The 56,510-nt window shown below is 55.5% G+C and carries 56 protein-coding genes, 1 other RNA gene and 1 pseudogene (1 of these 58 running past the window's edge); 35 read left to right on the forward strand and 23 right to left on the reverse strand.

Features of this window, described 5'->3' with window-relative positions; translation table 11 throughout:
• The first annotated feature begins 132 nt into the window (after positions 1-132).
• Genes CAFE_RS01155 through CAFE_RS01180 form a run of 6 tightly spaced genes read left to right on the forward strand, consistent with a single transcriptional unit; the run spans position 133 to position 6,323 of the window.
• Complete coding sequence (locus tag CAFE_RS01155) at positions 133-1,794, forward strand: phage tail protein (protein ID WP_156989565.1); 1,662 nt, start codon at positions 133-135, stop codon at positions 1,792-1,794.
• Positions 1,795-2,664 carry a phage tail family protein gene (locus tag CAFE_RS01160; protein ID WP_156989566.1) on the forward strand — a complete coding sequence of 290 codons (870 nt, stop codon included), beginning with the start codon at positions 1,795-1,797 and terminating at the stop codon, positions 2,662-2,664. It abuts the gene before it with no gap.
• A gap of 15 nt (positions 2,665-2,679) precedes the next feature.
• Positions 2,680-3,723, forward strand: a complete 1,044-nt coding sequence (locus tag CAFE_RS01165) for a siphovirus ReqiPepy6 Gp37-like family protein (RefSeq protein WP_166525040.1) — start codon at positions 2,680-2,682, stop codon at positions 3,721-3,723.
• Entirely contained in the window at positions 3,724-5,883 is a 2,160-nt protein-coding gene (locus CAFE_RS01170; RefSeq protein WP_156989568.1) for a DUF6273 domain-containing protein, read from the forward strand.
• Positions 5,884-5,904: 21 nt separating this feature from the next.
• Positions 5,905-6,189 carry a hypothetical protein gene (locus tag CAFE_RS01175; RefSeq protein WP_156989569.1) on the forward strand — a complete coding sequence of 95 codons (285 nt, stop codon included), beginning with the start codon at positions 5,905-5,907 and terminating at the stop codon, positions 6,187-6,189.
• The gene (locus tag CAFE_RS01180; RefSeq protein ID WP_156989570.1) at positions 6,189-6,323 is read left to right on the forward strand and encodes an XkdX family protein; all 135 of its coding nucleotides are present in this window, start codon (positions 6,189-6,191) and stop codon (positions 6,321-6,323) included. Before CAFE_RS01175 ends, CAFE_RS01180 begins: the two co-directional genes overlap by 1 nt.
• Positions 6,324-6,536: 213 nt before the next feature.
• On the opposite strand, the gene CAFE_RS01185 is transcribed toward CAFE_RS01180, so the two are convergent.
• Both CAFE_RS01185 and CAFE_RS01190 read right to left on the reverse strand, forming a co-directional pair.
• Positions 6,537-7,094: a manganese catalase family protein gene (locus tag CAFE_RS01185; protein ID WP_330593753.1), complete on the reverse strand. Its 558-nt coding sequence runs from the start codon at positions 7,092-7,094 to the stop codon at positions 6,537-6,539.
• Positions 7,084-8,472 (reverse strand): recombinase family protein, encoded by a 1,389-nt coding sequence (locus CAFE_RS01190; RefSeq protein ID WP_156989572.1) that lies wholly within the window; start codon positions 8,470-8,472, stop codon positions 7,084-7,086. The genes CAFE_RS01185 and CAFE_RS01190 overlap by 11 nt, the downstream gene beginning before the upstream one ends.
• Before the next feature lie 80 nt (positions 8,473-8,552).
• On the opposite strand from CAFE_RS01190, the gene CAFE_RS01195 reads away from it, so the two are divergent.
• Positions 8,553-8,774, forward strand: coding sequence for a hypothetical protein (locus CAFE_RS01195; protein WP_066645374.1), 222 nt, complete (start codon positions 8,553-8,555; stop codon positions 8,772-8,774).
• Between the two features lie 11 nt (positions 8,775-8,785).
• Here the strand turns inward: CAFE_RS01195 and CAFE_RS01200 are convergent, their stop codons facing one another.
• The 4 genes and pseudogenes from CAFE_RS01200 to CAFE_RS19870 all read right to left on the reverse strand — a co-directional run bounded on the left by CAFE_RS01200 (position 8,786) and on the right by CAFE_RS19870 (position 10,263).
• A complete protein-coding gene (locus CAFE_RS01200) occupies positions 8,786-9,274 on the reverse strand; it encodes an amidase domain-containing protein (protein ID WP_066645376.1) in 489 nt (162 codons plus the stop codon).
• Positions 9,275-9,358: 84 nt separating this feature from the next.
• A pseudogene (locus CAFE_RS01205) lies at positions 9,359-9,460 on the reverse strand (manganese catalase family protein); the annotation flags it as partial.
• On the reverse strand, positions 9,461-9,718 hold the full coding sequence (locus CAFE_RS01210) for a spore coat protein CotJB (protein ID WP_066645378.1): 258 nt from the start codon (positions 9,716-9,718) through the stop codon (positions 9,461-9,463).
• Positions 9,715-10,263, reverse strand: a complete 549-nt coding sequence (locus CAFE_RS19870; protein ID WP_228724984.1) for a spore coat associated protein CotJA — start codon at positions 10,261-10,263, stop codon at positions 9,715-9,717. The genes CAFE_RS01210 and CAFE_RS19870 overlap by 4 nt, the downstream gene beginning before the upstream one ends.
• Before the next feature lie 321 nt (positions 10,264-10,584).
• Between CAFE_RS19870 and CAFE_RS01220 the strand changes: the two genes are divergently transcribed.
• The 4 genes from CAFE_RS01220 (at position 10,585) to CAFE_RS01235 (ending at position 14,820) form a co-directional block, all read left to right on the forward strand.
• Positions 10,585-11,625, forward strand: coding sequence for a lysylphosphatidylglycerol synthase transmembrane domain-containing protein (locus CAFE_RS01220; RefSeq protein ID WP_156989573.1), 1,041 nt, complete (start codon positions 10,585-10,587; stop codon positions 11,623-11,625).
• Positions 11,626-11,713: 88 nt separating this feature from the next.
• Positions 11,714-12,094: a GntR family transcriptional regulator gene (locus CAFE_RS01225; RefSeq protein WP_066645384.1), complete on the forward strand. Its 381-nt coding sequence runs from the start codon at positions 11,714-11,716 to the stop codon at positions 12,092-12,094.
• Positions 12,087-12,986: an ABC transporter ATP-binding protein gene (locus CAFE_RS01230; RefSeq protein WP_066645386.1), complete on the forward strand. Its 900-nt coding sequence runs from the start codon at positions 12,087-12,089 to the stop codon at positions 12,984-12,986. Before CAFE_RS01225 ends, CAFE_RS01230 begins: the two co-directional genes overlap by 8 nt.
• On the forward strand, positions 12,961-14,820 hold the full coding sequence (locus CAFE_RS01235) for an ABC transporter permease (RefSeq protein WP_066645388.1): 1,860 nt from the start codon (positions 12,961-12,963) through the stop codon (positions 14,818-14,820). The genes CAFE_RS01230 and CAFE_RS01235 overlap by 26 nt, the downstream gene beginning before the upstream one ends.
• A 90-nt stretch (positions 14,821-14,910) precedes the next feature.
• On the opposite strand, the gene CAFE_RS01240 is transcribed toward CAFE_RS01235, so the two are convergent.
• On the reverse strand, positions 14,911-15,900 hold the full coding sequence (locus CAFE_RS01240; RefSeq protein WP_066645390.1) for a YeiH family protein: 990 nt from the start codon (positions 15,898-15,900) through the stop codon (positions 14,911-14,913).
• 98 nt (positions 15,901-15,998) lie between these two features.
• Between CAFE_RS01240 and CAFE_RS01245 the strand changes: the two genes are divergently transcribed.
• Positions 15,999-16,946, forward strand: coding sequence for a LysR family transcriptional regulator (locus tag CAFE_RS01245; RefSeq protein WP_066645392.1), 948 nt, complete (start codon positions 15,999-16,001; stop codon positions 16,944-16,946).
• On the opposite strand, the gene CAFE_RS01250 is transcribed toward CAFE_RS01245, so the two are convergent.
• The 4 genes from CAFE_RS01250 to CAFE_RS01265 all read right to left on the reverse strand — a co-directional run bounded on the left by CAFE_RS01250 (position 16,943) and on the right by CAFE_RS01265 (position 19,299).
• A complete protein-coding gene (locus CAFE_RS01250) occupies positions 16,943-18,130 on the reverse strand; it encodes an FprA family A-type flavoprotein (RefSeq protein ID WP_233452663.1) in 1,188 nt (395 codons plus the stop codon). The genes CAFE_RS01245 and CAFE_RS01250 overlap by 4 nt on opposite strands.
• Before the next feature lie 20 nt (positions 18,131-18,150).
• Positions 18,151-18,312 carry a rubredoxin gene (gene rd / locus CAFE_RS01255; RefSeq protein ID WP_066645396.1) on the reverse strand — a complete coding sequence of 54 codons (162 nt, stop codon included), beginning with the start codon at positions 18,310-18,312 and terminating at the stop codon, positions 18,151-18,153.
• Positions 18,313-18,368: 56 nt separating this feature from the next.
• On the reverse strand, positions 18,369-18,614 hold the full coding sequence (locus CAFE_RS01260; RefSeq protein WP_066645398.1) for a DUF6514 family protein: 246 nt from the start codon (positions 18,612-18,614) through the stop codon (positions 18,369-18,371).
• A gap of 187 nt (positions 18,615-18,801) precedes the next feature.
• Positions 18,802-19,299 (reverse strand): phosphatase PAP2 family protein, encoded by a 498-nt coding sequence (locus CAFE_RS01265; protein WP_066645399.1) that lies wholly within the window; start codon positions 19,297-19,299, stop codon positions 18,802-18,804.
• Between the two features lie 96 nt (positions 19,300-19,395).
• Between CAFE_RS01265 and CAFE_RS01270 the strand changes: the two genes are divergently transcribed.
• Positions 19,396-22,065 (forward strand): calcium-translocating P-type ATPase, PMCA-type, encoded by a 2,670-nt coding sequence (locus tag CAFE_RS01270; RefSeq protein WP_233452664.1) that lies wholly within the window; start codon positions 19,396-19,398, stop codon positions 22,063-22,065.
• Between the two features lie 27 nt (positions 22,066-22,092).
• Here the strand turns inward: CAFE_RS01270 and CAFE_RS01275 are convergent, their stop codons facing one another.
• The 3 genes from CAFE_RS01275 to CAFE_RS01285 form a co-directional block, all read right to left on the reverse strand.
• A complete protein-coding gene (locus CAFE_RS01275) occupies positions 22,093-22,245 on the reverse strand; it encodes a FeoB-associated Cys-rich membrane protein (protein WP_156989575.1) in 153 nt (50 codons plus the stop codon).
• A gap of 154 nt (positions 22,246-22,399) precedes the next feature.
• A complete protein-coding gene (gene ytvI / locus CAFE_RS01280) occupies positions 22,400-23,506 on the reverse strand; it encodes a sporulation integral membrane protein YtvI (RefSeq protein ID WP_156989576.1) in 1,107 nt (368 codons plus the stop codon).
• Between the two features lie 124 nt (positions 23,507-23,630).
• On the reverse strand, positions 23,631-23,888 hold the full coding sequence (locus CAFE_RS01285) for a helix-turn-helix domain-containing protein (protein ID WP_321173055.1): 258 nt from the start codon (positions 23,886-23,888) through the stop codon (positions 23,631-23,633).
• A 541-nt stretch (positions 23,889-24,429) separates the two neighbouring features.
• Between CAFE_RS01285 and CAFE_RS01290 the strand changes: the two genes are divergently transcribed.
• Both CAFE_RS01290 and rnpB read left to right on the forward strand, forming a co-directional pair.
• Positions 24,430-25,881 (forward strand): nicotinate phosphoribosyltransferase, encoded by a 1,452-nt coding sequence (locus tag CAFE_RS01290; RefSeq protein WP_066645421.1) that lies wholly within the window; start codon positions 24,430-24,432, stop codon positions 25,879-25,881.
• 38 nt (positions 25,882-25,919) lie between these two features.
• Positions 25,920-26,269: RNase P RNA component class A (gene rnpB, locus CAFE_RS01295), an RNA gene on the forward strand.
• Between the two features lie 129 nt (positions 26,270-26,398).
• Here rnpB and CAFE_RS01300 read toward each other — a convergent pair.
• Together CAFE_RS01300 and CAFE_RS01305 are read right to left on the reverse strand one after the other, a co-directional pair.
• Positions 26,399-27,631: an Nramp family divalent metal transporter gene (locus CAFE_RS01300; RefSeq protein WP_066645405.1), complete on the reverse strand. Its 1,233-nt coding sequence runs from the start codon at positions 27,629-27,631 to the stop codon at positions 26,399-26,401.
• Between the two features lie 183 nt (positions 27,632-27,814).
• Entirely contained in the window at positions 27,815-29,908 is a 2,094-nt protein-coding gene (locus tag CAFE_RS01305) for a glutamine synthetase III family protein (RefSeq protein WP_156989577.1), read from the reverse strand.
• 416 nt (positions 29,909-30,324) lie between these two features.
• Here CAFE_RS01305 and CAFE_RS01310 point away from each other — a divergent pair, with 416 nt between their 5' ends.
• The 5 genes from CAFE_RS01310 to CAFE_RS01330 are packed head-to-tail and all read left to right on the forward strand — an operon-like array spanning position 30,325 to position 35,319.
• Complete coding sequence (locus CAFE_RS01310; RefSeq protein WP_066645409.1) at positions 30,325-31,419, forward strand: class II glutamine amidotransferase; 1,095 nt, start codon at positions 30,325-30,327, stop codon at positions 31,417-31,419.
• A gap of 1 nt (position 31,420) precedes the next feature.
• A complete protein-coding gene (locus CAFE_RS01315) occupies positions 31,421-32,929 on the forward strand; it encodes a glutamate synthase-related protein (protein ID WP_066645410.1) in 1,509 nt (502 codons plus the stop codon).
• 3 nt (positions 32,930-32,932) lie between these two features.
• Entirely contained in the window at positions 32,933-33,364 is a 432-nt protein-coding gene (locus tag CAFE_RS01320) for a 4Fe-4S dicluster domain-containing protein (protein WP_156989578.1), read from the forward strand.
• A gap of 6 nt (positions 33,365-33,370) precedes the next feature.
• Positions 33,371-34,600 carry an NAD(P)/FAD-dependent oxidoreductase gene (locus tag CAFE_RS01325; protein ID WP_156989579.1) on the forward strand — a complete coding sequence of 410 codons (1,230 nt, stop codon included), beginning with the start codon at positions 33,371-33,373 and terminating at the stop codon, positions 34,598-34,600.
• Positions 34,597-35,319: a GltB/FmdC/FwdC-like GXGXG domain-containing protein gene (locus CAFE_RS01330; RefSeq protein WP_156989580.1), complete on the forward strand. Its 723-nt coding sequence runs from the start codon at positions 34,597-34,599 to the stop codon at positions 35,317-35,319. The genes CAFE_RS01325 and CAFE_RS01330 overlap by 4 nt, the downstream gene beginning before the upstream one ends.
• Positions 35,320-35,388: 69 nt before the next feature.
• Here the strand turns inward: CAFE_RS01330 and CAFE_RS01335 are convergent, their stop codons facing one another.
• A complete protein-coding gene (locus tag CAFE_RS01335) occupies positions 35,389-35,982 on the reverse strand; it encodes a hypothetical protein (protein ID WP_066645418.1) in 594 nt (197 codons plus the stop codon).
• Positions 35,983-36,265: 283 nt separating this feature from the next.
• Positions 36,266-37,282 carry an SDR family oxidoreductase gene (locus CAFE_RS01340; RefSeq protein WP_156989581.1) on the reverse strand — a complete coding sequence of 339 codons (1,017 nt, stop codon included), beginning with the start codon at positions 37,280-37,282 and terminating at the stop codon, positions 36,266-36,268.
• Between the two features lie 107 nt (positions 37,283-37,389).
• On the opposite strand from CAFE_RS01340, the gene CAFE_RS01345 reads away from it, so the two are divergent.
• Positions 37,390-37,908, forward strand: coding sequence for a glycosyl-4,4'-diaponeurosporenoate acyltransferase CrtO family protein (locus CAFE_RS01345; RefSeq protein WP_066646003.1), 519 nt, complete (start codon positions 37,390-37,392; stop codon positions 37,906-37,908).
• A 73-nt stretch (positions 37,909-37,981) separates the two neighbouring features.
• Positions 37,982-39,109, forward strand: coding sequence for a cohesin domain-containing protein (locus CAFE_RS01350; protein ID WP_156989582.1), 1,128 nt, complete (start codon positions 37,982-37,984; stop codon positions 39,107-39,109).
• A gap of 3 nt (positions 39,110-39,112) precedes the next feature.
• Here the strand turns inward: CAFE_RS01350 and CAFE_RS01355 are convergent, their stop codons facing one another.
• The 4 genes from CAFE_RS01355 to CAFE_RS01370 all read right to left on the reverse strand — a co-directional run bounded on the left by CAFE_RS01355 (position 39,113) and on the right by CAFE_RS01370 (position 42,379).
• Positions 39,113-39,559, reverse strand: coding sequence for a hypothetical protein (locus CAFE_RS01355; protein WP_228724989.1), 447 nt, complete (start codon positions 39,557-39,559; stop codon positions 39,113-39,115).
• A 120-nt stretch (positions 39,560-39,679) separates the two neighbouring features.
• Positions 39,680-40,372, reverse strand: coding sequence for a L,D-transpeptidase (locus CAFE_RS01360; RefSeq protein WP_156989583.1), 693 nt, complete (start codon positions 40,370-40,372; stop codon positions 39,680-39,682).
• A gap of 164 nt (positions 40,373-40,536) precedes the next feature.
• A complete protein-coding gene (locus CAFE_RS01365) occupies positions 40,537-41,904 on the reverse strand; it encodes a serpin family protein (protein WP_156989584.1) in 1,368 nt (455 codons plus the stop codon).
• On the reverse strand, positions 41,894-42,379 hold the full coding sequence (locus CAFE_RS01370) for a sigma-70 family RNA polymerase sigma factor (protein ID WP_156989585.1): 486 nt from the start codon (positions 42,377-42,379) through the stop codon (positions 41,894-41,896). The genes CAFE_RS01365 and CAFE_RS01370 overlap by 11 nt, the downstream gene beginning before the upstream one ends.
• 280 nt (positions 42,380-42,659) lie before the next feature.
• Here CAFE_RS01370 and glnA point away from each other — a divergent pair, with 280 nt between their 5' ends.
• The 11 genes from glnA to CAFE_RS01420 all read left to right on the forward strand — a co-directional run bounded on the left by glnA (position 42,660) and on the right by CAFE_RS01420 (position 53,283).
• The gene (gene glnA / locus CAFE_RS01375; protein ID WP_156989586.1) at positions 42,660-43,997 is read left to right on the forward strand and encodes a type I glutamate--ammonia ligase; all 1,338 of its coding nucleotides are present in this window, start codon (positions 42,660-42,662) and stop codon (positions 43,995-43,997) included.
• 138 nt (positions 43,998-44,135) lie between these two features.
• Positions 44,136-44,999: a pyridoxamine kinase gene (locus tag CAFE_RS01380; protein ID WP_156989587.1), complete on the forward strand. Its 864-nt coding sequence runs from the start codon at positions 44,136-44,138 to the stop codon at positions 44,997-44,999.
• Between the two features lie 75 nt (positions 45,000-45,074).
• A complete protein-coding gene (locus CAFE_RS01385; RefSeq protein WP_066645993.1) occupies positions 45,075-46,508 on the forward strand; it encodes a hypothetical protein in 1,434 nt (477 codons plus the stop codon).
• 24 nt (positions 46,509-46,532) lie between these two features.
• A complete protein-coding gene (locus CAFE_RS19620; protein ID WP_166525041.1) occupies positions 46,533-46,676 on the forward strand; it encodes a hypothetical protein in 144 nt (47 codons plus the stop codon).
• A gap of 253 nt (positions 46,677-46,929) precedes the next feature.
• Positions 46,930-47,397, forward strand: coding sequence for a helix-turn-helix domain-containing protein (locus tag CAFE_RS01390; protein ID WP_066645991.1), 468 nt, complete (start codon positions 46,930-46,932; stop codon positions 47,395-47,397).
• A 124-nt stretch (positions 47,398-47,521) separates the two neighbouring features.
• Entirely contained in the window at positions 47,522-48,259 is a 738-nt protein-coding gene (gene sufC, locus CAFE_RS01395; protein ID WP_228724990.1) for a Fe-S cluster assembly ATPase SufC, read from the forward strand.
• Positions 48,260-48,289: 30 nt separating this feature from the next.
• On the forward strand, positions 48,290-49,702 hold the full coding sequence (gene sufB, locus CAFE_RS01400) for a Fe-S cluster assembly protein SufB (RefSeq protein WP_156989603.1): 1,413 nt from the start codon (positions 48,290-48,292) through the stop codon (positions 49,700-49,702).
• A 20-nt stretch (positions 49,703-49,722) separates the two neighbouring features.
• On the forward strand, positions 49,723-50,817 hold the full coding sequence (locus tag CAFE_RS01405) for a SufD family Fe-S cluster assembly protein (RefSeq protein ID WP_156989588.1): 1,095 nt from the start codon (positions 49,723-49,725) through the stop codon (positions 50,815-50,817).
• Positions 50,801-52,024: a cysteine desulfurase gene (locus tag CAFE_RS01410; protein ID WP_156989589.1), complete on the forward strand. Its 1,224-nt coding sequence runs from the start codon at positions 50,801-50,803 to the stop codon at positions 52,022-52,024. Before CAFE_RS01405 ends, CAFE_RS01410 begins: the two co-directional genes overlap by 17 nt.
• Positions 52,014-52,460: a Fe-S cluster assembly sulfur transfer protein SufU gene (gene sufU, locus CAFE_RS01415; RefSeq protein WP_066645978.1), complete on the forward strand. Its 447-nt coding sequence runs from the start codon at positions 52,014-52,016 to the stop codon at positions 52,458-52,460. The genes CAFE_RS01410 and sufU overlap by 11 nt, the downstream gene beginning before the upstream one ends.
• A gap of 13 nt (positions 52,461-52,473) precedes the next feature.
• Positions 52,474-53,283: an alpha/beta hydrolase gene (locus CAFE_RS01420; protein ID WP_066645976.1), complete on the forward strand. Its 810-nt coding sequence runs from the start codon at positions 52,474-52,476 to the stop codon at positions 53,281-53,283.
• A gap of 481 nt (positions 53,284-53,764) precedes the next feature.
• Here the strand turns inward: CAFE_RS01420 and CAFE_RS01425 are convergent, their stop codons facing one another.
• The gene (locus CAFE_RS01425) at positions 53,765-54,331 is read right to left on the reverse strand and encodes a hydrolase (RefSeq protein ID WP_066645974.1); all 567 of its coding nucleotides are present in this window, start codon (positions 54,329-54,331) and stop codon (positions 53,765-53,767) included.
• Positions 54,332-54,513: 182 nt separating this feature from the next.
• Here CAFE_RS01425 and CAFE_RS01430 point away from each other — a divergent pair, with 182 nt between their 5' ends.
• Together CAFE_RS01430 and CAFE_RS01435 are read left to right on the forward strand one after the other, a co-directional pair.
• Complete coding sequence (locus tag CAFE_RS01430) at positions 54,514-55,728, forward strand: CdaR family transcriptional regulator (RefSeq protein ID WP_156989590.1); 1,215 nt, start codon at positions 54,514-54,516, stop codon at positions 55,726-55,728.
• Between the two features lie 85 nt (positions 55,729-55,813).
• Positions 55,814-56,510: the 5' portion of a glycerate kinase family protein gene (locus CAFE_RS01435; protein ID WP_066645970.1), read on the forward strand. 437 nt of this gene lie beyond the right edge of the window; only the first 697 of its 1,134 coding nucleotides appear in the window; it begins with the start codon at positions 55,814-55,816; the stop codon falls past the right edge of the window.

Genomic DNA, 56,510 nt, shown 5'->3' on the forward strand with positions numbered 1-56,510 from the left:
TGGTTGGAACCTTTCAAAAACCATCTGGTGGTAGGAGGACTTAACCAATCCACAACATCCCTTACAGTGTAGCACATAGCCCTTGGAGAGGGGCTCTAATAACTACTACTCTATAATACAAGGAGGAGTTAAATGGCTGACAATACGGAAGACATCGCCTTGTCTTATCAAATGAACACGGATTCTCTGTTGGCGGAAGCCGCTCAGGCGGGCAAAGAAGCGGCAGAGCAGCTAAATACAAGCTTAACGGCCGCGCTTTCGGGTCTGGGAGACAGAATTGCGGGCAGTTTACAAAATGAAATCGGCACTGCCTTTCGCCAGGTTCTGCCCGTGTTTTCTTCCGCGACGCAAACAATCAATGGCTCTTTGAACCAGATCATCGTGTCCTTGCAGTCGCTCGGAGCCGCCGTTAGTCAAAATTTGGGTGCTGCGCAGGGGCAGAAGGCGCAGGGCTTCTCAAGTGCATTGCAATCTGCGTTTGCGTCGGTTCCCGGGGTCGTTCAAAACGTCGTTGACCAGTTGGGAAACTTCAATACGGTTCATCAGGCATTCGAAACCCTAAAGAGTCTGAAAATCAACTTTGAACCACTGAAAAAGGCTTTTATAGGAATCTCATCCGTAGTAAGCGGTTCCGCTTTGCCTATTCTGGCGTTTGCCGCGGCCGTCACGGCAATTGCTTTGATCGCGACGTTAATCATGAAAAATTGGGAACCCATCAGTGCTTTTTTCAAAAACCTGTGGAACGATCTGGTTACGGGGATGACCAATCTGTGGAACACCATTACCGGCATTGTGAAGAAAGTCGTTCAGCCTTTGATCCAGGCAATTATGACCCCGTTCGACGGGCTTCAGGCGAGTTTCTCCCGGATTTTCGCCGGAATCCAGAAGATTTTTACGGGCGCGTTCACGGTTTTAAAAAATGTGCTGATGGCCCCGATTCTGGTCATCTGCGACCTGATCACCGGGAATTTCGGGAAGATCGGGCCTGACCTGCAGAAAATCTGGGCGAATATTACGAAGGGCATCCGACAGGTATGGACCGGCATTCAGCAGTATTTTACAGGACTTCTGACGGCAATCGCAACGATCTTTAAAAACACCTGGAACGGATTCATTTCGGTTGTAACTACAATCGGGGCCAAAATTAAAACCAGCATCACGACGCTGTGGAACTCGATCATCAGCTGGTTCAGTTCCCTGCCGGAAACCCTAAAAAATATTGGCGCAAACATGTTTAACTCGATGAAAAACGGAGTGGAGAGCACGGTTCACACGGTGGTCGATTCCGTGAAATCAGGAATCGGAGCAGCTATTGACTGGATTAAGAATCTTCCAAAAGAGGCGATTCAGTGGGGCAGGGACATCATCGGCGGAATCGCCGACGGGATCAGGAACGCGGCAAAAGCGGTTGGGGATGCGGTGAACGGCGTCGCGAAGGACATTCGCAAGTTTCTGCATTTCAGTGTTCCGGACGAAGGACCTTTGGTCGATTTTCCTGACTGGATGCCCGACATGATGAAGGGACTTGCTTCCGGAATTCGGGAAAACAAATCTCTGGTTACCGCCGCTTTGCAGGACCTGACCGGCACGATGACGCTGAGCCTGAGCGCGGTTCCGGCCGGTGCGTATTCCGGTTCGCAGCAGCCCGGCGCGGTGTCTGCCTCCGGACGGACCGGTCCAACGATTGATTATCACCCGGTCTTTCAAAGCCCCAAGGCACTCAGCTATGGGGAGGTCGCCCGGCAGGAGCGGATGAACGCGCAAAGACTTTCACTCTGTCTTCGGAGGCGCTGAATGGAACTGATTTGTGAAAATGGAAAAGGCGTGAGGCTGGCATTCGGCGAGTCGGCGCCCTTCTGGCTGATTGCCGCGCACGGCCTTGGGTCGGATTTTAACGTCTACACCTCCAAAAGCAGCGGACAGGACGGAGAAAACTACAATGGGTCGGACGCGCAGAAGCGGAACATCGTCCTGACGCTGGAACTGGGTCTGAGGGACTACGACAAACAGATCGAGAAGCTGTACAGCTTTTTTCAGAAGGATTCGCCCGGCACGCTGATCTTTTCGGGCGACGAACACCGGAAAATCCGCTATTATGCGGAAAAGGTGGAGCCGGAAGCGGAAAGCTTCTCGCCCGCAGGCGGCTCACCGTACGAAACGCGGAACGTTACGATTTCCCTGATCTGTCCCGACCCGAAGTTTTACTCGGCCGAAGACCGGCTGACACAGCTTGCCGCCTGGAACGGGCTGATCGAGTGGAGCCTGGAGATCACGGGCGAACCGTTTGCCCTGACGGAAAAAACGAATACCCTGATCGGCAATGTCTGGAACGGCAGCGCGGTTCCCATGGGACTTACCGTGAGGTTTGCCGCATCCGGCGAGGTCGTCGGTCCGTCGCTGTACGATGTAAACCGCCATGAGCTCATGAAAATCAACGCAACCATGCATACCGGCGACCAGGTTGTCATCACGACCGGGACGGGCGGGAAGCGGGTTCGCATGACTTCCGGCGGCGTGACAAAGAACATCAATAATCTGATGACGTATCCGCCCGTGTGGCTTCAGGCGTATGAAGGCGACAATCTTTTCCGGTACGACGCCGATTCCGGAATCGACAACCTGAGCGTGTCCATCCTCAGCACACAGGCTTATTGGGGGGTGTGATCGACGGAACTGTACGTGTATAACGCCGCGCTGGAACAGCAGGGCGTGCTCGACGGGTTTACTTCCCTGCGATGGAGAAGGCGGTTTTTTGAGCCCGGAGAATTTGAACTCCATGCTCCGGCAAATCAGGATACCCTGTCCCTCCTGACAGCCGGGAATATTCTGCACCGCCTGGACCGTCAGGAAGCCGGAATCATTGAAAGCGTCAGAATCACCTCAAGCAGCGAAACCGGCGATGAAATCGAGGCGGCGGGACGGATGGCCTCTTCCCTGCTGAGCAGGAGGGTAATCCAGCCGGCGGTTAGTTTTTCCGGAACGGTGGAAGACGCCATGCGGAAAATCGTCGCGGATAACGCGATTTCCTCGCGCCCGATCGATTTTCTCACCCTGGGAGAATCCGGCGGATTCGCGCCCCTGTGCAGCTTTCAGACATCCGGCAAGAATCTTCTGACGGTTCTGAAAGCACTGGGAAAATCGGCCCCGCTCGGCTTTCGGCTCCGTCCGGATGTGCAGAACCGGAAGTGGGTTTTCGAAGTGTATTCCGGCGCTGACCGGACGGTTGCGCAAACCTTGAATCCCTACATTTTGTTCAGCGACGGCTTTTCCAACATCAGCGGGTCTTCCTACACGCTGGACACCACCGGCTTCTGCAATTTTGCCTATGTCTGCGCGGCGGAGGAGGACGGTACCGTTGTCCTTGCGGAAGCGGACCTGACAAACGGCGAACCGCGCCGGGAGCTTTGGGTCGACGCGGGGGACCTTCAGAAAGGCAGCCTGACGGACGAGGAATACCGGGAGCAGCTTCGGCAGCGGGGAATCCAAAGTCTGGCGGAGGCCGCAAAAGCGGAAAATTTCGAGGCGTCGGCGGTTGATACGGAGAATTTCCGCTATCGGACGGACTGGGACCTCGGCGATATTATCAGCTTCGAAAAGTGGGGGCTGCGCCTTGACCAACGAGTCACGGAGGTCGAGGAAGTTTATGAAAACGGAACGGCAACAATCACACCGGTATGCGGGACCCCGCTGCCGGAAACTTTGGACTTAGGGAGTGAAGGATAAATGGCTGAATCGAGCGGATTTTTTCGCAGCGTCGGCGGCGACAGAAAATACACGGTGGATTTCCTCGCGGAATGGGTCGCGAGTTTTCTGAGCAACGGCGTCTACACAGACGCCCTTGCGGTAACCGCGGACGCAAACATGCAGGTGCTTGTCCCATCGGGGCAGGCGTGGATCAACGGGTACTATTACCGCAGCGACGCGGACATTCCGTTTCAAATCCGGAACGCCGACGGCGTTTTGAACCGGAAAGACACGGTCGTGCTGCGGTGGGATTTAAACAAGCGGAGCATCTCGGCGCAGATATTGACCGGCGCGCCCGCCAGCAATCCCGTCGCCCCGGCGATTGTCCGCACGGCGGAGCAGTATGATTTGAAGCTGGCGGAAATCAGCGTCCCGGCCGGCACGACGGCGATCACGCAAAGCCTGATTACCGACACTCGGCTGGATAACAATGTCTGCGGCATCGTTCACGCGGTCGTGGACCGCATCGATACAACGACGTTTTACAATCAGATTGCCGCGGACCTTGCGGAATTTAAAAGTACGAATGAATCTGACTTCACGGCGTGGTTTAACGGTATTAAAAATATTCTGGACGAAAATGCTGCCGGGAATCTGCTCGCAAAAATCAACGATCTTGCGGGAGACGGCAGGACGACGGAGACGGTTAAGGCGAATGCCGACACAATCGCCGCGCATGTCGCCCGCACAGACAATCCACATGGAGTAACGGCGGAGCAGGCGGGGGCCGTAAAGGGAAATACAGCCTCTTATCGTGCGACAGCGGTAACGTCAACCGATGCGTGGTCACAAACATTGACAATACCAAATTTTATATTCTCCGAAGGATGCCAGGTAACATTTAAGGCGGTTCAGACCCCGAAAGACGATAGCACGCCGGACGCAACAAGGGTCATTATAAACGGGAAGGGATACTGCCTTCTTGACACAAAGCGCGGGACCTTGCCGAGTGACGCATGGGTCATAGGTGCAGCCGTAACAGTCACTTTGTCAAATGATGCGCCGCTTGGGTGGGGTGCAGCGAACGGGTGCGGAACTGCTTTTTTTAAGCAGGGCGGCTATGGAACGTTGGCCGCCCAAATCAATAATTTTTATGCGACCATCGGGGACGCTTCTGTCCGGCTGACGTGGAGTAATCCGGCAGATGGAAATTACGCAGGCGTCGTGATTATCCGCAAGACCGGAGGCTATCCGTCAAAGGTGCTGGACGGAACGAAAATCTATGACGGGACCGGGACCTCATTTACCGATACCGGCCTGACGAATGGCACGCAGTATTATTACCGGGCGTTCTCTTATAACTCGAAAAAGGAATATCAAACCGAGTATTGCGTAGCCACAATGACGCCTCTGCATGGATACCAGCTCGGGACCTTCCCGGTCGGCACAAAGCTGAAATTCGGGTCGATTTTCGGAAATCCGATTGTGATGAAGATCGCCAACAAATCAGGGAGCGACATTACCTTAATAGCTGATGGGGTCTTGGCTCGGTATGCGTTCGACGCGAAAGAACCATCGAACAGCGTCACGGACCGGAAGAATTACGGGAACAACCGGTACACACTTTCCAATATTCATCAATGGCTCAACTCCGAGGCGGGGGCCGGTTCATGGTACGTCGCGCAGCACTCGGTAGATCAGGCCCCGGACAGTACAAGTGTTGTTTCGGCAAACCCGTACAAATCAGTGGCGGGTTTCCTGAATGGGTTCTCGGTAAAAGAAAAGAACTATCTCAAAACCAAAACAATCACAGTCGGGAGGCCAAACACAGACGGCGGCGGGACCGAAACGCTCAACGCAAGGATATGTCTGCCGAGCGGAACGGAAGTCGGCTTGTCAACGGATTATACGGAAGGCTCGCAGCTTCAAGCGTTTTCAGACAATAATTCCAGAATCGCATATGAGACAGCGGATTGCGCGGCAAACACAGGAGGAACGGCAGGAGCGGCGCAATACTACTGGCTTCGCACTCCGTATGCTTCCCGCGCGTACAGCGTCCGGGTCGTCTGCTCCGATGGCACGCTGGGCGACTACGACGCCTATAGCGGCACGGGTGGGGTCCGTCCGCTTTGCTTTCTTGATTCTTCCGTCTTAATATCTTTGACGCCCGACGCATCGGGGGCGTACACAGTGCTATGACTTGCAGAAAGGGGATCGAAAATGACCTGCACCACAAATAAGATTCAGATTAACGGTGAGTGGCGGGATATTCTGGTTATTCAAAGTGACGTGCCGGTAACGTTTGCAAATCCGGGCTGCATAGCCGACGGGAATACGCTTTATTTTACCGACGGGGCTGTGTTCCGCAGCGAACAGCAGGACGGCAAGTATTATTACTGGTTCGTCATCAATTCGACTTCGACGATACCGGGTCTGTCGGCGCAAATCAGTGATTTGCAAAATCAGATCGATGCGCTGACGTTATCTACACTGGGGGTGGCATAATGTACGCGACACTAAAACGGCTTTACGACTCCGGTCGGCTCCCGGAAGAGAATTTGAAAAAAGCGATTCCGCTTGGCTGGATCACCGCCGACGACTACAAGACGATCACCGGCGAAAATTACCGCGCGGATTAAGCTCATCGAGCTTTAACGTGTAAAAATTGTTATCAAACAACACATAAAAAGCCGGGGCACTCATACCAAACGGTATTGGGCTGCCCCGGCTTTTTGCCGTGTATCTGAAAGGAATCGCCGGCTGACCGGCTCAATGGATGACGGTTTTGCAAAAAGGTCCGCCTGTTTTTTACACGGATTGGTTTAAGAGGGGATTTCCTGTTCAGCAGAGGGTTACATGTTCTTTTTCTGGTCGTACTGCGGGTTGAACGCATAGAAATTCTTGGAGTCGAGACTGTCGGTGATAATCCGTAACCCTTCGCCGAAGCGCTGGTAATGTACGACCTCGCGCTCGCGCAGAAAACGGATCGCGTCGCGCACCTCGGGGTCGTCGTCGCAGTAACGCAGAATGTTGTCGTAGGTCAGGCGGGCTTTTTGCTCGGCGGCCAAGTCCTCGTGAATATCCGCCAGAGAATCCCCGGTGGAAGCGAATGTTGCGGCGTTGAACGGCACGCCGGAAGCGTCGGCAGGATAAATGCCGGTTGTATGGTCGATAAAATAGGCGTCGAAGCCGGCTTTTTTGATTTGCTCCGGGGTTTGGTTGCGGGTCAGCTGATAAACAATGGCTCCCACCATCTCCAAATGCGCAAGCTCTTCGGTGCCGACATCGGTCAGAATCGCCTTGAGCTCCGGGTTCGGCATGGTGTATCGCTGGCTCAGATACCGCAGCGACGCCCCCATCTCTCCATGCGGTCCGCCGAATGGCCTACCGCGATGATTTTTACCTGTAATACAGGCTGATTCGGTTTTGCGCGCGGTCAAATATGATCTTTCGGACCAGACACCGCAGCAGGGCGTTTTTTTGGTCGGGGGGAAAAGCGCCGTCGCGAAGGAATAGAATCAGGTCCGACGCAACGGCGTTCTGGTTTTCGCCGGACAGGCGGTTTAAATCCGTTTCCAGCGCATGGCAGGCGCGTTCGATCTCACCGCGTTCCTTTAAGTATTCCGCCAAATGCTCCGCGCCGCCCAGATAGGCCTCCCGCAGCCTTGAAAGGCGGAGGCGCTCTTTCCTCAGCCGCAGGCGAAGCAGCCCGCGCTCCTCGCTTTCCTCCCCGGAAAAGTGGGGAGAAATCCGCAGGGCGGTTGTTTGCAGGTCGTTTTCCAGCAGGGAAACCACCATGGCTTCCAGCTTCCGCGTGGAAATCGAGTGGGATTCCTGACAGGTCCCATGACTGTATCCGCCGCACTGCATGCTGCCCGAGGAGGAAGGAATCAGAAGCGATCCGCAGCCGGAACAAAAGACCAACCCCCTCAGCGTGCACGGCGGCGCGCCGCGCCTGCGGACCGCGCCGGGGCGCAGACGGCTCTGGGCTTCCTCCCAAAGTGTTTCCGGAACGATCGGTTCATGGCAGCCCCGCGTCAGAAGCGTATCGGTTTCCGGGGAGCCCCGGCCCAGCGGCCCGCCGGGGTTCCACCTGAGCGCCCCGCAGTAGACCGGGTTTTTCAAAAGGTAGCGCACGGCGCGCGGTTCCCACTTTCCGCCGCGCCGTGTGCGAAGGCCCGTTGAGTTGAGCTTTTCCGCAATTTCGCCCGGGGACGCGCCGCGGAGGAAATCGGCGAAGACCAGCCGGACCGCGGCGGCCTCCTCCGCGTCGGGCACAAAGCGCTTCTCCGCCATCCGGTATCCGAACGGGGGGCCGGCGACCGGTTCGCCCCGAGCAATTTTTTCCCGCATGCCTCGGCGGACCTCTTCGGCGAGATTCACGCTGTAATACTCGTCCATCGCCTCAATCATCGCTTCCACCAGAATGGAGGTCTTTTCGTCGCCGAGCGGCTCGCTGACCGAGATCACCTCGATGCCCCGGCGCCGCAGCAGGGTCTTGTAAAGGACGCTGTCCGCCCTGCTGCGCGCGAAACGGCTGAATTTCCACAGAAGGATGCAGTCGAACGGGCGCGGCCTGCGCTGCGCCTCGGCGATCATGCGCTGAAATTCCGTGCGCTTTTTCGCTCCGCGGCCGCTCACGCCGTCGTCCTCGCGGAAGATGTATTGGTCCGGCAGCAGATAACCGTTGCTCTTTGCGTAGTCACGGATGCAGCTGAGCTGGCTGTCCGGGCTGTATTCCAGCTGGTCGCTGGTGGAAACGCGGATATAGGCCGCCGCAGTTTTCATGGAAAGTCACCCTTTGCGCGGGAATCGGCGGGGGATAGGACGGGCCGACGCCCCGTATAAATAGAAACGGGGTGAGTAAAATGAAAAAGAAGCCGTTTCGGTTTACGGGCGAGTGCTATTCGGCGGACCGGTCCGGGGCTTTTTCGCTCAGAAGCCGCGCCGAATTTGAACAGCTTTCCGGGCCCGGCAGCGGCGGGTTCAGGGTGGTCGGCCGCCGGGAATATCTGCCGCGGGAAGAACAGCTCCGGCAGGACCGGGAACGGATGGAACGCGCGGAGCGGGAAATGAACGCGCGTCCGTAGACGGTTTCGGCCTATTTCCATTTTCGCGCTCCGGCAATATGCAGATAGCGGACCTGTGAGAAAAAATAACGGTCCAGCGGTTTCATGTAAACGTCATAGGTGTGCGCCGCAACATAGATTCCGTCTTTTTCCACGGCGACCACGACGGGAGTATGGTAAAAACGCGCTCCGTTGCCCAGTTGGACCAGGTCGCCCGGCCGGATCCCGGAAGGGTCGGTTTCGACGGCGAAGGGTCCCGGCCCGTGGTTTCCGACCAGAAAGTCGTGCAGGTATTCGACTCCGCTCCAGGAGGCGGTCCGGTCGCCGGGACTGTTGTAGTACCAGCCGGTGTCTTTTTGATAGTTCATCACGCCGCATCCGGCAAATACGCACTGGGAGGCGAAATTGGTGCAGTCTCCGCCCATCCCGTCGAAGCTGTAGTATTTTGGGTTTCGGCTCGTTGCCCACTGTCTGGCGTAGGCGACCGTTTTTTCCCGGTCGTAGGAAATTTCGTTCAGCATTTGGATCCCTCCGGTTTCATGGCGGCTTTCCTATCATCCTATGCTGCGAAACAGGAAAGTATCCCTTTTCCATCATACCGAAGGGCCATTCGGCCCGCCATACTGCGATATGATCAGTTTGGCGAGCGCGGGATTCGGTGTTTTGATTTTTACCGGGTATTGCAGCCTTTTCTCATAAATCCACATTTATTTTCCCTCCTCGCTCAGTTCCCAGGGCCATGGCTCCGCGATCCAGGCCCAGCGGTTGGTATTCTGTGAAGTTTCGTTGATCGGTCCGTAAGCGGCCTCGTATTTCGCAACAAGGTCGTCGGTGATTTTTCGGTATTCCTCCATTTTGGCGGCCGCGGTGCAGTCGCCCGGGTGTGTATCAAGGTAGATGTGGAGCTCCCACATTGCGAAGTGATTCGCGTTGATTTTTCTCATCAGTTGTTCTTGTTCGCTCATTTTGCCATCCCTCCGCCTAAAAATGGTTTGTTCAGTTCCGGAAAAATCGTCCCGTAAACAAGCCCGCGCTCCGCGGGATAGGTGGTATCAAAGTGCTGGAACGGGACATAGGCCATTGCTACCGGCGTTTCCGCCGGAAAACTCGTCCGGTTCGGCAGGCAGCCCTGGCCGCCCATATAGTTGCTCTTCACACCGCCTTTGGATTCCGTCTGCACCGGCGACACCGCGGCGTTCATTTTATTCTGCGCGTCGGAGGGTGCGGAAAGCATTGCCTTGTTGCCGGAAGCCGACGGGGATACGGTCTGATTTGTCATGGGGTTTTTGCCGGAATACTCTGAAACAGCACCGTTGCCCGATGTTGCCGTTCCGGTTTTGGGATTCTGTCCGCTGGAATATTCCGAAATGACTCCTCCGCTGCTGCCGTGCGTTTTGACGGTGTTGCTTTTTGCGGCCGATTCCGGCGAAACCGAGGGGGAGGATTTCGCATTTTGTGCGCTGTTATATTCAGCCATCATATTATTTGAAGGATTTCCATAGTCAAGCATGATGTTTCTCCTTTCGCGAAACTGGATGTTTCTCATCTCATATTATGCAATAGATGAAAGACGGTGTTATTGCTTTTATCATTTTATCGGATTTATTGACATATTAGAAAAATGTAATTTGACGCTTTTTGGCGTTTTCATTTGTATTTTCAGTTTCGCCACCGGATTTTTCGGCGCAAAACCGCGGCCGGTCCGGGTTTGCCCGTGCCGGCCGCGGGCTCCGCGGAGGGATTAATGCGGATTTTACTTGTATAATCGGGCGGGATGTTATAGAATATATAAGTTATAGTTAAAAAAGACATTGAATTCTGGAGTTGAAGTATGGCGGAAGAAAAGAGAAAATTCGGTAAAAATCTTTTTGTAATCATTACGTTGATTCTTTCCGTCGGCATTCTGCTGTATTTTCTGTTCACAACGGGCGGAGGAATTGAAACACTCGCCCGCATTGCGAAAACCCTGCGCCGAACGTGGCTGCTCGCCGCGGTTCTGGCGGCGGTGGCCTGCTGGCTGCTGGAAGGGTTTGAAATTAACCTGCTGTGCCGGCACATGAAACCGAACTGGAAGTTTTCACGCTCCTTTTCCGCGGGGATGATCGGCTTTTTGTACAGCGCCGTTACCCCGTTTGCCACCGGCGGACAGCCGATGCAGATGTACACGCTCAGCAACATGGGCATGGATACCGGTATGGCCGGCTCCGTCGTCGCGGTGAAAACCCTGGTCTATCAGGTCGTGATGGTTCTGTACGCGCTCCTGATGGTGGCCACAAAGCTCCATTATTTTCAGACAAACGTGACCAATTTCGCGTTTTTAACCATAGTCGGCCTGTTCACCAACTGTATTTTTATCGCGTTGGTCGTGCTGTTTATGCTCAGTGAAAAAACAACGGACCGAATCCTCCGGTCCACGCTTCTCTTGCTCCACCGGTTCAAACTGTGCCGGCATCCGAAAGCGCGTTATGAAAAAATCCACAGCCAGCTGCAGGTTTTCCACGACGCCTCTAAAATGATGGGAAATTCCGCGCCGCTTTATTTGAGCGTCATGGCTTCCGCGGCGGTTCAGATTACTCTCAACAGCCTGATCCCGTTTTTTATCTACCGCAGCTTTAATATGCGCGGGGCTTCGGTTACCGCCATGATCGCGGCGCAGGTTTTTGTGGCGATGGTTTCGGCGTTTGTGCCGCTGCCCGGCAGCTCCGGCGGGGCGGAAAGCAGCTTCTATCTGTTTTTCGGGCTGTATTTCAAATCGGCGATTTTTCCGGCGATTTTGCTCTGGCGATTGATCACCTATTACGCCAATATCGTGTTCGGCGGGATTTTCGCTTATATCGGCAGTAAGATGAATATGGAAAGGGATTCCCAATAGCATCTTTTTATTGACAAATAAAACGCGGGATGCTATACTGCGACTGTACTAATAAACATAATACGGTAAATACAGTGAGGTGAACAGGATGTTCGTGCTGGATTACAAAAGCAGGCTGCCGATTTACGAACAGCTTTACCGGTCGATGACCCGCATGGCGGCGATGGGCGCGATGGAACCGGGAGAAGCCCTGCCGAGCGTCCGCGCTCTTGCACAGGAACTCGGAGTAAATCCGAATACGGTGCAGAAAGCGTACCAGATGCTGGAGCGGGACGGGATCATTTTTTCGGTGCAGGGAAAGGGTTCTTTCCTGGCGGGGGATGAATCCGCCGTTGACCGCAGAAAAAGCCTCGCGCTGGAAAAAGTGCGGGACGCGGCGGCGGAAGCGGTTTTCTGCGGCGTGACAAAGGAAGAAATTCTGGCGCAGATATCCGGTGTGTTCGACGGGAGGGCGGATCAACATGATTGAGGTTCAAAATCTGACGAAAAAATTCGGCGCCAAGGCTGCGCTGGACAATGTGAATTTTACGATCGGCGGGGGGTCCGTCTTCGGGCTGGTCGGTTCCAACGGAGCGGGAAAATCAACATTTCTCCGCACCTGCGCCGGCATCTATTTTCCGGACGGCGGGAATGTTCTGGTGGACGGAAAAGCTCCGTTTGAAAATGCGGAAGTAAAATCAAAAATATGTTTTATTCCGGACTACCCGTATTTTCTGCCACAGGCGACGCTGTCCGATATGGCGAAATTTTACTCGGGGATATACCCCAAATGGGACGCCGCGAGGTTTGAAGACCTGTGCAAGCTGTTTCCGGTTGGGAAAAAAGAACGGATTACAAACTTTTCCAAGGGGATGCAGCGCCAGGCCGCGCTGATCTGCGCGTTTGCCGCCCGCCCGGAGTACCTTCTCATGGACGAAATCTTCGACGGGCTTGACCCGGTCATGCGCCAGCTGCTCAAGAAACTGATCTGCGAGGAGGTTTCGGAGCATAACCTGACCGTCATCATCGCGTCGCATAACCTGCGGGAGCTGGAAGATTTGTGCGACCACGTCGGGCTGTTCCACAAGGGCGGGATTCTTTTTGAAAAAGACATTGACGCGCTGCGGCTCGGCGTGTGCAAGGTTCAGGCGGCTTTCCGCCCGATGCCGGAAAGAAGCGCGTTTGAACCGATGGAGATTCTCGAGTGGGAAACGCGCGGTTCTCTTTTAAACCTTGTGGTCCGCGGCGGCCGGGACGAAGTTCTGGAAAAGCTTAATTCCTTGAACCCCATCTTCGCGGAAGCGCTTCCGCTGACGCTTGAAGAAGTATTTATCAGTGAAATGGAGGTGGCGGGCTATGACATCAACAACATCCTGTCTTAACCGTTTCTCTCAATTCCGGCGGACCTATTTCTGGTCGCTGAGAAAGAACATCGGTATGGCGGTGCTGCTCGCGCTGCTGCTGTTTCTGGCAAATCCGCTGATTTTGCTGATTTCCCTGCCGGGTGAGGCGGCCGCCATCGCGCGGAACACGGACCTGACCCAGGCGGAAAGGACGGAGAGCCTTTCCAGAAGCTACACCAATATGGTCGGCGGCTTGCTGCCGGCGTTCGCGGTTGCGATCGTCCTGCTGTTCTGCGCGATTTTGTGCGTTCTGCTGTTCGGCTATCTGCAGAAGAAGCGGAGCGTGGATCTGTATCACGCCATGCCGGTCGGCCGCGAGGCCCTTCTGCTCGGGCGCTGGTGCGCGGGAATCACCGTATTGTTTGTGCCGGTGCTGCTGGACTTTATTTCCATGCGGATGATCGGCGCGGCCTACGGCGTTTCGGTGACGGACGGGGCGAAGTCGCCGCTTATCTCAATGCTTTGGGTCCTGCTGATGGGCGCGGCGGCATTTACCTTCTGCCTCTTCATGATGGTCTGCGCCGGAACCACGCTGGATGCGGTGCTTTCGGCGCTTGGGGTCAACGTCGGCTATCCGCTCCTGATTCTGTGCGTCTATACCGTCGCGGGGATGCTCCTGCCGGGATTCAGCGCGAATATTGCGGATCATTTGACGGTTGCCACCGCCTTTGCTCCGTTCGCAGCGGCGTTTGTCGCGGTTTTGCGGATCGGCTCCGCCTGGTTTTTGCTTTGGTGGGTTGCGTTGACGGCCGTGCTGCTGGCGGGTTCCGTCCTGCTGTACCGCAGGCGCAGGAGCGAATCGGCGGAAGACAATTTCGCCTTTCCTCTTCCGAAGCTTCTGGTCCGCTTCCTTTTGACAGCGGTCGGCGGGCTGGGGTTCGGGCTGGTTCTGAACGGCGCTTCGGATACCGCGTTCTTCATCGGCGTGCTTTGCGGGTCTCTCGCAACGCATGTGATCGTTGAGGTCATCTACTCCCGCGGGTTTCATCAGATGAAAAAGAGTTTCGCGTGGTACGGCGTTTTCGCCGTTGTGTTCGTCGCCTTTTTCGGCGCGCTCTGCACCGGGCTGTTCGGTTACGACACGCGGGTTCCGGACGCTTCGCAGGTGGAAAGCGTCTCCATCGACGCGGACAGCTACTGGAGCGGCTCCGGCAGTCAGACGGTTTACGACGAGAGCTTCGGAAACCGGATCTTGGCTCTGTCCCCGACCATCCGTCAGGAAGAAAACATCAAGGCGGTCGTCGGGATTCAGCAGGAGCTGATCAAGAAATACCGCGCCCGGTATCCCTACTGCTTAAAAACCAATCAGGGCAACGGGCTGACCCTTTCCTACCGGATGAAAGACGGGAGCGTCTTCAAAAGAACATACAGAAGCTATACCGACCAGATGAATCTGGAATCAATGCTGAAACCGGCCTATGACAAGCTGAACGGCATGAAGGAATTCGTGGAAAGCGAAGACCTTGTTTTCTACCTGTCGCCGGAGAATTTCAAGAGCATTGAAATCTATAACGGCAAGTCGAGCAGCAAGACCTTTGTTCCTGACGCGCAGCAGGCGGCGCAGTTCCAGAACGCTTTGGAACAGGATTTCCTCGACGGGAAGGTCAACCGCAGATATGAGATGACGCAGGAGCCGGAAAAGTACCTGGATATCAGCCTTGACTACCAAGAAAAGATCGAGCCAGGAGAGAAAATGAGAACCCTGCTCGGCGGGTACAAGGGGAAAATCAACCTGAACGGCGGCAATTACAGTTTTACGGATGAAAGCGCGGCGACGTGGAAGCTTCTGAAGCAGTGGGGCTGGGTTGAATGATAGGAGTATAAGGTTGTATTGCATCATATAAAAACAGGAAGGGCCGCGGGCATTTGCCCGCGGCCCTTCCGCATGCCCGGAGGTCCGGTTTCATAGATGGAGCGCGTATTGAACCCCAAGCGAGGTCAGAGACAGGACGACCCAGCAGATAAAACCGAGCAGAATCGGTTTCGCGCCGCTTTTCACCAGTTTGATCAGATTGGTGTTCAGGCCGATGGCCGCCATTGCCATCACAATCATGAATTTGCCGGCCTGGGACAGAAATCCGCAAAGAGCTGCCGGAAGGGGAAGAAACGTGTAGGCAACGGACGCGGCGACGAACCCAAGCACGAACCAGGGGAATATTTTTTTAAAATCATAGCTGCCTTTGCCGGAAGCCGCGTTTTTACGGGAGGTGTAAAAAGCCAGCACCAGTGTGACCGGAACAATCATCAGCGTTCGGGTCAGCTTTACGATCACGGCGAGATTGCCCGCGGCGTTGCTGTAAGTATAGCCCGCCGCCACCACGGATGAGGTGTCGTTGACGGCGGTGCCCGCCCAAAGGCCGAAGCTGTGGTCGCTCATGCCCATCAGATGGCCCAGGAACGGAAACAGGAAGGCCGCGATCACGTTGAACAGAAAGATGGTGGAAATCGAATGCGCGACGTCTTCATCGTCGGCTTTGATGACCGGCGCGGTCGCGGCGATGGCGGAGCCGCCGCAAATGGCCGAGCCGACGCCGATCAGCGTTTTTGTATTCGAATCCAGCCCCAATGCCCTGCCGGCAAAATAGGCGGTCACGAACGCGGCGGTCAGCGTGAACGCCATTAAAATCAGCGTCTGGCCGCCGACTTCAAAAACATGGAACAGGTTCATTTCAAATCCGAGCAGAATGATGGAATACTGAAGCAGTTTTTTCGACGTATACCGGATTCCGTCGTCGAACAGCGCGGGCCTTTTCAAAAAGGCGAGCAGCATGCCGAACAGGATTCCCAGGACGGGGCTGCCGACGACGGGGAACGCGCTCCCCAGCAGCCAGGCGGGAACCGCAATCAGGGCTGTCAGGGCAATCCCCGGTATTTTTGAGGTGATTTGTTTCAAATGATCTTCTCCTTTCTTTTTTTCATCATACTCCTTGACTTATAATAAGTAAAATATTATTATCTTATTATATCGATAAGTAAAAAGGATGGGATCGTTTGACACTTCGGCATTTTAAAATCTTTGTCGCCGTCTGCGACCGGCTGAATATGACCGCGGCGGCGAAATCGCTGTTTATGTCGCAGTCCGCCGTCAGTCAGGCGATCGCGGAACTGGAAAAATATTACGGAGTCCGGCTGTTTGAACGGCTGACGAAAAAGCTGTACCTGACTTCGGCGGGGGAAAATCTGCTTGGGTATGCGCGCCACATGGTGCGGATGAACGAAGAAATTGAAAACAGCATGAAAACGCTCGCCGGCAGCGGCAGCGTGCGCGTCGGGGCGAGCGTTACGGTCGGGGCAAGCGTTCTGCCGCACCTGATCCTCCGGTACCGGCAGGCAAACCCGGCGGTTGAGGTGGAAGTGTTTGAGGACAACACGGCTCGGATTGAAAAAAGGATTCTGAGGGACACGACGGACATCGGCCTGGTCGAGGGGGAGACCGCGTCGCAGGATCTGATCACTCTGCCGTTTCTCACGGATGAACTGGTGCTGGTCTGCGGCAGGGAGCACCGATTTGCGGCACTTCGCTCCGTTGCGCCGGACGAGTTGGAGCGCGAACCCTTTATTATCCGGGAGGAGGGCAGCGGAACCCGAAAGACGTTTGAGGACGGGATGAAGGCGAAGGGCCTTTCTTTCCATGCCGGCTGGGTCTGCAATAATGCGGATACGATCAAAGCGGCCGTCGCGGAGGGGCTGGGGGTTACCGTGATTTCACGCCGCGCGGTCGAATCCGAGGTGAACCGCGGGCTTCTCTGCATCAGGGAGATCGAGGGGATCCGTTTTTTCAGGCAGTTTCGGATGATTGTGCATAAAAACAAATATCTGACCGCGGCGATGAGAAGGTTTATGGACCTGTGCCTGAATCAGGATGGCCTGCGGGAAAGTCCGGATGAGGCCGGCGTCAAAAAACGCCCGGTGCAAAACACCGGGCGAACGAAAGATTAAGATTTAATTTGCGCCGCAACCTCGCCGGCGTATTGCCTCATAGCGGCCAGATCGTCGTCGGTCGGCATGAAGTTTACCCTCATCCCGTCACCGACAAAGCGGAATTTCAGGTGTTCCAACCGGCTCTTCACCATCGGAACAGCTTCTCCGCTCCAGCCGAAGGAGCCGAATGCGCCCGCCGGTTTTGCGCGGGTATTGATCGGGTCGACGCTTGCCAAAACGTCCCATACAATCTTCGGGGCGTCCCGGTTAATCGTGCAGGAACCAACCAGAAGGGCGTCCGCCCGGTTGACCAGTTCCGCGGCCTTTTCAAACGGTTCAAAAACAATATTGATCAGTCTAACGTCAAGGGCATCGTTTTTGCCGAGCTCTTCCGCAGCGGCGCGAGCCAGTTTTTCGGTGTATCCGTATGAGGATGCGTAAAGGATGCCGAAAGTCTTTTTCGGCCGGAGCGCCGGGGTACTCCAGCTCCGATAAAGCTCTTTGCATTTCCGAATATTATCAGTCAGGCAAGGCCCGTGGCTTGTGCAGATGACCTCAGCGGGGAGTTCTTCGATTTTGTCCAGTCCGGACAGAACGTACGGACCGAACGGCGCCATAATGCACCGATAGTAATTTTCAAATTCATCCCAGTACTTTTCCGGATAGTGAACCGAAGTGTCCGTCATGGTTGGCTCACAGAAATGGCATCCCAAAAAGTCGCAGGTGAACAGGATCTTTTCAGAAGGCATCCAAGTAAACATGGTGTCCGGCCAGTGCAGCAGCGGGGCGACGATAAATTCAAGTTCACGCTCGCCGAGGTCCAGCCTGTCCCCTTGTTTGACAACGACGCTTTGAAACTCACGGTTCATAATCGCGCTAAGATTCTTTTTCGCAGCAAAGGTGGAATAAATTACAAGATTTGGGTTCAATTCCAACAGCTTCGCGATGGAGCCTGAATGATCAGGTTCCGTGTGGTTGACGATCAAGTAGTCGATTTTGGAAATGTCCACAATGCTCCGGATGTTCTCGAGGTATTCGTCAAAAAAGGATTCGAGAACCGTGTCGACCAGAACATTTTTTTCGCCTGTAATCAGGTAGGCGTTGTAGCTTGTCCCATATTCCGCATGCATGATAATGTCAAAAACACGCATGCCGGGATTCAAAACGCCGACGGAGTAGACATGGTCCGCTAATTTTTTCATGCTCATGGAAAACTTCTTTCTTAATCTTCGGGTGAGAACATGTCTTTGCCCACGCCGCATTCCGGGCAGGTCCAGTCGTCCGGAAGGTCTTCAAACGCGGTGCCGGGTTTCGCTCCGTGCTCAGGGTCGCCCTTTGCGGGGTCGTAAACATAACCGCATGCACTGCAAACATATTTTTTCATTTTTCCCACTCCTTATCAGATGTTTTCTATTAGTATAGTGGAGCAAAATAGTTTTGTCAATCAGAGCGGCTGTCGTACTTCAGGTCATCGATGATTTCACAAAGGTTCTCCGGAAACACTTTACAGCGGCAGAACTGGCTGGCAAGGTCCAGAACCCTTAAGAGATTTCTTGAAACATACTGGTCTGTGTAATCATTGTCTGAACGAAGAATTTTAATTCCATACCCTTTTCTGCGATTCCCAAATACATAGTATTTCAGGCAGACCCCCGGGATATCTGCGCAACCAATAAATCTGAACATTAACCACCATCCTCTCTGTGAATTTTAATCACATTTTACCTGATTACGGTAATATCATAATTCACAAAAAGGAATTTTTCAAGCGAAAAAGCGCGGATTTTGGTGCTAATCTGACAATAACGCAAGATGTCGCGAAGATTATTCAGAAGCAAAATAGATATTGTATGTAGGAATTAGAATTATTTTTCTACAATTTGTATAAGTATATTACAACAAACGCACATAATACGCCAAGTAATGATCCGAGGATTGTGTCGGACGGATAATGCACAAACAGAAAGACTCTCGAAAAAGCAATTAATAAGGCGAGTATCAGCGCGGCTGTGCCGAACCGGCTGTTAAAAAGCAGAATCACCGTCGCGGCCGCGAAGGATGACGCCGAGTGCCCGGATGGGCAGGAATAGCCGCCCGGGGTGTGAATCAGAAGGGATACGCCCGGATTGGCCATAAACGGCCTGGGGCGCCCGATAATCGGTTTTAAAATCTGGCTGATAATATGCGCGAGCGCCAGTGAAAAAAATAGCATGAACGCGAAAGTGCGGGTATGCCTGTTGTAGCCGAGGAAGACTGCGGCGGTCAGCCAAACCGCACCCGCATTGCCGATTCTGGAAAGAAGCGGGAAAATAAAATCGGTAAATCGGTTATGGCAGTGCGTTTGAACATAACTGATGATCCTGACATCCATTCCTGTTCCTCCGGTCAGAGTTGTTTCCCGATTATTATACCATATTTTTAATGCCTTGCGAATATACTTATATTAAAAAACAGGAGATGATACGGATTGGAATGGCAGAGCCTGACAAAAGAAGACTGTGCAAAAAAGCTCAGAACCAGCCTGCGCGACGGGCTGACGCCGCAGCAGGCAGCCGAACGGCTGCGAAAATACGGCGGCAACGAACTGGCCCGTCCTAAGAAAAAAAGCCTGATTCTTCGTTTTGCGGCTCAGCTGTCGGACTTTATGGTCATTGTCCTGCTGATTGCGGCAGGCATTTCCTTTCTCACATCCTATCTTCAGCAGGACAGCGACTATATCGATTCCATTATTATTCTGGTCATCGTCGCGGTTGACGCGGTAACGGGACTGATTCAGGAAAGCCGCGCGGAACGGGCGATCGAGGCGCTGCAGAGGCTTTCCAGCCCCAGGGCGCGCGTCGTCCGTTCGGGCAAGGAACTGGAAATACCGGCGGAAAAGCTGGTTCCCGGCGACTTGGTCGCGGTGGAAACAGGCGATCTGGTGCCGGCGGACCTTCGATTGACCGAAGCGATCGATCTAAAAGCGGAGGAAAGCGCGCTGACCGGGGAGAGTCTTCCCGGGGCCAAGGACGCCGACTCCGTATATCCGGCCGGAACGCCGCTGGGCGACCGGCATAATTTTTTGTATTCCACCAGCTCGGTCGCGGCGGGCCGCGGGCGGGGAATTGTGGTGGCGACCGGCATGCACACGCAGGTTGGAAGAATTGCTCACATGATCGGCAGCCAGTCGGCGCCGCAGACGCCCCTTCAGCGAAAGCTCGCGCAGACGGGGCGCATGCTGGGGGCGGGGGCGCTCGTCATTTGCCTGCTGATTTTTATCATGGGGCTGATCCAGAGAATCGACCCGCTGGATATGTTCCTGATTGCCATCAGTCTGGCCGTCGCCGCGATTCCGGAGGGGCTGCCCGCGGTCGTTACCGTCACGCTGGCCGTTGGGGTGCGGCGCATGGCGGCAAAACGGGCGATTGTACGCAGAATGCCGGCGGTGGAAACGCTCGGAAGCGCCAGCGTGATCTGTTCCGATAAAACGGGAACGCTGACGCAGAACCGGATGACGGTTGTGGAGCTGCAGGACGCGGCGGGAAAAATCGAGGCGGGTTCCGCGGCGGGCAGAAGACTTCTGGAGGCGGCCGCGCTTTGCACAAACTGCGCGGAAAACGGCGGGCGGCTCTGCGGCGATCCCACCGAAACCGCGTTGGTCCGCGCGGCGGCGGCCGACAAGGGCCGGCTGGAAAGACAATTTCCGCGAATCGGCGAGTTTCCGTTTTCCAGCGAGCGCAAAAGAATGACCACCGTGCACCGGCTGCCGGGCGGGCGCTTTCGAATCATCACAAAGGGTGCGCCGGATATCCTGCTTCAATACTGCGCCTCCGGGGGGGCCAAGGAGCGAATCGCGCACAGAAACGAGGAAATGGCTTCGCGGGCGCTGCGGGTGCTCGGCGTGGCGTACCGTGACGCCGACCGTCCCCCGAGAAGCGCCGAGGAGGCCGAACGGGGCCTTGTTTTCCTGGGGCTGGTGGGAATGATCGATCCGCCCCGCCCGGAGGCCGAGAGAGCCGTCAGGATGTGCAGGCAGGCGGGAATCCGTCCGGTCATGATTACCGGAGACCACGCAGCGACGGCGGCGGCGATCGCCGTGAGGCTGGGGATTGCGGAAAGCGCCGCAAACGTGGCGACCGGGCCGGAGCTGGACCGCATGACGGATGAGAAGCTGCGCCGCTGCATCAGCCGGTATTCCGTGTTCGCCCGCGTTTCACCGGAGCATAAGGTCCGTATCGTGAGGGCGTTCCAGTCGCGGGGAGAAGTCGTTGCGATGACCGGGGACGGCGTAAACGACGCGCCGGCCCTGCGGGCGGCGGACATCGGCTGCGCGATGGGGGTTTCCGGCACCGACGTCGCCAAGGCCGCCTCCGATATGATTCTGACGGACGACAACTTCGCCACCATTGTTTCCGCGGTCCGCGAGGGCCGCGGAATTTACCAGAATATCCGCAAGACGGTGCATTTCCTGATCAGCTGCAATATCGGCGAGCTGCTGACGGTTTTCGTCGGCTTTCTGCTCAGGCTGCCAAGCCCTCTGCTCGCCATTCAGCTGCTGTGGGTGAATCTGGTCACCGATTCGCTGCCGGCGCTGGCACTCGGCATGGAACCGATTGCCGGCGACGTGATGAACCAAAAACCCGTGCGGCGCGGGGAAAACATCTTTTCCGGAGGAATGGGATACAACATTATGGTGGAAGGATGCCTGATCGGGTCGCTTTCGCTGTTGGCTTACAGTATTGGAAGAGCGTTTTTCGATGTGGACCCGGCGTCCCCGTTTATTGGGCGGACCATGGCGTTTGCCGTATTGAGCCTTTCGCAGGTTGTACACACCTTTAATATGCGCTCCGACAGCTCCGCGTTCCGGGCGGGACTGTTTGCCAACCCTCAGTTGGTCCTGGCGGCCGTCGCCTGCGTGATTCTTCAGGCCTCCGTCATTGTTATTCCGCCGCTCGCGGCCGTTTTTAAGACCGCCGTCCTGACGGGCAGACAGTGGCTGGTCGTGGCGGCCCTGTCGCTTACGCCGCTTTTTGTGGTGGAGGCGGAGAAGGCCGCGCGGCATGTTAAGCCCGCGCGTACGCCCGCCGTGCGGCGCCTCGAAAAAGGCAGGGCCCCGTCGGACGGGGCGGAGGGTAGAAGAAAAGGGCCCGCCGGTTGATTCCGGCAGGCCCTTTTCGATGTGTGTTTATGCCTTGCGATTAATATCGGCGGGCTCTTCAAAACCGCCGCAGCTTCCGCAGTCGCCGCCGCAGCCTCCGTGCCCGAGGGAATCCACCGAATGGAATCCCAAAAACGCCAGCGCGGCGATAATCAGGCTGATCAGAATCCATGCCGCCATTCCATCACCTCCCGGGGAAAATGCGGTTCTATGAATGGAAAATTTCGGTAGTTTACGCTGATCTTGCTGGACCAGTTTAACACCTTTTTGCAGGACTGTCAACTTCGGCGCAGGGCTTTCCGAATTTCTGAAGAGACGCCGTGCCGTTTCCCTTTTAAAGCGTTTTGCCGCCGGAAGCGGGACCGCCGCGATCAAATAGGGTCGGAAGCTTTCCGGATTTTGTCAGCGTGGTATAGAGGATCATCAGAAGCGGAATATAAATCAGAATCCAGAAATTTTTAGCGATCAGGGCAAAGTAAATGGCGGCAAGCATCGAAAGCGGATGAATATCAATGGAGGAAGAAACGATCTTCGGCTCAATGATCTGGCGGATGGCGGTAATAATCATCCAGCTGACGAGGAGCATTCCGGCGGTAAAGATGTTTCCGGTGCAGAGATAGATGAGGGCGAGGGGGATATAAATCGTGCCGGGGCCCAGCACGGGAAGAATGTCCGCGACGCCGGTTACAATGCTTACGACCAGCGGGTAGGGGATGCCGAGGGCGATAAAGACGATCAGGGTTTCTAAAAATGTGATAAAATATATCAGCAGGTAGGAGCCGATATATTTTCCGCTCAGGCTGCGGCCGTTGCGGGAATAGCTGCGCAGGTCGTCCGCGCCTCCGGCGGTGAAAAGGCCCAGCAGGCAGTCCTTGATCTTTCTCATGTCTTTCGAAAAGAAGTAGGTGGAGAAAATCATCACGATGAACATGGTGAAAATTGCCGGGAGGGAGGTCAGAAATCCGAGCGTGGTGCTGAGGGCTTTGGTTGCAAGCGACAGCCCCGTCTGAGCCAGGTTCAGCATTTTTTCCTGATTCTGCTGAATAAACCCGGCGTCGATATGATTGATATAATCGCCTACCTGTTTCATGAGGTTGTCAAACGGAAGCGTCAGAATGCCCATGTCGGACGGGGACAGACTGGAAATGTAGGCGATCAGGTTGCTGATTTCACGGATCAGGAACAGCCCGATCAGGAACAGCAGGCCGAACAATACGGCGTAGACCAGCAGAGTCGCCGCTGCGGCGGCCGCAGCCGGGTGGAAATGCAGCCGGTCGCGGAGCCACTCAATCAGCGGCTGGGCGAGCAAAGCCAGAAGGAACCCGGCCAAGAACGGAAAGGTATATTTTAAAGTTACGGCGAACAGGACGAATCCGGCGGAATAACAGACGAAAAACACGATAAGAGGCAAAATGCGGATGAACTGGCGCTTGTCGAACAATGAAAAACCCCCTTGTCAATTTTCATGGAAAAGAGTATGATTCATTATAACGTGTATGGGAAGAAAAAGAAAGAAAAAAAAGAGTGTCCCGCTCAAGAATAGCGGAACACTCCTTCATCGGAACTTATTTCTCTCTGCCCAAAAGCCAATCCACAGAAACGTTGAGGATGTTGGCAAGTGCTGAAAGTTCAAAATCCGTTACATAGCGGATCTGCCCTTCAAGTTTGGACAGGCCGGAAGCGTTCATGTCGACTCCGTTCACTTGGAGCTGAGCTAAAAGCTCTTTTTGCTTCATGCCTTGATTCTTACGTGCCATTTCGACACGAGCTCCCACCAAGTTGCGGGTTCCGAGTGCTTGTTTGCGCAATCTCAATTCATTCATCTCCTCGTAGCAAATTTGGTTTCGCATACACTTCTTTTTCACAAGACTGTGCTTGCCGGCAGGATTCGGCAATACAGCTGATTTTCCGGGACCGAATCTACCCTTAATACCGACAGAGATTAGTATAATAGCTTTTTGTGATTATTGCAATAAAAAAATGGATTATTTTCACGTAGTTCGCAGTATTATTTAGAAAAAGTTTATAATTTTGACAAAGATGTCAACATACATTTATTATTTTATCACGACAAAATAAAATTATTCTTTTTTGAGAACTCCGAATCACTTTTTTACAAATGGGAATTTTTATTAAACCGCCGCTTGCAAAGGCGGCGCGGAGGTCGGTGCTGCGGGTATTATTTTTTTGCAGCGGCCGAAAATGCCTGAATTCATCTTTCGGTGCTGCCTGAGTGACACGCTGCATTATGCATCAATCAATAATTTCGTGTCAGTCTATAATATGTCGGCTTGAGGATTGGAAGTCACAGTATTTTTGAATCTTATAATACAGGAGATGTTTTTCTTGGAAAATAACAGCGAAATGAAGACAAATCTGACCATGCTGACCGATTTTTATGAAATAACCATGGCGAATGGTTATTTCACAAACGGTCACCGGGACACCGTGGTTTATTTTGACATGTTTTTCCGCGAGATACCGGACAACGGCGGCTATGCGATTATGGCGGGCGTTCAACAGCTTGTGGATTACCTGGAAAACCTGAAATTCACGCCGGAGGATCTTGAATATCTCCGCGGCTGCAAGATTTTCAGCGAAGAGTTTATCGGGTATCTGCGGGATTTCCGCTTTTGCTGCGACGTCTGGTCGGTACCGGAGGGAATGCCGATTTTTCCGGGAGAGCCGATCCTAACCGTGCGCGGCCCGGTGATACAGGCTCAGTTTATTGAAACAATGATTCTGCTGACCGTGAATCATCAGAGCCTGATCGCGACAAAGGCAAACCGTATCTGCCGCGCCGCGCAGGGCAGACCGGTCATGGAATTCGGTTCCCGGCGAGCTCAGGGCGCCGACGGGGCCATCCTGGGGGCGCGAGCCGCGTATATTGGCGGCTGCTGCGGCACGGCCTGCACGATTTGCGACCGTGAATACGGGGTTCCGGCTCTGGGAACCATGGCGCACAGCTGGATTCAGCTCTTTGATTCCGAATTGGAAGCCTTCCGCGCCTATGCGCGGGAATATCCACGGAACTGTACGCTGCTGGTCGATACTTATAATGTTTTAAAGTCCGGCGTCCCCCATGCGATTCAGGTGTTCCGCGAAGAAATCCTGCCGCGCGGGTTTCGGCCCGGGGGAATCCGGATAGACAGCGGCGACATCACCTATCTTTCCAAAAAGGCCAGAAAAATGCTGGATGACGCGGGTTTCCCCGATTGTAAAATCTGTGCTTCCAACTCGCTCGATGAATATATCATCCGCGATATGCTGATGCAGGGGGCGAAGGTGGACAGCTTCGGCGTCGGAGAACGGATGATTACCTCCTCAAGCCATCCGGTATTCGGCGGCGTTTACAAGCTCAGCGGGGTGGAAGGAAAAGACGGCGTGGTCACGCCGAAAATTAAAATCAGCGAAAATGTATCGAAAATCACTACGCCCGGCTTCAAAAAACTCTGGAGGCTTTACGACCGATCGAGCGGTAAGGCGCTCGCGGACGTGATCACCCTCTCCGACGAGGTGATCGACGACACGCGGCCCTATGAAATTTTTGACCCGAATTTCGTATGGAAGCGCAAGACGCTCACGAATTTCCGCGCGGAGGATATCCGCGTTCAGCTGTTCCAAAACGGGCGCTGCCTGACGCGGAAGCAGCCCCTGAAAGAGCTGCAGTCATACTGCTGCGAACAGGTGGACACGCTCTGGGACGAAGTCAAACGGTTTGAAAATCCCCACAAGTATTATGTCGACCTGTCCCAGAAGCTGTGGGACGTGAAGAGCCGGCTGATTTCCGAATATTCCTTCGGCCCGAACGCTTGACATTTTGTCCGAAATCGTTTAGAATACAGAATACTATGCGAGCAGGCCGGGCAGCCGCGGGCGCAGCGCGAAAGCGCGCGCGCGAGGAAAGTCCGAGCTCCACAGGGCGGAATAACGGCTAACGGCCGCCGGGGGCGACCCCAGGGAAAGTGCAACAGAGAAATACCGCCGCGTTTTTTCGCGGTAAGGGTGGAAAGGCGGGGTAAGAGCCCACCAGCGCGCGGGAGACCGCGCGGCTCTGCAAACCCTATTCGGAGCAACACCGCAGAGGGACATCATGCGCCTGCCCGGCGCGTCCCGAGAAGGTGGCACTGAGCCGCGGTGGCAACACCCGGCCAAGATAGATGGCTGCTTAAGACAGAACTCGGCTTACAGACCTGGTCGCATGCAACAAAACGGCGCGCTGATTTCAGCGCGCCGTTTTTGTTTCTATAAGGGGAACGGCCCGCCTTTTCCGGCGGGCCGTTCCCCTTATATAGGAAGATATGGTAAGAATCTTGTAATTGAATAAAATTGATTATACAAGTGCGAAAAGAGAACTGAAGAAACTGGTCAGGTTACGAATGCAGATCAACAGCGTGACGGCAATCACGACCGAACCCAGAATGTTTTGAAGCGCTCCGTTTTTGTAACGGCCCAGCCCGCGGTGATTCATGCAATACATCAGGAACAGAGCGACGACGGGAAGAATGATCGCGTTCGCCGCCTGCGCGAGCAGAATGATCTGGGTCGGGCTGGATTTCCCCAGTGCGGAAAGAACCATGCCGAACGCCAGAACAACAATCCAAAGGCCTTTAAATTTCAGGTCCTTCATGTTTTTCCCGAAACCGAGAACGCCGGAGGTAGCAAAGGCCGCCGCGAGCGGCGCCGTGATCGCCGAGGTAAATCCTGAGGCGAAAAGGCCGATGCCCAGGCACAACCCGGACCAGCTGCCCAGAATCGGATTAAAGGCCTTGGCCATATCCGCGCCGTTTGCAACCTGATTGCCGGTTCCGTAAAGATTTGCGGAAGCGGCAACGACAATCGCCATGGAGATGAGACCGCCCAGCCCGATGGAGACCACGGTGTCGATCCGGGCGCTTTTCAAGTCCTCAACATTTTTCCATCGCTCGGAAGCGGAGGAGGCGTGCAAAAACAAATTGTACGGTACGACGGTCGTTCCGATCAGGCCGATTACGGTCATCCAGCCGGTTTTGCCCGTGGCGGGTACAAAAAGCCCTTTCAAAACCGCGCCCCAGTCAGGACGGGACATCAGCGCCGTGACAAGGAAAACGACGCTCATGATCAGGACCAGAGCGATCAATACCTTTTCAATTCTATTGTAGCTGCCGGACCAGAGCAGAAGAAACGCCAGCGCCGCGAGAATCGGCGCCCAGACGGTAACGGGAACAGACGGCACGATCGTGTTAATTCCAAGCGCGCCCCCGACAAGATTGCCGGTTTCATAGGCGATATTGCCGACAAACACGGCAAGAATGATGATCACCACTGTGATCGATTTTAAAACGGGAGAAAGAACCTTTTCACGGATATTTTCGCCCAGCCCTTTTTGAGAGATGATTCCAAGCCGCGCCGACATTTCCTGAAGGATCATCGTTGCGATGGTGGAGAAGAGCAGAGCCCAGAGCAGTGTGTAGCCGTACCCGGCTCCCGCTTTGATGCAGGTTGTGACCGTTCCGGGACCGATGAAAGCCGCGGCGACCAGGGCCCCCGGGCCGATATTTTTGATGCGATACTTCAGTTTTTCCATTGATTACCCTGCCTTAGATAACGGAGATCCGCTAGTATTTTTTCGTTATTTTGGCAGAGCGGCACCCGGCGCCGCACTTTCCGCCTTTTAAACGAGGGGTACAAAAGCGTGCAATCCCCCGCTTCAGGTGGAAAACACGCCTTTGTATTTAACGGTGATATTTCATTGTATTTTTCTGTTTGATTAAACCACGCTGAACAGCAGTTCGCCGTAGGTCGGGTACGGCAGATAGTCGGAACCGAGCAGCGGCTCCAGCTTGTCGGCGACTGTGCGGGTTTTCGCCATTTTTGCGAACACGGTGTTGCGGAAATACTGCGCCTGTTCCAGCGTATCCTTGAATTCCCGATCCGTATTGACGGCGGAGTCCAGAGCCTCAACCTTTTCATACAGCTCGGAAGAAAGCTCCGAAAGCTTTTTCAGCAGGGCTTCTTCGTAACCGCAGCACAGATCCGGGCAAAGCTGCTTTTTGCCGTTGGCTGTCTCGCTCAGGTCTTTCATGTAGGAAGCGGCCGCGGGGAGCAGATCCTTGCGAATCATGTCGACCATGGTAAACGCTTCAATGCCGACCTGCTTATAGTAGTTTTCCAGCTGGATTTCATAGCGGGAGACGACTTCCGTCTTGGTCAGAACGCCGTGCTTTTCAAACAGCGCGATGTTTTCAGGCTTAATATAGTAAGGCAGCGCCTCAACGGTGGAGTGGAGGTTCAGCAGTCCGCGCTTCGCGGCTTCATCGATCCATTCCGGCGCGTAGTTGTTGCCGTTGAAGATGATGCGTTTGTGCTCTTTGATTGTTTTCTGAATCAGAGTGTTCAGCGTGCCCTTGAAGTCGTCCGCCTTTTCCAGCTGGTCGGCAAACTCGCACAGGGCGTCGGCAATAATGGTGTTCAGCATCATGTTCGGGCAGGCGATGGAATCGGAAGAGCCGGCCATGCGGAACTCGAATTTGTTGCCGGTAAACGCAAACGGAGAGGTGCGGTTGCGGTCGGTTGTGTCCTTCGGGGTTTTCGGCAGAACGTCGGTGCCGATTTCCATGAAGACGCGGTCCTTTTTCACGCAGGGCTTGCCGGCTTCAATCGCGTCCAGAATTTCCTTCAGGTCTTCGCCGACAAACATGGAAACAATGGCCGGAGGCGCCTCGTTCGCGCCGAGGCGGTGGTCGTTTGCCGCGCTGGCCACGCTGATGCGGAGAAGATCCTGATGCTCGTCGACCGCTTTGATGACGGCTGCGAGGAAGAGCAGGAACTGTGCGTTTTCACTCGGGGTTTCGCCCGGTTCCAAAAGGTTTTCGCCCTTGTCGGTGGACATGCTCCAGTTGTTGTGCTTGCCGTTGCCGTTGATGCCCGCGAAGGGTTTTTCATGCAGAAGGCAGGTCAGTCCGTGTTTGATCGCGACTTTTTTCATCACTTCCATGACAAGCTGGTTATGGTCGGTTGCAATATTGCTGGAAGTGAAAATAGGCGCGAGCTCATGCTGAGACGGGGCAACCTCGTTATGTTCGGTTTTGGCCAGGATGCCGAGCTTCCACAGCTCTTCGTTCAGGTCCGCCATGAAAGAGGCGACGCGGGGCTTGAGCGCTCCGAAGTAATGATCGTCCAGCTCCTGTCCCTTCGGCGGTTTTGCGCCGATCAGCGTGCGGCCGGTGTAGATCAGATCTTTTCTCTTTTCATAGAGAGCCTTGTCGATGAGGAAGTATTCCTGTTCGGGGCCGACGGTGGTTGTAACGCGAACCGCTTCGGTGTTGCCGAACAGGCGGAGAATGCGCAGAGCCTGTTTGTTGACGGCGTCCATCGAGCGCAGCAGCGGGGTCTTTTTGTCCAGAGCCTCTCCGCCGTAGGAATAGAAGGCGGTGGGGATGCACAGGGAATTTTCCTTTATAAAAGCGTCGCTGGTCGGGTCCCATGCGGTGTAGCCTCTTGCCTCAAAAGTAGCCCTCAGCCCGCCGGACGGAAAGCTGGAAGCGTCCGGTTCGCCCTTGATGAGCTCTTTACCGGAAAATTCCATGATCACCCTTTCTCCGTCGATGGGGGAAATGAAGCTGTCGTGCTTTTCCGCCGTGATGCCGGTCATCGGTTGGAACCAGTGGGTAAAGTGGGTCGCTCCCTTTTCCAAAGCCCATTCCTTCATGGCGTTTGCGACCACGTCGGCTACTTTGGGGTCCAGCGTTTTACCCTGCTCTCTTGTTTCCTTGAGGGCCTTGTATGCTGATTTGGGAAGCCTAGCCTTCATTACGGTGTCGTTGAACACCATACTTCCGAACAATTCTGGAATATTGCTCATCAGAAATTCACTCCCTATATAAAATACGGTTGAAATGAAAAAAGATGCTGTCGGCCCCTTGGTATAAGAGCCCAACAACACCTTTGTTGCATGTTTTCATTATATTGCGATTTCGAAGGGAAGTCAATATTTAATTGCAGCCAAATGCAGAAATTAAAAGAAAAAAAGCCAATATGCTGTTTGGAATCATCCAATATGAATTTTACATTACAAATTCCTCCATTTTCTCAAATCTCAGTAAAACTATTGACTTTATCGGGTAAACAATATATCATGTAAAAACATACAAAAGAAAGTTTTTTTAAAAATTAGTTTACATTGTTAAGGAGACCTTCCGATGAACCGGGGCATTTTACTTCGACGGAATTTAGTCGGCAAACGAAAATTTCTTTTCTTGCAGGGAGGCTGATGGGAATATGCAAAATGAGGGGGAAATCAGAATCCCGTCCGGGTGCGCGATCACGGGCGTGATTTCAAAAAGCGGAGAGCGGTTCAGCGGCGAAACGGCCATCCGTTCCATTGAACCGATGCACGACCGTTCCAACGGGCTGGGCGGCGGGTTTGCCGCTTACGGGATTTATCCGCAGAACCGCGACCTTTACGCGTTCCATGTTTTTTATGACAGCGCGCGCGCGAAAGAGGAGTGCGAGCAGGTCCTTCAGACCAGCTTCGACGTTACGGTCGCGGAAAAGATTCCGACGAGGAAGATGCCGCAGATTACGGACGAACCGGCCATCTGGCGCTATTTCTGCCTTCCGTACGAAAAGCTGCTGCAAAGCACCGGCCTGGACGAAAGGGAATTCGTCTCCCGCTTTGTCGTGAAGATCAACACGCAGATTCGCGGGGCGTATGTGTTCAGCAGCGGAAAGAACATGGGTGTGTTCAAGGCGGTCGGCTTTCCGGAGGACGTGGGCCGGTACTACCGCCTGGAGGATTACGAGGGCTACTGCTGGACGGCGCACGGGCGCTACCCGACGAACACGCCGGGCTGGTGGGGCGGCGCGCATCCGTTTAACCTGCTGGATTACACGGTGGTTCATAACGGGGAGATTTCCTCTTATGATGCGAACCGACGGTTTATCGAAATGTTCGGCTACCGCTGCACGCTGCTGACCGACACGGAGGTCATTACATATATTATCGACTACCTGAACCGCAGGCAGGGCATGAGCCTGGAGGAAACCGCCGACGTTATCGCCGCTCCGTTCTGGAGCGAGATCGACGCGATGGACGAGGCGGACCGGAAAAAATTCACTTATTTAAGAAACGTGTATTCCAGCATGCTGATTACGGGCCCGTTCTCCATTCTGCTCGGATTTACCGGCGGCATGATGGCGCTGAACGACCGTCTGAAGCTGCGCAGCATGGTGGTCGGCGAAAAAGGCGACCGCGTTTACGTGGCCAGTGAAGAGTGTGCGATTCGCACGGTGGCGCCGGAGCTGGACCGCCTGTGGTCGCCGCGCGGCGGCGAGCCGGTCATTATTCAAGTCAACGAGGGGGTGCGGATCTGACATGGCGATCAACTATAATATCCCGGAATACGACGTTCTCCGCGACCCGCAGCGCTGCATCGCCTGCCGTGTCTGCGAGCGCCAGTGCGCAAACGAGGTGCACTCCTTCGACCCGGATTCCGGCACGATGAAAAGCGACGAAAGCAAATGCGTCAACTGTCACCGCTGCGTCGCGCTCTGCCCGACGCACGCGTTGAAAATTGTGAAGAATCCGGATACGTTCCGCCTGAACGCCTACTGGGGGCAGAACGACATCAGCGAAATTTACAGGCAGGCGGAAACCGGCGGAATGCTGCTTTCCTCCATGGGCAATCCGAAGCCATACCCGATTTACTGGGATAAAATCCTGATTAACGCCTCCCAGGTGACAAACCCGTCCATCGATCCGCTGCGCGAGCCGATGGAGACCCGCACGTTCCTCGGCAAAAAGCCGGGCGCCATTGAACGGAATCCGGACGGAAGCATCAAGACCGACAGCCTTCCGCCCCAGCTGAAGCTGGAGGTCCCGATTCTGTTCTCCGCCATGAGCTACGGCTCCATCAGCTACAACGCGCATCAAAGCCTCGCGAGGGCGGCACAGGAGCTGGGAACCTATTATAATACGGGCGAAGGCGGGCTCCACGAGGACTTTTACAAATACGGCCCAAACACCATCGTTCAGGTCGCGTCCGGCCGGTTCGGCGTTCATCACGACTATCTGGAAGCCGGCGCGGCGATTGAGATCAAAATCGGGCAGGGCGCGAAGCCCGGCATCGGCGGGCACCTGACGGGGGCGAAAATCACGGACGCGGTTTCCCGCACCCGCATGATCCCGAAGGGCACCGACGCAATTTCCCCGGCGCCGCACCATGATATTTATTCGATTGAGGACCTGCGCCAGCTGGTTTACTCCCTGAAAGAGGCGACGGAGTACAAAAAGCCGATCATCGTCAAAATCGCGGCGGTTCACAACGTGGCGGCGATTGCGAGCGGAATCGCCCGCAGCGGGGCGGACATCATCGCGATCGACGGTTTCCGCGGCGGCACCGGCGCGGCGCCGACCAGAATCCGCGACAACGTCGGCATTCCGATCGAGCTTGCGCTCGCGGCGGTGGACGAACGCCTCCGGCAGGAGCAGATCCGCAGCAACGTCTCACTGATTGTCGCGGGCGGCATCCGCAATTCCGCGGACGTGGTCAAGGCGATTGCGCTCGGCGCGGACGCGGTCTACATCGCGACCCCGGCGCTGATCGCGCTGGGCTGCCACCTGTGCCGCACCTGCCAGATCGGCAAGTGCAACTGGGGGATCGCGACCCAGCGGCCGGACCTGGTCAAGCGCCTGAATCCGGATATCGGCTACAAGCGTCTTATGAACCTCGTTTCCGCCTGGCAGCACGAGATCATGGAAATGATGGGCGGCATGGGCATTAACTCGATTGAGGCGATGCGCGGAAACCGTTTGATGCTGCGCGGCGTCGGCTTGAACGAAAAAGAGCTTGAAATTCTTGGAATCAAGCATGCGGGGGAATGAGTGATGAAACGGGTTTATGTGAATGAAGAATGGTGCCTGGGGTGCCATTTGTGCGAATACAACTGCGCGTTTGCCGCGACCGGCGAAACCGATATGGCAAAGGCGCTCAAGGGTGTTACGATTCACCCGAAAATCCAGATTGAGGAAAACAACCGGATCAGCTTTGCTGTTTCGTGCCGCCACTGCGACGACCCGATCTGTGTGAAAAGCTGCATCGCGGGCGCAATTTCCAAGACGGACGGCGTGGTTCATGTCGACAAGAGCAAGTGCGTCGGGTGCTACACCTGCATTCTGGTCTGCCCTTACGGCGCGGTGATGCCCGCCCCGGACGGCCACGCGATTCAGAAATGCGAGCTGTGCACCGACAACGCGTGCGGAGAACCCGCCTGCGTCAAAGGCTGCCCGAACGGCGCCATTGTGTTTGAAGAGAGGTGAATCGACTTGAATTATGTAATTCTCGGAAACTCCACCGCGGCCGTCGGCTGCATTGAGGGAATCCGTTCCGTGGATCCGCAGGGGACAATCACGGTGATCTCCGACGAACCGTACGCGGCTTATTCCCGCCCGCTGATTTCCTACCTGCTGTACGGCAGCACGACGGAGGAAAAGATGCGGATCCGTCCGGACGATTTCTATGAAAAGATGAAAGTAAAGACTTTTCTGGGGAAGAAAGCGGTTCGGGTCGATTCCGGCCGTAAAGCGGTTGCGCTTGACAGCGGAGAATCGATTCCGTTCGACAGGCTTCTCATTGCGACAGGCTCCCGGCCGTTTGTTCCGCCGATGCAGGGGCTTGATAAAGTCGGAAAAAAGTTTTCCTTCCTGACGCTGAACGACGCGAAGGCGCTGGAATCCGTTTTAACCTCCGAAAGCCGGGTCCTGATCGTCGGAGCGGGCCTGATCGGACTGAAATGCGCGGAGGGGATCCGCGGCCGCGTCGGCTCCATCACGGTGGTGGACCTTGCGGACCGGATTCTGCCGAGCATTCTGGACGAAGCGGGTTCCGAAATGGTGAAGAAGCACATCGGGCAAAACGGCATCAAGTTTCTGCTGGGCGACAGCGTCGCTGAGTTTGAGGAAAACCGCGCTCACTTAAAAAGCGGCGGCGCGGTGGACTTCGACGTGCTGGTGGTCGCCGTCGGCGTACGCCCGAACACGGAGCTGGCGGCGGAGGCCGGATGCGAGGTCGGGCGCGGCGTCGCGATTGACGAAGCTTCCGCGACGAGCGTGCCGGGAATCTACGCGGCGGGCGACTGCTGCGAATGCCGGGACATTACGACAGGACAGCGGCGCGTGCTGGCGATTCTGCCGAACGCCTATCTTCAGGGCGAAACGGCGGGAGTGAATATGGCGGGCGGCGAAAAGTCGTTCGCGAACGCCGTGCCGATGAACGCCATCGGATTTTTCGGGCTGCATGTTCTGACCGCGGGCAGCTACGACGGGGAAGAGATCGTCGAGACGAAACCCGGCGTTTACAAAAAGCTGATTGTCAAGGATCATTTGCTCAAGGGCTTTATTCTGATCGGCGAAATCGCCCGGGCGGGGATTTACACTTCGCTGATTCGGGAGCAGACCCCGCTGGATACCGTCGATTTTGAGCTTTTGAAACAGAAGCCGCAGCTGATGGCGTTTACGGCGGAGCGCAGGGCGGTCAAACTCGGAGGTGCGAAATGAACCGGATTGATGCAAACGGCAGGGATTTCCGCGCGCTGAACGAGGAAATCCGGGCGGCGGGACAGGAAATTCTGATAGAAAACTGCATGGGACAGCGGTATATCGCGGCCGGGATGAGCGGGGTCAGCCTGACGATTCAAGGGATTCCCGGCAACGCTCTGGGGTGCTACCTGAACGGCGGAACCATCCGGGTGCACGGCAACGCGCAGGACCAGACCGGGGATACCATGAACAGCGGAACCATTGTGGTCGACGGTTCCTGCGGGGACGCGACCGGGTATTCGATGCGCGGCGGGAAAATTCTGGTGCGCGGCAACGCGGGCTACCGCGTCGGAATCCACATGAAGGCATACCGGGAACAGCAGCCGCTGATTGTGGTCGGCGGCGAAACGGGAAGTTTTCTGGGCGAATACCAGGCGGGCGGAACCATTATCGTGCTGGGAATCGGTTCAGAAAAAAAGGCTCCGGTCGGAAACCTGTGCGGCACCGGGATGCACGGCGGGAAGATGTTTCTGCGGGCGGAAGAACTCCCCGCGGACTTACCGCCTCAGGTGGCGGCTTCGAAAGCGACCGAAGAAGATATGGCGGAAATCGACGGGTATCTGGAAGAATTCTGCGCGGCGTTCTCCATGGAGAAGCAGAGCCTGTTTGACCGCCCGTTCTACGTGCTGCGGCCGAATTCCGCAAACCCTTATCAAAACCTGTATACGTTCAATTAAATATTCTGATTGCGATAGAAAGAGCCGGGTGCTTCGAAAGAAACATCCGGCTGTTTGCAGTTATGTTTTCTAAACGGCTTTGTACAAATCGTCCAGCAGAGCTTCGATCCTTTGATGCGCGTTGATACAGTCGTAGTAATCGGCCGAAGGGTCGATTCCGTAATTTTCTTTGATATAATCGGCACCCTCCTGTTCCCCCTGAATGATCTTTTGGTAATATCCCGCGTAATTGCCGGAGGTTTTTCCTGAAGGAAAAGGAGTGCCTAAGGGAAAGACAGCGCCTGAGGGCAAGAGAGCGCACACGCGTATATGGGCTCTCCGGTAATCCTGATAAGACAAAGCGCCGTCGTTGGTCAGGTCGGCCAGAAGGCTGTTTAATTGGGAATCAGACAGGCCGGAAGAATCCGCCAAATGATATTTTTCCCGCAGATACTGTTTTTGAGCGGCAGTCAAAGTTTTTGTTCCGGTCGAGTTCCGCCCCGCCTCCGTGATGTTTGCCGATTGCCCGGATTGGTTTGCGGAAAGCTGTACGGTATCCTGATTGCTTTTTGAAGCGCTGTTCAGTTTCTCTGCGAAAGAAGCGGAGCTTGTCCCTTGCTTCGGTTTGCTCTTGGAATCGATGAGGGAAGCTGTTTGCGTGGCGGATAACGGGTTGATTGTCATGTTATAACACTCCATTTAGAATTCATTTGTGGATGGGGCTATGGTTCCCGAACCGACCATTTTTAATAACAGATTAGAATCATAATTTCATACTATCACAATGACATTTTTTGTCAATCTGTTTTCGCAAAAATGATCGGTTGCTTTTTTCGGGCCATTTTTCGCAAATCCTTATCAGAACCTTATACGTTCAATTAAGAGCGCTCCTTATTTTCCTTTTCTGATACAAAGAGGGACTCCGGAAATCCGGGGTCCCTCTTATCAAAATATGTAATTTTCGGGATTACCCGTTCCCCAAGTCCTTCATCCCCGCAAAATGCGCCGCGACGACGCGGTCGCACCACGCGTCGAATTCCGGGTCCGGCGTTTGCAGCTCCGGGTGGGAACGAAGGTACTCCACGCTGCGCCGCACGCCGTCGGAAAACCGGATTTCAGCCTGGAACCCCGGAACCAGGCGCTTGAGCTTGGAATTGTCGAACACGCCGCAATACGCTTTGTCGCCCAGCAGCTTGCCGAGCAGCTCCGGGTCGAACGCCGCGAGGAAATCGGACGGAATGTGAACCAGGTTCGGCTTAACGCCGAGAGCCGCGCCGATCGCCTCGTAGGCGTCGTTCCAGGTAATCGATTCGTCGCTTGTAATGTGAACCGCTTCGCCGATCGCGTGCGGGTTGCCGAGCAGGCCGCAGAACCCTTTCGCAAAATCGTCCGCGTGCGTAAACGTCCACAGCGTCAGCCCGTCGCCGTGGACGATGACGGGTTTCCCCGAAAGGATTCTTTGAAGAACCTGCCAGGAACCGTTTTCCCCGTGAACGGCAAGCGGAACGCTTCGTTCACTATAAGTGTGGCTGGGGCGTATGATGGTAACAGGGAAACCCTCGGAGCGGTACGCCGCCGTAAACAGCTCTTCGCAGGCGATTTTGTTTCTGGAATAGCTCCAGAAAGGGTTGCGGAGCGGCGTGCTTTCCGTGATCGGATAGCGGACGGGCGGCTTTTGATAAGCGGACGCGGAGCTGATAAAAATAAACTGGCCGGTGTTTCCGGTAAACAGTGAAACATCCCTCGCGGCCTGCTCGGGCGTCATGACGGTGAAGTCCGCCACCGCGTCGAACGCTCTGCCGGAAAGAAGCTTCCGGACCTTTTCCTCATCGGCAATATCCGCGCGGATACATTCGGCGCCGTCGGGAACAAGCTCCGGGTGCGTGCCGCGCGTCAGCAAAGCGACCTCCGCTCCTCGGGAAAGAGCCAGTTTTACCGCGGCGGAGCTGATGGTACCCGTTCCGCCGATCAACAATACTTTCATCTTGCACACTCCGTTCTTCTGTATTATAATAAGATTATCGTATCTTTTGTCGGTTTGTCGCATAATGATTACAATACTCAAAAGTTCGTGGAAAGGAAGTGACCGCAATGCTGAAGAATTTGTCCTTTCTGAACATGCTGGTCTGGAACCTTGTGATCGTCGGATTGTGGCATGTCGTTGTCTTTTTAATTTGCATCAAGCTGCCGAAATCTTCCTTTGATCCTGCCAAAGAGCGTTATGCCCCCAAGGAGTGGGAGCATGGCGGCCGCTGGTACCGGGATACTTTAAAAATTCAGGTTTGGAAAGACAGAGTTCCGCAGCATATCGGGAAAAACGGTTTTTCCAAAAGGCATCTGACGGAAATGTCGGTCGAGTATCTGGATGAATTTATTCTGGAAACCTGCCGCGGCGAGTGGATGCATCTGAAAAACTGCATCTGCGCCGTCGTCGCGCTGATTATAAACCCGCTGCTTGTCGGAATCATCATGTCTTTCCTGATCATGCTGGCCAACGCGCCCTTTGCGGCGGTTCAGAGATATAACCGGTTCCGCCTGCTGATTCTGCGCAAAAGGCGTTTAAGGGAGAGCCGCGCTTCCGGAGTGGAGCAGAACACCGTCACCGCTTAACCAGAACATCGGTTGATTGGACAGCCCTGTCGTTTGCGGCACGGCTGTTTTTGATTGCGGGAAGGGTAATGGGATGGAAAAAAAACTGTGCCTTGCAGCCGCTTTTACCTGCTTTTTTCTGATGCGGCTGCTGCCGGCGTCCGCCGCTGCCGCGTCGCCAACCTATTTTTCCTATTCGCTGGACCCCGTTTCCGCTTCCGGGGAAGAACTGGTGCGCCTGAATGTGACGGCATACAAAACCGAAGAAACCGCCGCCGGCTTTCGGCTCAAGATCCATTATGACGAGGACAAGCTTGACTTTATCAGTACGGAAACCTCGGGGGCCGTTAAAAGCGGAACCATGCAAACCAGCGCGGACTCCGGCCTGATCAGCAGCGTGTATGTCTGCAATACGGAAAACGGCAGCGCGCCCCGGCTTTCCGGAACGATTGCTTCTTTCCTGTTTCAGGTTGCGGCGGACGCGCCGACGGGGAACACCGCTCTGACGGTTTCCGCGGACCAGATCTGCGATTATGACGGGGATTCTTTGGAAGCGGACAACACAGAGGCAAAGCTGAATCTGAAGATTCAACGGTCTCTTTCTTCGGAAGCCCGCCTGACCGAACTGACTCCGTCGGCCGGCTCGCTGGAACCGGAATTTGCGCCTTCCGTTCGCAATTATATTTTAAAAGTCGGCAGCGATGTCGGCAGCGTGGATTTCCAGACCGGCGCGGCGGGCGGCGGCAGCGTCCGTGTCAGCCGAAAAACACTCAACGGCGCGGGAAAAGAAACACAGATTGCCGTAACCGTTACTTCGGAGGACCGGACGCAAAACGCGCAGTACCTGATTACGGTTGAACGCGCGGCGAAAGACGCTGCTGGGTCTTCCATCACCGAGGGCAAGGCGGCGGGCGGAGGCCCCGGCCCTTCGCGGGAAACGGAAAGCGCCGCGCGGGAGGCTTCCGGCGGGAACCGGAGCGGACCCGGCTCCGGTTCGAAGAGCTCCCCGGGCTTTGCGGCGGGCGGCGCGGGGGAGAGCGCTTCCGGTTCCGGAGGAGACACGCGGCAATCGGAAGCACTGCAGGCGGCCGGCGACAGGACTTTGATTTTGGTCGGCGACCGGATGCCCACCTTTTTAACCGGGATGCTGCTTGCGGTTCTCTGCGCTCTGGTCGGGATTCTTCTCAGTCTGTGGCTGCCCATTCGACGCAAACAGGATTAAGGCTCATGTCTTTTTGACAAATTCCGTATGGCAGACCGGACAGGTAATGACGATTTTTCCTTTGCCTTTCGGCACCCGGAGCGTATTATTGCATTTGGGGCACCGGTAGTACCGGTGCGTTTTTTTATCGTTCATGCGGTACAGGGTTTTGCTTCGCCAGCTTTCAAACCGGGAGGAGCTGGTCCGGAACCACTGAAGAATCCGGTTCCAGAACCGCAGGAACACGGCGTTTTCCTGGTGCCGCTTCGAGATGTTTCGGGAAAAAATCCGGTAGAGCCCCCACACCAGAAGCGCGAGCGCCAGATAGGAAAGAAGCGGCAGCCGGAGAAGATTGGCGATAAAGATCAGCAGAAGATAAGCGGCCATCAGGCCGATGCTCAGCTGGTCGGAGCCGTACCGTCCCGCCATCATCCGATTGTACCAGTAGGTAAAGCGCATCAGCCAGTTCAAATTTTCACATCCTTTTGCCTTGCGGCGATTCTATTGTCATCATAGCATAGAATTTCCCAAAAGAATTGAATAAACTGTAAAAACAAAAATCCCCGCCGTGCGGCGGGGAAAAATCGGGAATTATTGAACGACTACCGTGGTTCCTTCCGGAATATTGTCGTAAATCCATTTTGCGTTTGCCGTTTCCAGCCGGATGCAGCCGTGGGAAGCCGGAGTGCCCAGCTTTGCCGCTTCCTGCGGTTCCATTTTCTGGTTCTCGTCGAACGGCACGCTGTGAAACAGGAAGGTCTTATAAAAACGGGTCCAGTAATAGGCTCCCTCTTTGACCGCGGGGTTGTAAAAAGACTTTCCGCGGTCCGTGACGGTAAAGGTGCCGGTCGGCGTATCGTTGCCGGCTTCCCCGGAAGAACACACATATTCCTGCACCAGGCGGTCCTTCGCGTCCAGAATAGAAACCTTCTGATCCTTGAGCGAAACATTGATTTTCAGCGGCTTGGCCGCCTCATCCAGCGAGATTTTTTCCGCCTCGGAGGAGGAGGGTTCCTCAGACGTTTGGCTTTGCGGGGCCGCGGAAGACGCCGGCGCGGAAGGAACCGGCGCGGACGAGACGGCCGTGCCCGACGGCGGCGCGGAGGAGGAGTCCTTTTTGGCCGCTTCGGCGATCATATCAAATTTCATCCAGTCCACGACGGCGGTCATTCCCGCGCGGAACTGTACCGGCCTGAGCGAAGCGTACGTCGCGCCCGCACCGACAAACAGAATCAGGGCTGCGAGCAGTATGCGGTTTAACGGTCTTTTTCCGAAATCCTTCATCGGGAATCGGCACGTCCTTTCTATTTTTAACGGATCCCTGTCGTTTCGTGAGGAAAAGGGTCGTTTTCCTTTTTTTATTATTATAAATCAAAAGGACGTGTTTTGCCAACCTCCGGGAAAGAATTCACAATAAATTTATAGAATAAGGAAATATTGGATTTCCGTCAGGCGGCGGGGTCCGCGACCACGCCGAGGAACAGGGGCAGATTCGTCGAGGTGTCGACGACGGCGATGACGAACGGCCGGTCGAATACGACCGAACGGGGCCGCTGAGAGGATGAGGATCCCGCGTCCAGGATGACGGCGGTTGCCGCGCCGGCTTTTAAACCTGCCTCGTCAACCTGAAGAAAGGTTTTTTGCAGCACGCTGCCGATATAAAGATTTCCCGCGGGGGAAGAGCCCATCGCGGAAAAATCGGCTTTGCCGCTGTTGAACGCGTCGGTAAGGCCAAGCGACTGCAGCGCGTCGTTCAGGCTCAGCGCGCAGCTGAATTTGAATTTCGGCAGAGTCCCAATCGCCGTTCCGTCACCCCCGGAGCGCAGCAGGCTTAAAAACTTCCGGCCGGTCAGCGATTGAACATAGTCGTTGACGGAGGTTCCGCTTTTCGGCAGAATCGCCGCGAACGCGTAACGCGGATCTTTGAGCGGCTTGAGGATTCCCTCCGCTTCGCCGTCGTGCAGGTACGTTTCCGTCGACTCCATCATTTTCACGGTTTTGTCGCCTTCCGGCGCGTGAAACGTGCCGTCCCGGCTGTTGATGTAGGGGGATCTCCATTCCTGTTCCAGATACAGCGCGTTGATCAGGATCATCATTTCTTCCGGTTCGATCCGCCCGACCATCTTTTTGATGGTTCCGCCGGTGTTTTTGTCGACCCAGCTGTTGATTTTTCCCACGGCTGCGGGGTCGCCGAAGTCGAGCCTGTATGCGTCCGCGCCGAAGAAATCGGCGTTGCTTTGCAGAAACGGCTTTTTGATCGAAAGGCCCTGGTTCCGGTACCAGATCGAGTTGGCGAGCAGAGCTTTCCCGCTTGTGACGGCTTTCAGCGCGCTCTGTTCGGCGGCAAAGTTTTGGTTCAGCGCGGAAAGATCCATCCCGCCGCCCAGCAGGGCTTCAAACTGGGAAAGCGTGCCGCCCTTCGCTCCGTTTGCCGTCATGCCGAGCGCCAGGGCGGCGGAAGTCGGGGAGACAAGCGAGTTTTTGCCCGCGTCGGCTGTTTTTTGAAACAGTTGTACCGCGAAATCCGCCTGCGCTGAGATAAAGTCCTGACCGGGCGCGGCGGGAACCTGCTGCTTTTGCGCACGGATGTTTTCCATCAGGTTTTCCTTTGCTTCCACGGTGACGGTCGCCGGTTTTAAAAGCGGCGAAAAAACCAGCGCGCAGACCAGAGCGGCGGCAAGCGCGCCGGGAAAGACCCATTTTGCGGTGCGCGGGCGCCGCGGCTGCTGCTGCATCCGGGAAGCGGCCGCATGCCTCCATGTTTCCGAGGCCCGAATCCGTTCGCATTCCTCACGGTACTGTTCTTTATGATTCATCGTCAAAACCTCCTGTCAAAGAGTTTTTCAGCGCGGCGCGCGCCCGGAACAGCCAGGAGGACACCGTGTTTTCCCTCCTGCGCAGGATGTGTGAAATCTCCCTGACGCTGTACCCTTCGTAATAATAAAGGTAAATCACGTTCCGGTACGGAACGGGAAGGCACAGCACCGCGTCCAGTACTTCCGTGCTGTGCGGGGAATCGGGGACCGACTCCTCCAGCGCGACGGTCGGCCGGTTCCGCGCCGATTTCAGAAAATCCCGGCACTGATTGACGGTGACGCGGATCATCCAGGCTTTTTCGTGTTCCGGGGAAGCGAACGAACGGCGCGCGGTGATCCGTTTCAGGAAAACCTCCTGCGCGATGTCCTCGGCGTCCGCTCTGGCTTTCACATTGTGAAGGGCAATCCGAAGCACCATGTCGGAATAGCGGTTTAAAAGCTCCTCCGCTTCTCCGCTAGGCTCTGCTGCTTTCATCCATTTCTCCCCTTTCAAATAGAATACGATTGAGGCGCCGATTTCCTTGCGCCCGGGTAAAAAATTTCCGCCGTTTTCCACTCCGGCCCGCATACCCCGCAAATTCAGAAATAATTTTCAGTTCGTTCATATTTGGGCTTGCAACAAGGTATCTCTATGGTATAAAATAAGGATGTAAAACAGTATGCGAAGATTACAATGAATGGGCAACGGGGTCCGACACGCTGTGCCGGGTTTTTTTTGACTTTATTTAAAATCTTACCGTCGGGAGGTATGCGGAATGGGCCATTACAGCAAAGAGGATATCTACAAGCTGATGGATGAAAACGACGTTACGTTCATTCGTCTGCAGTTTACGGATATTACGGGAATGATGAAGAACGTCGCGATCACCAAAAATCAGCTGAAAAAAGCGCTGAACAACCAGTGCGTGTTCGACGGCTCGTCTCTTGACGGTTTCGCGCGCGACGCGGAATCGGACATGTGCCTGCACCCGGACCGGGACACGTTTACCATGCTTCCCTGGCGGCCGACTCACGACGGGGTCGCGCGTTTTATCTGCGACGTCTATTCCCCGGACGGCGAGCCCTATGACGGCGACCCCCGGCGGATCCTGAAAAAAGAAATGAAAAAGGCAGAGGAACTCGGGATCGAGTTTAATGTTGGTCCGGAATGCGAATTCTTCCTGTTCGAAATGGACGATTACGGCAGGCCGACCACGCAGACGCGCGACACCGCGGGCTATTTCGACCTCGGCTCCATTGATATCGGCGGCGATATCCGCCGCGAAATCTGCCTGACGCTGGAAAGCATGGGCTTTGAGGTGGAGGCCTCTCACCACGAAGCGGCGGTCGGGCAGCATGAAATTGACTTCAAATACGATACGGCGCTCAAAACGGCCGACAATATCATGACGTTTAAAATGGCGGTTAAATCGATGGCGAAGGCTTCCGGCGGTTACGCGACCTTTATGCCGAAACCCCGTTCGGATGTGAGCGGCTCCGGAATGCATCTTCACATGTCGCTGATGCGCGACGGAAAAAATCTGTTCGACGGCCCTGACGATCCGTCCGGCAACGGCCTGAGCGAGACGGCCTACCGGTTTATGGCCGGGCTTCTCGCGCATGCCAGGGCGCTGACCGCGGTCTGCAATCCGACCGTCAATTCCTACAAGCGCCTTGCTTCCGGTTACGAGGCGCCCGTTCACATCACGTGGTCCTGCCGCAACCGCAGCCCGCTCGTACGCATCCCCTCTTCCCGGGGAAAAGGGGCCCGCATTGAATTCCGTTCCCCGGACCCTTCCGCGAACCCGTACCTGATGCTTGCATGCTGCCTGGCGGCCGGACTGGACGGCGTTGAGAAGAAGATGACGCCGCCGCCCGCGACGGACTGCGACCTGTTCGACCTGCCGGAGGAAAAAATCAATGAAATGGGGATTGAAACGCTTCCGCTCAGCCTGATTGACGCCATGGAAGCGCTGAAAAGCGATCCGGTAATTGCGAATGTGCTTGGGGGGCACGCCCTGCATAATTTCCTGCTGGAAAAAGAGCGGGAATGGGCTCGCTACACCCGCGCGGTGACCGACTGGGAAATTGAAAATTACTTGCAGAAATATTAAGCCGGGGCCGTCTGTATGGCCCTGAACGGCCGTACCCCGCCGCTGCGGCAGCAGCGGCGGGACTTTTTTCGTCCGGTCTTGAATTCGTTTCTGCGGAGAGCTAAAATAGGAACATTATTTGATACGGAAGGCGATGAGATGCCGTTGCAAAAAAACGTTCTGGCCGTACACGATATTTCCTGCGTCGGGAAATGCTCGCTGACGGTGGCGCTGCCGATCCTATCCGCGGCGGGCTGCACCGTCAGCGTTCTGCCGACGGCGGTGCTTTCGACGCATACAGGGGGATTCACGGGGTTTACGTTCCGGGACCTGACCGAGGATATTCCGAAAATCGCGGACCATTGGAAATCACTGGGACTGCGGTTCGACGCGTTTTACACCGGATACCTTGGCTCGTTTGACCAGCTCCGGCTGGTTTCCGGGCTGATTGACGAATTGGCCGCGCCGGGGGCGATGGTGTGCGTTGATCCGGTCATGGCGGACAACGGCAGTCTGTACGCTTCTTTTGGCCCTGAATTCCCGCAGGGGATGGCGGCTCTCTGCCGGAAGGCGGACCTGATTTTGCCGAACCGGACGGAGGCTGCGCTGCTGCTGGGGGAGCCGTACCGGGAGGGCCGGCAGGACCGGAGGACTGCGGAGGAAATGCTTCGGCGGCTGTCGGAGCTTGGCCCCCGCCGCGTGGTCTTGACGGGCGTTTCTTTCAGCGCGGAACAAACCGGATGCGCCGCGTACGACCGCGAGACGGGTGAATTCCGCTTCGCGTTCGCTCCGAAAATCGAAGGGAATTACCACGGCACGGGCGACGTGTTTGCCAGCGCGCTGATCGGCGCGCTGATGAACGGCTTCTCCCTCGGCGCGGCTGCTCAAGAGGCCGTCGACTTTACGCAGCGTGCGATTGCCCGGACTCATCTGGCGGGGACGGACGTGCGCTACGGCGTAAATTTTGAAGAGGGAATCCCTTCCTATGCGCAAAGACTGGCTCCGGACCCGGAGGCTTTGTAACGGAACCGTGAAAAAAAGGAAAATCTTGGCTGCCGGAAATTTCCGGCTCGTATTCAATAGAGAAAGGCGACTGGAATGAAACATAAAATCCGTACGGAAGCATTTGACCTGATGCAGTATTTTTATACTTCGGCGCACAATCCGCTGATCCGCGCGATAATCCGCTTTTCGGGGCGTCTGGACCCGGATGTGCTCAGACGCGCGGTTGAGCTTTCGGTTTCCGCGGTTCCCGTTTTCCGGTGCGTCTTTTCATCGGAAACGCACGGCTGGGAAGACAAGGGATTCGGGGCGGACCGGATCGTGAGCGTGTCGGAAAACACGGAGGGCGCCGCGGCGGAAGAACGCCTGCTGCTGGATACGATCAGGCTGGATTCGGAGCCGCAGCTGAAAATCCATTTGGTGCGCGGGCCGGAATCCGACACCCTCTGCGTGATTATCAGCCATCTTGTGGCGGATGGGGCCGGGTTTAAGGAGTACCTGTACCTGCTGGCGTCCCTTTACCGCCGCTGTTTGGAAAATCCCGGCTTTATTGTACCGCCTGAGCCGCTGGACCGCGACGTCGGACAGGTTTTCAGGGGGATGGGCGCGGCGGAGCGAATCAGGGTCCTGCGTTCCCCTGTTAAAATTGAAAAACAGGAGCCGGAAATGTTTCTGCCGATGGAAAAAGAGGAGGGGGAGCCGGTCACCGTTCTGCGCCGCGTCGAAAGCGAGCTTCTCACGGAGCTGAAGCGGTATGCAAAAAAGAGGGGAGCAACCTTCAATGACCTTATGCTGACGGCATACGGACGCGCGCACCATGCGATCACGGGGTGCGCGGAATTCTCGATTCCCTGTCCGGTTGATTTGCGCAAGTACCTTTCCGAAAGCGAAAAGTGCGGAATCTGCAACCTGACGAGCAATTACATTTGCCGCTTTTCGATGAAAAAAAACGAGCCGTTTGAAGAGACCCTCGGGAAAACCGCCGCCCAGATGTCCTCACAGAAGGAAAACCGGAACTGCCTGAAAGGCCCGCTTGTTCTGGATTTTCTGTTCGCCGTTCTGCCTTATTCCGCCGCGAAAAAACTTTTTGACAAGAAATTTTCAATTCCGGTTGTCTCCTTTACGAATCTTGGGGTTTTGGATTGGCGCAGGCTCGATTTCGGCAACGGAAAAATCAATGACGCCTACCTTGCGACGGCGGTCAAGCACCCGCCCAGTTTTCAGGTTTCGGTTTCCACGTTCGGCGGCCGCTGCGCGCTTTGCAGCAGCCTGTACGCAACGGAGAAAAACAGGCGCGTCGCCGAACGGTTTCTGGACGGGATGATTCAGGAACTGGAGAGCGCTGTTTCGCCTTCTTCGCATAAAGCTCCGGCGAAAAGCCAAAATAATGCCGGAGGTGGTTCCAGTGCCCAAAGACAGCCAGCCGGACAACAAGAAGGACCGGATTCGAAAGGCGAACGGGCAGACGCCCGTGACAAGGGAAAATCAAAATCAAAACCGAAACGCAAAAAAACAGTCCATCAAAAATAACGATGTATAAAAGAGGGTGCCTCAATGGCGAAAGCGGGAATGCGGCGCCCCGATTCCGGAGAGCCGACGCAAAGCAGTAAAAAAGCGCATATGCCGAGGAACACGCGTCCGGTGCCGGAGCTGCAGGGCAAAGCAAAACACGGGGAAAAACGCGCGCGGCCGACGTAACGGGCAGGGGAAAAAGCGGTTTTCGCTTTTTCCCCTGCGCCTTTTCCCCTCCGGACAGCCGGGGCATGCGCGCGGGCGTGGCCTGCTCAGGGGCGGAGATAGGCGTATCAAATCCATATCATCACTATAATACCAAATTCCGGACTTTGTAAGGCTTTTTTGCAAAATTCGGATCTGGGCATCGCAGGGCAAAGACAGATTTGCGCGGGCATGCTATACTATTACAAAATGATTGATCGGGGGAGCTGCCGTAATGGGCGAAATCATCACCATCTATAAAATCAACTGCTATTCCGCGCCGGAACCGGAGCAGGAGGGGGAAAGCTGCTCCCTGCTTCCGTGGAGGAATCAGCCGGGCGTAACCGGCCGTGACGACGGCGGAAGGGACTATGTTCTGCCGGAGGAGTACGGCGCGGGCATCGCGCCGGGCGGCGACCCTGCCGTGTTCAGCGCGGAGGGCGGCCTTTGCGGGCTGATGCTGCACAACGGCTGCCCGCTTTTGATCGATGAAAAAAAACGGCGGGCTTATCTTTTGGAGCCGGTCAAAAAAATCGCGTCATACCGGCAGGCAACCGGCATGACGCTCGCCGAGCTTGCAGAACGGCTTTCCGTTACGCCTCAGCTGCTGTATCAGTGGGAAAACCTCGAGCGTGAGCCGGATGAGGAAATCCTGCTTCAAATCGCGTCGATTCTGGGCTGTAATCCGTCGGATTTGCGATAAAAAATTTCTTCCGCGGCTTGCAAAGTAGACCGTTTCCGTCTATAATGTAAATGCACATCAATTTAGTATACATTAAGGGCAAATGCCCGTTTCATTGTAAAAAGTCGGAGAGGTGGAAAAGTCAGTGCAACTTTTGGAAATCAGGGATCTTGCGGTCAGCGTGGAGGGCAATCAGATTCTCAGCGGGCTGAACCTTACCGTGGGAAAAGGAGAAGTCCATGTTCTGATGGGCCCGAACGGCGCGGGAAAGTCCACACTGGTCAACACCGTGATGGGACATCCTCAGTACCATGTGGACGGCGGCTCGATTCTGTTTGACGGACAAGACATTACAAACGCGCCGGCGAATGAACGAGCGAAAGCCGGGCTGTTTCTTTCATTCCAGAATCCGGAGGAAGTGCCGGGAATTTCGCTGGAAAATTTCATGCGCACGTCGCGCTATGCCGTAACGGGGAAGCCGGTAAAGCTGTTTGCCTATAAAAAAGAGCTGGCGCAGAAGATGGAGGAGCTCCACATGGATGAGGAGTATGCCTCCCGCTATTTAAACGTCGGGTTTTCCGGCGGGGAAAAGAAAAAGTCGGAAATTTTGCAGATGCTGATGCTGAACCCGAAGCTCGCAATTCTGGACGAAACGGATTCCGGCCTGGACGTGGACGCGGTCAAAATCGTCTCGAAGGGCGTCGAAAAATTCAGAAACGGAGAGAATTCCCTGCTGATTATTACGCACAATACGAAGATACTTGATTTCCTGCCGGTGGACGCCGTGCATATCCTGATGGGCGGCAGAATCCAACAAACGGGCGACAGAACTCTGATCGACAGGATCAACGAATCGGGATTTCAGGGGCTTGAGGCCGTCTGAGAACGCGGAGGGAAATAAGAGTTGAACGCTTTGCATAAAAGAAAAACACAGGTGGAGGACATCGACCGCACGGTTTACGATATACGCGACCGTGTCAACGCCTCCTATCAGGTCGGACAGGGTCTGACGGCGAAAATTGTCAATGAGATTTCCGCCGCGAAAAACGATCCGGAGTGGATGCGCCTGTTCCGGCTCAAATCGCTTCAGATCTACAACCGCCTGCGGCTGCCGGGCTGGGGGCCGCCGCTCGACGAACTGAATATGGATGAGATCGTCACCTACATCCGTCCGAACACCCAACTGAAAGCCAAATGGAACGAGGTGCCGGACGACATTAAAAATACGTTTGAGCGCCTGGGAATTCCGGAAGCGGAACGCAAGTCGCTCGCGGGCGTCGGGGCGCAGTACGACTCTGAGGTCGTTTACCACAACGTGCGCGAGGAAGTCCGCCGTCAGGGCGTTATCTATACCGATATGGAAAGCGCGGTCCGGGACCCGGAATACGGCCCGATGGTTAAAAAGCATTTCATGAAGCTCGTCCCGCCGGAGGACCATAAATTCGTCGCCCTGCACGGGGCGGTCTGGTCGGGCGGTTCGTTTGTTTATGTTCCGCCGGGCGTCAATGTGGAAATTCCGCTTCAGTCCTATTTCCGGCTGAACGCGCCGGGCGCGGGCCAGTTCGAGCACACGCTGATTATCGTCGGCGAGGGCGCGAACCTCCACTTTATCGAGGGCTGCTCCGCGCCGAAATACAACGTTGCGAACCTGCACGCCGGGTGCGTCGAACTGTATGTGGGCAAAAACGCGCGCCTGCGTTACTCCACCATTGAAAACTGGTCGAAGAACATGTTCAACCTGAACACCAAGCGCGCGGTGGTCGAAGAGGGCGGGACCATCGAATGGGTGTCCGGCTCGTTCGGCTCCCATATTTCGAATTTGTACCCGATGAGCATTTTAAAGGGCGAAGGCTCCCGCATGGAATTTACCGGCATCACCTTCGCCGGCCGCGGCCAGTCGCTCGACACGGGCGCGAAGGTGGTTCACGCGGCGCCGCATACCTATTCAAGCATCAACACCAAGTCGATTTCGAAAGACGGCGGCTGGTGCACCTACCGCAGCTCGGTCAGCGTCCTGCCGCAGGCGTACGGCTGCAAATCGTCCGTTTCGTGCGAATCCTTGATGCTGGACGACCGCTCCCGCTCCGACACGATTCCGGTTATGGACATCCGCAACGACGACGTGGACGTCGGACACGAAGCAAAGATCGGCCGCATCAGCGACGACGCGATTTTTTACCTGATGAGCCGCGGCATTTCCGAAGAGGACGCCAAGGCGATGATCGTGACCGGCTTTGCGGAGCCGATCGCCAAGGAACTCCCGGTGGAATACGCCGTGGAGATGAACAATCTGATTAAGCTGGAAATGGAGGGCTCCATCGGTTAAGGCCGGTGAAAGGGATTAAAATGAATCTGGAACTGGAACATGTCAATTCCCTGCCGGCGCCCACCTGGTTCCGGCTGGGAATCAACGAAATCAAAATCGGGGAAACAATTCCCGAAATTCATCCGTACGACGGGCGGTATCTTTCCACAGAATTGCCGCGGAATGTTGAAATCTCTGCGGAACCGCTTCCCGCGCCGGAGCTTTCGACCGGCATGGGGGACGCGGTCAGGAATTTTACGGAGGACAACCGGACCTGCGGCGTCACGGTTCGCGTGCCGGACGGCGTGAAGGCGGAGCGACCGGTGCATCTGACTTACCGCGTGGACGAAAAGAATCCTTCCGTACTGGACGTCACGACGGTTGTCGCCGGGGAGAACAGCGAAGTGACCGTCGTCATGAGCTACACATCGGCGGCGGATTTCCCCGGCTTCCACGGGGGGCTGACAAAGCTTTACGCGGGCAAGAACGCGGTGATCCGGCTGATTCAGGTGCAGATGCTCGGCGACAAATGCCTGCATTACGACGATGTGGGCGCGCAGTGCGCCGAAAACGGCGAAGTCAGCGTGATTCAGGCGGAGCTTGGCGGGAAAAGCGCGGCGGCCGGCCTGAAAGCCGCCCTGAAGGGCCGGAAAAGTCTGCTGAATCTGAATACCATCTATTTTGGCGACCGCAGCCGTTCCATTGATATTAATTATTTGGCGGAGCATACCGGCCGCGCGACACACAGTGAAATCCACGCGAGCGGCGCGCTGCTGGATGAAAGCCGCAAAACGTTCCGCGGAACCATCGATTTTGTTCGCGGCTCCAAACGCGCGGTCGGGCACGAAAGCGAGTACAGCCTGTTGTTCAGCCCGAAAGTCGTGAATCGCTCCGCACCGCTGATTTTGTGCGCGGAAGAGGATGTGGAGGGCCAGCACGCGGCCTCCGCCGGCAAGATCGACAGCAACCGCCTGTTTTACCTCATGTCCCGCGGATTAAGCGAGCTGGATGCGAGAAAACTGCTGATCGAGGCGCAGTTCCGTCCGGTGACCGACCGGATTCCGGACCCGGCGCTGCGGGACGCGGTTTCCGAGTATGTGAAAGAGAGGCTGGAAGCCATTGAATCCGTATCTTAACGATTTTCCGATTCTGAAAGAAGAACACAACGGCAAACGCCTTGTTTACCTGGACAACGCCGCCACAACGCAGAAGCCGCTTTCCGTCATCCGGGCCGTGGACGAATACTACCGCAGCTCCAACGCGAATCCGCACCGCGGTCTTTATGAGCTGAGCATTCGCGCCACACAGATGTACGAGGACTCCCGCGCCGCGGTTCGTGAATTCATTCACGCGGAGAAGGACTGCGAGGTCCTGTTTACCCGCAACGCGTCCGAATCCCTGAACCTTGTGGCGTACAGTTACGGGCTGAACTTCATGAAAGAAGGGGACGAAATCGCCCTGCCGGTTTCCGAACACCACAGCAATGTTCTGCCGTGGCAGATGGTGGCAAGGGCGAAGGGCGCGAAGCTGGTCTTTCTGTATCCGGACAAAAACGGCCGCCTGCCTCAGGCGGAGCTGGACAAAATCGGCCCCAAAACGAAGCTGGTCGCGGTCGCTCATGTTTCCAATGTTTTGGGCACGGTGTACCCCGTGGAGGAAATCGTCCGCAGGGCGCACAAAGCCGGCGCGGTGGTTGTGCTGGACTGCGCGCAGAGCATTCCGCATTACCCGGTCGATGTTAAAAAGCTGGATGTGGATTTCGCCGCGTTTTCCGGTCATAAGATGCTGGCGCCGATGGGCGTCGGCGTGCTGTACGGAAAAGAAGAGCTGCTGAATCAAATGCCGCCGTTTTTAACCGGCGGCGAGATGATCGAATCTGTCAGCGAGCAGGACGCGACGTTCGCGCCGCTGCCGCAGAAGTTTGAAGCCGGGACGCAGAACGTCGGGGGAGCGGTTGGCTTGGCCGCCGCAATCGACTACCTCAAACAGATCGGCTACGACACAATCATTAAAACGGAAGAGGAACTGCTTTCCTATGCGCTCGACGGTATGGCGAAGATTCCGCATGTGACGGTGTACGGTGACACCAGAGCGGGCGAGCAGCGCTGCGGCGTGATCTCGTTTAACGTGGACGGAGTCCATCCGCACGACGTTTCCTCCATCCTGGATTCCGACGGGGTGGCAATCCGCGCCGGGCATCACTGCGCGCAGCCGCTCATGCAGTACCTTGGCGTGAACGCAACCTGCCGCGCAAGCCTGTATTTTTACAATACGAAAGAAGATATTGATATTTTTCTTGCAAGCCTGAAAAAAGTCAGGGGGTGGCTCGGCCTTGGGGATTGAAAACATCTACACGCAGATTCTGACGGAACACAATAACTCCAGCCGCAACAAGCACCATATTGAGAATCCCACCGCGGTGCTCAAAGGCGTCAACCCGAGCTGCGGCGATGAAATTGAGCTGGAGCTGCGCGAAAAGGACGGCGTGATTGAGGACGCCGGCTTTACCGGCATCGGCTGCGCGATTTCACAGGCTTCGGCCTCCATTATGATCGACCTGATCAAGGGGCAGACCAAAGAGGAAGCGCTTCGTTTGGCGAATCTGTTTTTCGGCATGATCAAGAACGAAGTAACGGATGAATCGCAGCTGGAAGACCTTGACGAAGCGATTGCGCTCAAGGACATTTCCCACATGCCCGCCCGCGTCAAATGCGCCGTGCTGGGGTGGCACACGCTGGAAAACGCGATTCACGGGGAGCGAAACCCAGAAAAATCGTAAGGAAGCGGTTTTCATGAAAACGGTTACCTTTTCTCCGAATCCGAACAGCGCTGCCCGCGCGGCAGGCTTTTTGCACGAACCGAACGGTGAAATGCCCGACCGCGCGAAGCGGCCCTGTGTCGTAATCTGCCCGGGCGGCGGCTACGCCATGCTGTCGGAGCGGGAAACTGCCCCGCCTGCGGCTGCTTTTTTCGCAAAGGGATATCAGGTTTTTGTTCTGTATTACTCCATTCGGGAAAACGCGAAAAATTTGCAGCCTCTCATAGAACTGTCAAATACCGTTCTGACGATTCGGGAAAACAGCGCTGAATGGGGAATCGTTCCCAACAAAATCGCGGTTTGCGGTTTTTCCGCCGGCGGGCATGTGGCGGCTTGCCTCGGCACCTTATGGGACAGCCCGGAGCTGAAGGCGAAAACGGACACGCAAGAAGGCGGCAACAGGCCGGATGCCATGATTTTGTGCTATCCGGTTCTCACCGCAGGGGAATTCACTCACAGCGAGTCCGCGGCCTTTGTGTGCGGCGGGGAGCCGACGGCGGAGCAGGTCGGGCTTTTCTCCCTGGAAAATCAGGTGAGCATGAAAACGCCGCCTGCTTTTTTGTGGCATACGTTTGAAGACGACTGTGTTCCGCTGGAAAATACGCTGTTTTTCGCCGCGGCTCTTCGGCGATTCCGGATTCCGTTTGAATACCACGTTTTTCAGAAAGGCGGGCACGGCCTTTCCATGTGCAGCGAAGAGGTCGGCACGCCGAATCCGCACTGCGCGGAATGGTTTCCGCTCTGCACGCAATGGCTGGGCGACCTGTTTGAGTTTAAGGAATAAAGCAAAACAGAAGCGGGAGGAATCCTGAGATCGGCATGCTGAGTCATTTCGGTTCTGACCCATCCCGGAAGGAATTGGACGAAGAACGTATTTTGCGTACGGGTACAGAGACGGTTTACAAATTTTTAATGACCTGAAAAGGAAACAGGGTTGAATGAGTGCAAACTCATTGAACCCTGTTTTTTTATGCCCTTTAAACCCCCCGGCTATGCCGGGGGGTTCAGAAGAGCTTTAGCGCTGAGCAGAAAATGCGCATCGAACCTACCCCAAACCCCTCCCATTCTAATTTCGAAGCGAAAGCAAGGCAGCCTCCATGAAATGGGAGGTGCTATGGCAGGGAGGGGGCAGGGGGTGAGAAGTACCGTTGCAAGCGTAAGAAAGCTCAAAGCGCCTTGAGGCGCTGCCGGTAAAACAGGGCTTCGCCGGGGGTTAACTGTTCAGATTGTTATCGAACGGTATGGCTCCGGAAGCTACGATTCGTCTAAATTTCCATCGTGCCGACTAAACTCTTCATCGCGTCGATGGTGCGGCTCATCAGGTCGTCGAGGCTCCAGCCGAGCATGTCCGCGCCCTTCAGAATGACGTCCCGGGAACAGCCCGCGGCAAAGGCGGGAGTCTTGAATTTCTTTTTCACGGATTTTAACTGCATGTCCGAAACGCTTTTGGAGGGGTGCATCAGCGCGACGGCGCCGATCAGCCCGGTTAATTCGTCGGTGGCAAACAGGATTTTTTCCATGATGTGTTCCGGCTTGACGTCGACCGTCAGGCCGTAGCCGTGGCTGACTACTGCGTGGATCAGCTTTTCGTCGATCCCGCGTTCCCGCATGATTTCCTGTTCTTTGATGCAGTGCTGTTCCGGGAACTGCTCAAAGTCCAGGTCGTGCAGCAGGCCGACCGCTTTCCAGAATTCCACGTTTTCCGGGTCGTATTCCTGTGCGAAATATCCCATCACGCCGGAAACCACTTTTCCGTGATGCAGGTGGAACGGATCTTTGTTGTATTCCTCCAGCAGCTTCTGCGCCTCTTCCAGACTCGGTATTTTTCCCATTTGAACCCCCCGATTTCCATTTTGTTATTCCAGTAATTTCTGCATATCCTTAACCCATATCCTAGCCGATTCGGTTTCATTTGTCAAGAATCGCGGGTCTCCGCCGCGGGCTTGTACGCGGCGCTTGGGGGGGATATAATAGAAGCAGCGGATCAGATACAGCGGGGAGGAGAGCCTGTCTTATGCGGATTTCACATCAGGACGCGATGCGGATTGTCACGGAAATGAGCGGGATTATCGATTATCCCGTCAATATGATGAACGACAGGGGCACAATCATCGCAAGCACGGACCCGAAGCGGATCGGGCAGTTCCACGAGGGCGCAAGCCAGATCGTGGAACGGAATCTCGACCGGATGAACGTGGAGAACGACAATGAGTACGCGGGGGCGCGGGAGGGAGTGAACTTCCCGATTTTGTTTCAAAATACGATCGTCGGGGTTGTTGGGATAACCGGAAAACGGGCGGAAGTGGCAAAATACGGTGAAATCATCAAGAAGATGACGGAGATTCTGTTGCTGGACAGTTACCTGAAGGAACAGAAATTACGGGACGAGACCATCCGGAACCGTTTTCTGGAGGAATGGATCTTTACGGAGAACGCGGAGCAGGACCCGTCTTTTCCGGAGCGCGGAAAATCCATCGGGATTGATGTTGAAAAGGCGCGCCGGGTGTTCATTTTGTCGCCGGAGGGAATGACGGACTGCGATGAAACCGCGGAGGGACGGCGTTTGGCGGAGCAGATGGAAAAGGCCGTCAGGGGGCGGCTGAAAAGGGAGCAGGGTTGTCTGGTGCTGCGCAGCGGCGACAAAATGTTCTGCATCGCGTCGCGCAGGACGGACGAACAGATGAAGCGGCTTGCCGCAGCTGTTCAAGGAGAGGCGGAGGAGGAATTCGAAATTCCGTTTTTCGCGGGGATCGACGGCAGCCAAGCCGGCCTTTTTTCTGTTTATGCCGCTTGCCGGCAAGCCGAAAAAGCGCTCCGGGCGGCACGGTCCCGCCGGGGTTCAAGACTGCGGCTGTACGACGAAGTAACGGTCGATATTTTTTTGAACGAAATTTCAGACGCGCGCAAGAAAGAGTATATCCGCAGAATCTTCCGCGGCTGCGGGGACGAGGAAGTCAAAGAATGGGTGCGTCTCCTGGAGGTTTTTTTCCGCGCGAACGACTCCATCTCAAAGGCTGCAGAGGAGCTTTTTATGCACAAAAACACGCTTCAGTACCGGCTGAAAAAGCTCGTCGAAGAAACGGGACTGGACGCGCGAACCATGCCGCCGCGCTCTTCTACCTTGCGGTGCTGTTTTACCGCGAGCTGCATCCGGAGGAGAGCACATAGCGAAACTGACAAGGGTCTGTTTTTGAGAACAGAAAACCGGGCCGGATTCTGTCGCCCGTAACATATACGATTCCGCCGCGTCAGGATAAAATGGAAGCATACTCCGCTTTCAGGCGGGGATCCTGATTGAAAAGGTGTGGATTGCAATGAAAAAGTTTGTTTTGATTCCGGATTCCTTTAAAGGCACGATGAGTTCCGCGGAGGTCTGCCGGATTATGGCGGAGCAGATCGGACGATTTTACTCCGACGCCGAAATCGTCTCCATTCCCGTTGCGGACGGCGGAGAAGGCAGCGTGGACGCTTTTCTGGCTGCGGCGGGCGGTGAAAAGGTTTTCTGCAGGGTCAGCGGGCCTTTCGGAGAAGAAATGGAAAGCTTTTACGGCCTTCTGCCCGGCGGCACGGCGGTGATCGAGATGGCGGCCTGCGCGGGCTTCGCCCTTTCGGAGGGACGGCGCAGGCCGGATCTGGCGACCACCTTCGGGGTGGGTCAGCTGATGAGAAACGCGGCCTCGCGCGGGTGCCGAAAAATTATTGTCGGTCTGGGCGGAAGCTGTACGAACGACGCGGGGGCGGGCGCCGCAGCGGGCGCGGGCGTTAAGTTTTTTAACGCGGACGGAAAAGAGTTCGTCCCGACGGGCGGAACGCTGTCGCGGGTCAGCCGGATCGACGTTTCAGGACTTGACCCCAGACTAAAAGAGGCTGAAATCACAGCGATGTGCGACATCGACAATCCGCTTTACGGGGAAATGGGCGCAGCCTATGTGTTTGCTCCGCAAAAGGGCGCGGACCCTGAAATGGTGCGCGGGCTGGACGGGGAATTGCGGTGCTTTGCCGAAACGGTTC

It is taken from the genome of Caproicibacter fermentans, assembly GCF_009746625.1.
In the GTDB taxonomy this organism is placed as follows: Bacteria; Bacillota; Clostridia; order Oscillospirales; family Acutalibacteraceae; genus Caproicibacter; species Caproicibacter fermentans.

Excerpts from the sequence above, each read along its gene's own strand:
- CAFE_RS01155 (WP_156989565.1), top strand. The coding sequence starts at position 133 with ATGGCTGACAATACGGAAGACATCGCCTTGTCTTATCAAATGAACACG.
- CAFE_RS01160 (WP_156989566.1), top strand. The coding sequence starts at position 1,795 with ATGGAACTGATTTGTGAAAATGGAAAAGGCGTGAGGCTGGCATTCGGC.
- CAFE_RS01170 (WP_156989568.1), top strand. The coding sequence starts at position 3,724 with ATGGCTGAATCGAGCGGATTTTTTCGCAGCGTCGGCGGCGACAGAAAA.
- CAFE_RS01175 (WP_156989569.1), top strand. The coding sequence starts at position 5,905 with ATGACCTGCACCACAAATAAGATTCAGATTAACGGTGAGTGGCGGGAT.
- CAFE_RS01180 (WP_156989570.1), top strand. The coding sequence starts at position 6,189 with ATGTACGCGACACTAAAACGGCTTTACGACTCCGGTCGGCTCCCGGAA.
- CAFE_RS01190 (WP_156989572.1), bottom strand. The coding sequence starts at position 8,472 with ATGAAAACTGCGGCGGCCTATATCCGCGTTTCCACCAGCGACCAGCTG.
- CAFE_RS01195 (WP_066645374.1), top strand. The coding sequence starts at position 8,553 with ATGAAAAAGAAGCCGTTTCGGTTTACGGGCGAGTGCTATTCGGCGGAC.
- CAFE_RS01200 (WP_066645376.1), bottom strand. The coding sequence starts at position 9,274 with ATGCTGAACGAAATTTCCTACGACCGGGAAAAAACGGTCGCCTACGCC.
- CAFE_RS01210 (WP_066645378.1), bottom strand. The coding sequence starts at position 9,718 with ATGAGCGAACAAGAACAACTGATGAGAAAAATCAACGCGAATCACTTC.
- CAFE_RS19870 (WP_228724984.1), bottom strand. The coding sequence starts at position 10,263 with ATGCTTGACTATGGAAATCCTTCAAATAATATGATGGCTGAATATAAC.
- CAFE_RS01220 (WP_156989573.1), top strand. The coding sequence starts at position 10,585 with ATGGCGGAAGAAAAGAGAAAATTCGGTAAAAATCTTTTTGTAATCATT.
- CAFE_RS01225 (WP_066645384.1), top strand. The coding sequence starts at position 11,714 with ATGTTCGTGCTGGATTACAAAAGCAGGCTGCCGATTTACGAACAGCTT.
- CAFE_RS01230 (WP_066645386.1), top strand. The coding sequence starts at position 12,087 with ATGATTGAGGTTCAAAATCTGACGAAAAAATTCGGCGCCAAGGCTGCG.
- CAFE_RS01235 (WP_066645388.1), top strand. The coding sequence starts at position 12,961 with ATGACATCAACAACATCCTGTCTTAACCGTTTCTCTCAATTCCGGCGG.
- CAFE_RS01250 (WP_233452663.1), bottom strand. The coding sequence starts at position 18,130 with ATGAAAAAATTAGCGGACCATGTCTACTCCGTCGGCGTTTTGAATCCC.
- rd (WP_066645396.1), bottom strand. The coding sequence starts at position 18,312 with ATGAAAAAATATGTTTGCAGTGCATGCGGTTATGTTTACGACCCCGCA.
- CAFE_RS01260 (WP_066645398.1), bottom strand. The coding sequence starts at position 18,614 with ATGTTCAGATTTATTGGTTGCGCAGATATCCCGGGGGTCTGCCTGAAA.
- CAFE_RS01265 (WP_066645399.1), bottom strand. The coding sequence starts at position 19,299 with ATGGATGTCAGGATCATCAGTTATGTTCAAACGCACTGCCATAACCGA.
- CAFE_RS01275 (WP_156989575.1), bottom strand. The coding sequence starts at position 22,245 with ATGGCGGCATGGATTCTGATCAGCCTGATTATCGCCGCGCTGGCGTTT.
- CAFE_RS01285 (WP_321173055.1), bottom strand. The coding sequence starts at position 23,888 with ATGAATGAATTGAGATTGCGCAAACAAGCACTCGGAACCCGCAACTTG.
- CAFE_RS01290 (WP_066645421.1), top strand. The coding sequence starts at position 24,430 with ATGAAGACAAATCTGACCATGCTGACCGATTTTTATGAAATAACCATG.
- CAFE_RS01300 (WP_066645405.1), bottom strand. The coding sequence starts at position 27,631 with ATGGAAAAACTGAAGTATCGCATCAAAAATATCGGCCCGGGGGCCCTG.
- CAFE_RS01305 (WP_156989577.1), bottom strand. The coding sequence starts at position 29,908 with ATGAGCAATATTCCAGAATTGTTCGGAAGTATGGTGTTCAACGACACC.
- CAFE_RS01310 (WP_066645409.1), top strand. The coding sequence starts at position 30,325 with ATGCAAAATGAGGGGGAAATCAGAATCCCGTCCGGGTGCGCGATCACG.
- CAFE_RS01315 (WP_066645410.1), top strand. The coding sequence starts at position 31,421 with ATGGCGATCAACTATAATATCCCGGAATACGACGTTCTCCGCGACCCG.
- CAFE_RS01320 (WP_156989578.1), top strand. The coding sequence starts at position 32,933 with ATGAAACGGGTTTATGTGAATGAAGAATGGTGCCTGGGGTGCCATTTG.
- CAFE_RS01330 (WP_156989580.1), top strand. The coding sequence starts at position 34,597 with ATGAACCGGATTGATGCAAACGGCAGGGATTTCCGCGCGCTGAACGAG.
- CAFE_RS01335 (WP_066645418.1), bottom strand. The coding sequence starts at position 35,982 with ATGACAATCAACCCGTTATCCGCCACGCAAACAGCTTCCCTCATCGAT.
- CAFE_RS01340 (WP_156989581.1), bottom strand. The coding sequence starts at position 37,282 with ATGAAAGTATTGTTGATCGGCGGAACGGGTACCATCAGCTCCGCCGCG.
- CAFE_RS01345 (WP_066646003.1), top strand. The coding sequence starts at position 37,390 with ATGCTGAAGAATTTGTCCTTTCTGAACATGCTGGTCTGGAACCTTGTG.
- CAFE_RS01350 (WP_156989582.1), top strand. The coding sequence starts at position 37,982 with ATGGAAAAAAAACTGTGCCTTGCAGCCGCTTTTACCTGCTTTTTTCTG.
- CAFE_RS01360 (WP_156989583.1), bottom strand. The coding sequence starts at position 40,372 with ATGAAGGATTTCGGAAAAAGACCGTTAAACCGCATACTGCTCGCAGCC.
- CAFE_RS01365 (WP_156989584.1), bottom strand. The coding sequence starts at position 41,904 with ATGAATCATAAAGAACAGTACCGTGAGGAATGCGAACGGATTCGGGCC.
- CAFE_RS01370 (WP_156989585.1), bottom strand. The coding sequence starts at position 42,379 with ATGAAAGCAGCAGAGCCTAGCGGAGAAGCGGAGGAGCTTTTAAACCGC.
- glnA (WP_156989586.1), top strand. The coding sequence starts at position 42,660 with ATGGGCCATTACAGCAAAGAGGATATCTACAAGCTGATGGATGAAAAC.
- CAFE_RS01380 (WP_156989587.1), top strand. The coding sequence starts at position 44,136 with ATGCCGTTGCAAAAAAACGTTCTGGCCGTACACGATATTTCCTGCGTC.
- CAFE_RS01385 (WP_066645993.1), top strand. The coding sequence starts at position 45,075 with ATGAAACATAAAATCCGTACGGAAGCATTTGACCTGATGCAGTATTTT.
- CAFE_RS19620 (WP_166525041.1), top strand. The coding sequence starts at position 46,533 with ATGGCGAAAGCGGGAATGCGGCGCCCCGATTCCGGAGAGCCGACGCAA.
- CAFE_RS01390 (WP_066645991.1), top strand. The coding sequence starts at position 46,930 with ATGGGCGAAATCATCACCATCTATAAAATCAACTGCTATTCCGCGCCG.
- CAFE_RS01405 (WP_156989588.1), top strand. The coding sequence starts at position 49,723 with ATGAATCTGGAACTGGAACATGTCAATTCCCTGCCGGCGCCCACCTGG.
- CAFE_RS01420 (WP_066645976.1), top strand. The coding sequence starts at position 52,474 with ATGAAAACGGTTACCTTTTCTCCGAATCCGAACAGCGCTGCCCGCGCG.
- CAFE_RS01425 (WP_066645974.1), bottom strand. The coding sequence starts at position 54,331 with ATGGGAAAAATACCGAGTCTGGAAGAGGCGCAGAAGCTGCTGGAGGAA.
- CAFE_RS01430 (WP_156989590.1), top strand. The coding sequence starts at position 54,514 with ATGCGGATTTCACATCAGGACGCGATGCGGATTGTCACGGAAATGAGC.